This is a genomic window from Puia sp. P3 (assembly GCF_050632245.1).
Taxonomy (GTDB): domain Bacteria; phylum Bacteroidota; class Bacteroidia; order Chitinophagales; family Chitinophagaceae; genus Puia.
The window spans coordinates 6,404,853-6,458,178 of the sequence record NZ_CP192583.1; the positions used below are offsets into that span (position 1 = coordinate 6,404,853).

Annotated in this window: 71 protein-coding genes, 1 tRNA gene and 7 pseudogenes (2 of these 79 only partly in view); 49 read left to right on the forward strand and 30 right to left on the reverse strand. The window is 53.1% G+C overall.

The genetic code is table 11. From position 1 onward, the window contains the following. The 5 genes from ACQ86N_RS40335 to ACQ86N_RS40355 all read left to right on the forward strand — a co-directional run. Positions 1-822: the 3' portion of a glycosyltransferase gene (locus ACQ86N_RS40335; protein WP_431211969.1), read on the forward strand. Its footprint begins 750 nt before the window's first position; 822 of the gene's 1,572 nt are visible here — the last part of the coding sequence; its start codon lies off the left edge, out of view; the stop codon is at positions 820-822. Then, positions 819-1,190 (forward strand): glycosyltransferase family 4 protein, encoded by a 372-nt coding sequence (locus tag ACQ86N_RS40340; RefSeq protein WP_431211970.1) that lies wholly within the window; start codon positions 819-821, stop codon positions 1,188-1,190. The genes ACQ86N_RS40335 and ACQ86N_RS40340 overlap by 4 nt, the downstream gene beginning before the upstream one ends. 12 nt (positions 1,191-1,202) lie before the next feature. After that, complete coding sequence (locus tag ACQ86N_RS40345) at positions 1,203-2,171, forward strand: GDP-mannose 4,6-dehydratase (RefSeq protein ID WP_431211971.1); 969 nt, start codon at positions 1,203-1,205, stop codon at positions 2,169-2,171. A 105-nt stretch (positions 2,172-2,276) separates the two neighbouring features. Further along, positions 2,277-3,191 (forward strand): class I SAM-dependent methyltransferase, encoded by a 915-nt coding sequence (locus ACQ86N_RS40350; RefSeq protein WP_431211972.1) that lies wholly within the window; start codon positions 2,277-2,279, stop codon positions 3,189-3,191. 11 nt (positions 3,192-3,202) lie between these two features. Then, the gene (locus tag ACQ86N_RS40355; protein ID WP_431211973.1) at positions 3,203-4,042 is read left to right on the forward strand and encodes a class I SAM-dependent methyltransferase; all 840 of its coding nucleotides are present in this window, start codon (positions 3,203-3,205) and stop codon (positions 4,040-4,042) included. Here the strand turns inward: ACQ86N_RS40355 and ACQ86N_RS40360 are convergent. Both ACQ86N_RS40360 and ACQ86N_RS40365 read right to left on the reverse strand, forming a co-directional pair. Beyond that, entirely contained in the window at positions 4,026-5,570 is a 1,545-nt protein-coding gene (locus ACQ86N_RS40360) for a hypothetical protein (protein ID WP_431211974.1), read from the reverse strand. The two genes, ACQ86N_RS40355 and ACQ86N_RS40360, sit on opposite strands and share 17 nt — an antisense overlap. A 17-nt stretch (positions 5,571-5,587) precedes the next feature. Further along, positions 5,588-6,031, reverse strand: coding sequence for a hypothetical protein (locus ACQ86N_RS40365; RefSeq protein ID WP_431211975.1), 444 nt, complete (start codon positions 6,029-6,031; stop codon positions 5,588-5,590). Positions 6,032-6,185: 154 nt separating this feature from the next. On the opposite strand from ACQ86N_RS40365, the gene ACQ86N_RS40370 reads away from it, so the two are divergent. The 14 genes from ACQ86N_RS40370 to ACQ86N_RS40435 all read left to right on the forward strand — a co-directional run bounded on the left by ACQ86N_RS40370 (position 6,186) and on the right by ACQ86N_RS40435 (position 13,229). Beyond that, positions 6,186-7,115: a glycosyltransferase family 2 protein gene (locus tag ACQ86N_RS40370; protein ID WP_431211976.1), complete on the forward strand. Its 930-nt coding sequence runs from the start codon at positions 6,186-6,188 to the stop codon at positions 7,113-7,115. Continuing rightward, positions 7,115-7,867, forward strand: coding sequence for a methyltransferase domain-containing protein (locus ACQ86N_RS40375; protein ID WP_431211977.1), 753 nt, complete (start codon positions 7,115-7,117; stop codon positions 7,865-7,867). The genes ACQ86N_RS40370 and ACQ86N_RS40375 overlap by 1 nt, the downstream gene beginning before the upstream one ends. Positions 7,868-7,870: 3 nt before the next feature. Continuing rightward, complete coding sequence (locus ACQ86N_RS40380) at positions 7,871-8,011, forward strand: hypothetical protein (protein WP_431211978.1); 141 nt, start codon at positions 7,871-7,873, stop codon at positions 8,009-8,011. 294 nt (positions 8,012-8,305) lie between these two features. After that, positions 8,306-8,668 (forward strand): hypothetical protein, encoded by a 363-nt coding sequence (locus ACQ86N_RS40385; RefSeq protein WP_431211979.1) that lies wholly within the window; start codon positions 8,306-8,308, stop codon positions 8,666-8,668. A gap of 96 nt (positions 8,669-8,764) precedes the next feature. Beyond that, complete coding sequence (locus ACQ86N_RS40390) at positions 8,765-8,929, forward strand: hypothetical protein (RefSeq protein ID WP_431211980.1); 165 nt, start codon at positions 8,765-8,767, stop codon at positions 8,927-8,929. Then, positions 8,926-9,492: a hypothetical protein gene (locus ACQ86N_RS40395; RefSeq protein ID WP_431211981.1), complete on the forward strand. Its 567-nt coding sequence runs from the start codon at positions 8,926-8,928 to the stop codon at positions 9,490-9,492. Before ACQ86N_RS40390 ends, ACQ86N_RS40395 begins: the two co-directional genes overlap by 4 nt. Continuing rightward, positions 9,489-10,235, forward strand: coding sequence for a glycosyltransferase family 4 protein (locus ACQ86N_RS40400; RefSeq protein WP_431211982.1), 747 nt, complete (start codon positions 9,489-9,491; stop codon positions 10,233-10,235). Before ACQ86N_RS40395 ends, ACQ86N_RS40400 begins: the two co-directional genes overlap by 4 nt. A 16-nt stretch (positions 10,236-10,251) precedes the next feature. Further along, positions 10,252-10,545, forward strand: a complete 294-nt coding sequence (locus ACQ86N_RS40405; RefSeq protein WP_431211983.1) for a glycosyltransferase — start codon at positions 10,252-10,254, stop codon at positions 10,543-10,545. Further along, a complete protein-coding gene (locus ACQ86N_RS40410) occupies positions 10,542-10,802 on the forward strand; it encodes a glycosyltransferase (RefSeq protein WP_431211984.1) in 261 nt (86 codons plus the stop codon). Before ACQ86N_RS40405 ends, ACQ86N_RS40410 begins: the two co-directional genes overlap by 4 nt. Before the next feature lies 1 nt (position 10,803). Beyond that, positions 10,804-11,250 carry a glycosyltransferase family 2 protein gene (locus ACQ86N_RS40415; RefSeq protein WP_431211985.1) on the forward strand — a complete coding sequence of 149 codons (447 nt, stop codon included), beginning with the start codon at positions 10,804-10,806 and terminating at the stop codon, positions 11,248-11,250. 91 nt (positions 11,251-11,341) lie between these two features. After that, a complete protein-coding gene (locus ACQ86N_RS40420) occupies positions 11,342-11,695 on the forward strand; it encodes a hypothetical protein (RefSeq protein WP_431211986.1) in 354 nt (117 codons plus the stop codon). A gap of 2 nt (positions 11,696-11,697) precedes the next feature. After that, positions 11,698-12,075, forward strand: a complete 378-nt coding sequence (locus ACQ86N_RS40425) for an ABC transporter permease (RefSeq protein ID WP_431211987.1) — start codon at positions 11,698-11,700, stop codon at positions 12,073-12,075. Continuing rightward, positions 12,075-12,458: a hypothetical protein gene (locus ACQ86N_RS40430; protein ID WP_431211988.1), complete on the forward strand. Its 384-nt coding sequence runs from the start codon at positions 12,075-12,077 to the stop codon at positions 12,456-12,458. Before ACQ86N_RS40425 ends, ACQ86N_RS40430 begins: the two co-directional genes overlap by 1 nt. A 126-nt stretch (positions 12,459-12,584) precedes the next feature. Beyond that, positions 12,585-13,229: an ABC transporter ATP-binding protein gene (locus ACQ86N_RS40435; protein WP_431217786.1), complete on the forward strand. Its 645-nt coding sequence runs from the start codon at positions 12,585-12,587 to the stop codon at positions 13,227-13,229. Here the strand turns inward: ACQ86N_RS40435 and ACQ86N_RS40440 are convergent. Beyond that, the gene (locus ACQ86N_RS40440) at positions 13,226-14,539 is read right to left on the reverse strand and encodes an O-antigen ligase family protein (protein WP_431211989.1); all 1,314 of its coding nucleotides are present in this window, start codon (positions 14,537-14,539) and stop codon (positions 13,226-13,228) included. The two genes, ACQ86N_RS40435 and ACQ86N_RS40440, sit on opposite strands and share 4 nt — an antisense overlap. Positions 14,540-14,591: 52 nt before the next feature. On the opposite strand from ACQ86N_RS40440, the gene ACQ86N_RS40445 reads away from it, so the two are divergent. The 8 genes and pseudogenes from ACQ86N_RS40445 to ACQ86N_RS40480 all read left to right on the forward strand — a co-directional run bounded on the left by ACQ86N_RS40445 (position 14,592) and on the right by ACQ86N_RS40480 (position 20,396). Then, the gene (locus tag ACQ86N_RS40445) at positions 14,592-16,412 is read left to right on the forward strand and encodes an ABC transporter ATP-binding protein (protein WP_431211990.1); all 1,821 of its coding nucleotides are present in this window, start codon (positions 14,592-14,594) and stop codon (positions 16,410-16,412) included. Between the two features lie 20 nt (positions 16,413-16,432). Continuing rightward, positions 16,433-17,197 carry a glycosyltransferase family 2 protein gene (locus ACQ86N_RS40450; protein ID WP_431211991.1) on the forward strand — a complete coding sequence of 255 codons (765 nt, stop codon included), beginning with the start codon at positions 16,433-16,435 and terminating at the stop codon, positions 17,195-17,197. Beyond that, positions 17,194-17,340 carry a hypothetical protein gene (locus ACQ86N_RS40455; protein WP_431211992.1) on the forward strand — a complete coding sequence of 49 codons (147 nt, stop codon included), beginning with the start codon at positions 17,194-17,196 and terminating at the stop codon, positions 17,338-17,340. The genes ACQ86N_RS40450 and ACQ86N_RS40455 overlap by 4 nt, the downstream gene beginning before the upstream one ends. Before the next feature lie 8 nt (positions 17,341-17,348). After that, entirely contained in the window at positions 17,349-17,522 is a 174-nt protein-coding gene (locus tag ACQ86N_RS40460; protein ID WP_431211993.1) for a hypothetical protein, read from the forward strand. 37 nt (positions 17,523-17,559) lie between these two features. Continuing rightward, complete coding sequence (locus tag ACQ86N_RS40465; RefSeq protein WP_431211994.1) at positions 17,560-18,138, forward strand: D-sedoheptulose-7-phosphate isomerase; 579 nt, start codon at positions 17,560-17,562, stop codon at positions 18,136-18,138. Between the two features lie 10 nt (positions 18,139-18,148). Further along, positions 18,149-18,837: pseudogene (locus ACQ86N_RS40470) on the forward strand (sugar phosphate nucleotidyltransferase). Between the two features lie 13 nt (positions 18,838-18,850). Further along, positions 18,851-19,273 (forward strand): hypothetical protein, encoded by a 423-nt coding sequence (locus ACQ86N_RS40475; RefSeq protein ID WP_431211995.1) that lies wholly within the window; start codon positions 18,851-18,853, stop codon positions 19,271-19,273. Beyond that, positions 19,233-20,396 (forward strand): hypothetical protein, encoded by a 1,164-nt coding sequence (locus ACQ86N_RS40480; protein WP_431217787.1) that lies wholly within the window; start codon positions 19,233-19,235, stop codon positions 20,394-20,396. The genes ACQ86N_RS40475 and ACQ86N_RS40480 overlap by 41 nt, the downstream gene beginning before the upstream one ends. A 184-nt stretch (positions 20,397-20,580) precedes the next feature. Here the strand turns inward: ACQ86N_RS40480 and ACQ86N_RS40485 are convergent, their stop codons facing one another. The 9 genes and pseudogenes from ACQ86N_RS40485 to ACQ86N_RS40525 form a co-directional block, all read right to left on the reverse strand. Then, positions 20,581-21,501 (reverse strand): TonB-dependent receptor domain-containing protein, encoded by a 921-nt coding sequence (locus tag ACQ86N_RS40485; RefSeq protein ID WP_431211996.1) that lies wholly within the window; start codon positions 21,499-21,501, stop codon positions 20,581-20,583. Further along, entirely contained in the window at positions 21,438-23,048 is a 1,611-nt protein-coding gene (locus ACQ86N_RS40490; protein WP_431211997.1) for a TonB-dependent receptor, read from the reverse strand. Before ACQ86N_RS40490 ends, ACQ86N_RS40485 begins: the two co-directional genes overlap by 64 nt. 167 nt (positions 23,049-23,215) lie before the next feature. Then, positions 23,216-23,665 carry a sensor histidine kinase gene (locus ACQ86N_RS40495; RefSeq protein ID WP_431217788.1) on the reverse strand — a complete coding sequence of 150 codons (450 nt, stop codon included), beginning with the start codon at positions 23,663-23,665 and terminating at the stop codon, positions 23,216-23,218. Next, a complete protein-coding gene (locus tag ACQ86N_RS40500; RefSeq protein WP_431217789.1) occupies positions 23,580-24,851 on the reverse strand; it encodes a tetratricopeptide repeat protein in 1,272 nt (423 codons plus the stop codon). Before ACQ86N_RS40500 ends, ACQ86N_RS40495 begins: the two co-directional genes overlap by 86 nt. Further along, the gene (locus ACQ86N_RS40505; protein ID WP_431211998.1) at positions 24,848-25,099 is read right to left on the reverse strand and encodes a hypothetical protein; all 252 of its coding nucleotides are present in this window, start codon (positions 25,097-25,099) and stop codon (positions 24,848-24,850) included. Before ACQ86N_RS40505 ends, ACQ86N_RS40500 begins: the two co-directional genes overlap by 4 nt. 166 nt (positions 25,100-25,265) lie before the next feature. Next, complete coding sequence (locus ACQ86N_RS40510; protein WP_431211999.1) at positions 25,266-25,910, reverse strand: response regulator; 645 nt, start codon at positions 25,908-25,910, stop codon at positions 25,266-25,268. A 134-nt stretch (positions 25,911-26,044) separates the two neighbouring features. Next, positions 26,045-26,314 (reverse strand): hypothetical protein, encoded by a 270-nt coding sequence (locus ACQ86N_RS40515; RefSeq protein ID WP_431217790.1) that lies wholly within the window; start codon positions 26,312-26,314, stop codon positions 26,045-26,047. Continuing rightward, complete coding sequence (locus ACQ86N_RS40520) at positions 26,311-26,748, reverse strand: hypothetical protein (RefSeq protein WP_431212000.1); 438 nt, start codon at positions 26,746-26,748, stop codon at positions 26,311-26,313. Before ACQ86N_RS40520 ends, ACQ86N_RS40515 begins: the two co-directional genes overlap by 4 nt. A gap of 40 nt (positions 26,749-26,788) precedes the next feature. Further along, positions 26,789-27,136, reverse strand: a pseudogene (locus tag ACQ86N_RS40525) (beta-ketoacyl synthase N-terminal-like domain-containing protein); the annotation flags it as partial. A gap of 447 nt (positions 27,137-27,583) precedes the next feature. Here ACQ86N_RS40525 and ACQ86N_RS40530 point away from each other — a divergent pair. From ACQ86N_RS40530 to ACQ86N_RS40550, 5 genes and pseudogenes are all read left to right on the forward strand, one after another. Beyond that, positions 27,584-28,051 (forward strand): annotated as a pseudogene (locus tag ACQ86N_RS40530) (hypothetical protein). Positions 28,052-28,092: 41 nt separating this feature from the next. Continuing rightward, positions 28,093-28,421, forward strand: a pseudogene (locus ACQ86N_RS40535) (hypothetical protein). A gap of 141 nt (positions 28,422-28,562) precedes the next feature. Further along, positions 28,563-29,381 (forward strand): TerC family protein, encoded by an 819-nt coding sequence (locus tag ACQ86N_RS40540; RefSeq protein ID WP_431212001.1) that lies wholly within the window; start codon positions 28,563-28,565, stop codon positions 29,379-29,381. Between the two features lie 23 nt (positions 29,382-29,404). Then, positions 29,405-29,782, forward strand: a complete 378-nt coding sequence (locus ACQ86N_RS40545) for a DUF1801 domain-containing protein (RefSeq protein WP_431212002.1) — start codon at positions 29,405-29,407, stop codon at positions 29,780-29,782. A gap of 68 nt (positions 29,783-29,850) precedes the next feature. Then, on the forward strand, positions 29,851-30,030 hold the full coding sequence (locus ACQ86N_RS40550; RefSeq protein WP_431217791.1) for a YdeI/OmpD-associated family protein: 180 nt from the start codon (positions 29,851-29,853) through the stop codon (positions 30,028-30,030). Between the two features lie 131 nt (positions 30,031-30,161). Here ACQ86N_RS40550 and ACQ86N_RS40555 read toward each other — a convergent pair whose 3' ends face one another. The 9 genes and pseudogenes from ACQ86N_RS40555 to ACQ86N_RS40595 all read right to left on the reverse strand — a co-directional run. Then, positions 30,162-30,311 carry a 16S rRNA (uracil(1498)-N(3))-methyltransferase gene (locus ACQ86N_RS40555; protein ID WP_431217792.1) on the reverse strand — a complete coding sequence of 50 codons (150 nt, stop codon included), beginning with the start codon at positions 30,309-30,311 and terminating at the stop codon, positions 30,162-30,164. Positions 30,312-30,344: 33 nt separating this feature from the next. Beyond that, complete coding sequence (locus ACQ86N_RS40560; protein WP_431212003.1) at positions 30,345-30,932, reverse strand: RsmE family RNA methyltransferase; 588 nt, start codon at positions 30,930-30,932, stop codon at positions 30,345-30,347. Positions 30,933-31,094: 162 nt separating this feature from the next. Continuing rightward, the gene (locus tag ACQ86N_RS40565) at positions 31,095-31,673 is read right to left on the reverse strand and encodes an aryl-sulfate sulfotransferase (RefSeq protein ID WP_431212004.1); all 579 of its coding nucleotides are present in this window, start codon (positions 31,671-31,673) and stop codon (positions 31,095-31,097) included. Next, entirely contained in the window at positions 31,627-32,313 is a 687-nt protein-coding gene (locus tag ACQ86N_RS40570; RefSeq protein WP_431212005.1) for a hypothetical protein, read from the reverse strand. Before ACQ86N_RS40570 ends, ACQ86N_RS40565 begins: the two co-directional genes overlap by 47 nt. A 186-nt stretch (positions 32,314-32,499) precedes the next feature. Then, positions 32,500-33,467, reverse strand: a pseudogene (locus ACQ86N_RS40575) (DnaB-like helicase C-terminal domain-containing protein). Further along, a complete protein-coding gene (locus tag ACQ86N_RS40580; RefSeq protein ID WP_431212006.1) occupies positions 33,361-34,074 on the reverse strand; it encodes a replicative DNA helicase in 714 nt (237 codons plus the stop codon). Before ACQ86N_RS40580 ends, ACQ86N_RS40575 begins: the two are co-directional and overlap by 107 nt. Positions 34,075-34,812: 738 nt before the next feature. Beyond that, complete coding sequence (locus ACQ86N_RS40585; RefSeq protein ID WP_431218040.1) at positions 34,813-36,255, reverse strand: hypothetical protein; 1,443 nt, start codon at positions 36,253-36,255, stop codon at positions 34,813-34,815. Positions 36,256-36,261: 6 nt separating this feature from the next. After that, a pseudogene (locus ACQ86N_RS40590) lies at positions 36,262-36,381 on the reverse strand (DUF6600 domain-containing protein); the annotation flags it as partial. Then, positions 36,377-36,664 (reverse strand): annotated as a pseudogene (locus ACQ86N_RS40595) (DUF6600 domain-containing protein); the annotation flags it as partial. The pseudogenes ACQ86N_RS40595 and ACQ86N_RS40590, both read right to left, overlap by 5 nt. 297 nt (positions 36,665-36,961) lie before the next feature. On the opposite strand from ACQ86N_RS40595, the gene ytpR reads away from it, so the two are divergent. Genes ytpR through ACQ86N_RS40625 form a run of 6 tightly spaced genes read left to right on the forward strand, consistent with a single transcriptional unit; the run spans position 36,962 to position 39,656 of the window. Beyond that, entirely contained in the window at positions 36,962-37,456 is a 495-nt protein-coding gene (ytpR, locus tag ACQ86N_RS40600; RefSeq protein WP_431212007.1) for a YtpR family tRNA-binding protein, read from the forward strand. Beyond that, positions 37,453-37,716: a hypothetical protein gene (locus ACQ86N_RS40605; protein ID WP_431212008.1), complete on the forward strand. Its 264-nt coding sequence runs from the start codon at positions 37,453-37,455 to the stop codon at positions 37,714-37,716. Before ytpR ends, ACQ86N_RS40605 begins: the two co-directional genes overlap by 4 nt. Then, positions 37,701-38,462, forward strand: a complete 762-nt coding sequence (locus tag ACQ86N_RS40610; RefSeq protein ID WP_431212009.1) for a phenylalanine--tRNA ligase beta subunit-related protein — start codon at positions 37,701-37,703, stop codon at positions 38,460-38,462. The genes ACQ86N_RS40605 and ACQ86N_RS40610 overlap by 16 nt, the downstream gene beginning before the upstream one ends. A gap of 35 nt (positions 38,463-38,497) precedes the next feature. Beyond that, positions 38,498-39,211 (forward strand): hypothetical protein, encoded by a 714-nt coding sequence (locus tag ACQ86N_RS40615; protein WP_431212010.1) that lies wholly within the window; start codon positions 38,498-38,500, stop codon positions 39,209-39,211. Beyond that, a complete protein-coding gene (locus ACQ86N_RS40620) occupies positions 39,199-39,330 on the forward strand; it encodes a hypothetical protein (RefSeq protein WP_431212011.1) in 132 nt (43 codons plus the stop codon). Before ACQ86N_RS40615 ends, ACQ86N_RS40620 begins: the two co-directional genes overlap by 13 nt. Positions 39,331-39,389: 59 nt before the next feature. Continuing rightward, entirely contained in the window at positions 39,390-39,656 is a 267-nt protein-coding gene (locus ACQ86N_RS40625) for a hypothetical protein (RefSeq protein WP_431212012.1), read from the forward strand. Here ACQ86N_RS40625 and ACQ86N_RS40630 read toward each other — a convergent pair. Further along, positions 39,621-39,980, reverse strand: coding sequence for a hypothetical protein (locus ACQ86N_RS40630; RefSeq protein WP_431212013.1), 360 nt, complete (start codon positions 39,978-39,980; stop codon positions 39,621-39,623). The two genes, ACQ86N_RS40625 and ACQ86N_RS40630, sit on opposite strands and share 36 nt — an antisense overlap. Positions 39,981-40,168: 188 nt before the next feature. On the opposite strand from ACQ86N_RS40630, the gene ACQ86N_RS40635 reads away from it, so the two are divergent. The 10 genes from ACQ86N_RS40635 to ACQ86N_RS40680 all read left to right on the forward strand — a co-directional run bounded on the left by ACQ86N_RS40635 (position 40,169) and on the right by ACQ86N_RS40680 (position 46,328). Continuing rightward, positions 40,169-40,375 carry a cell division protein ZapA gene (locus ACQ86N_RS40635; protein WP_431212014.1) on the forward strand — a complete coding sequence of 69 codons (207 nt, stop codon included), beginning with the start codon at positions 40,169-40,171 and terminating at the stop codon, positions 40,373-40,375. Between the two features lie 674 nt (positions 40,376-41,049). Next, complete coding sequence (locus ACQ86N_RS40640; protein ID WP_431217793.1) at positions 41,050-41,556, forward strand: Rnase Y domain-containing protein; 507 nt, start codon at positions 41,050-41,052, stop codon at positions 41,554-41,556. Positions 41,557-41,581: 25 nt separating this feature from the next. After that, positions 41,582-42,118: an HDIG domain-containing metalloprotein gene (locus ACQ86N_RS40645; RefSeq protein ID WP_431212015.1), complete on the forward strand. Its 537-nt coding sequence runs from the start codon at positions 41,582-41,584 to the stop codon at positions 42,116-42,118. After that, complete coding sequence (locus ACQ86N_RS40650; RefSeq protein WP_431212016.1) at positions 42,090-42,410, forward strand: hypothetical protein; 321 nt, start codon at positions 42,090-42,092, stop codon at positions 42,408-42,410. The genes ACQ86N_RS40645 and ACQ86N_RS40650 overlap by 29 nt, the downstream gene beginning before the upstream one ends. Before the next feature lie 248 nt (positions 42,411-42,658). Next, positions 42,659-42,919: a 50S ribosomal protein L19 gene (gene rplS / locus ACQ86N_RS40655; protein ID WP_431217794.1), complete on the forward strand. Its 261-nt coding sequence runs from the start codon at positions 42,659-42,661 to the stop codon at positions 42,917-42,919. 336 nt (positions 42,920-43,255) lie between these two features. Beyond that, the gene (locus tag ACQ86N_RS40660; RefSeq protein WP_431212017.1) at positions 43,256-43,480 is read left to right on the forward strand and encodes a Sec-independent protein translocase subunit TatA/TatB; all 225 of its coding nucleotides are present in this window, start codon (positions 43,256-43,258) and stop codon (positions 43,478-43,480) included. A gap of 111 nt (positions 43,481-43,591) precedes the next feature. After that, positions 43,592-44,356 carry an amidase gene (locus tag ACQ86N_RS40665; RefSeq protein WP_431217795.1) on the forward strand — a complete coding sequence of 255 codons (765 nt, stop codon included), beginning with the start codon at positions 43,592-43,594 and terminating at the stop codon, positions 44,354-44,356. Between the two features lie 89 nt (positions 44,357-44,445). Then, positions 44,446-45,000 carry an amidase family protein gene (locus ACQ86N_RS40670; protein ID WP_431212018.1) on the forward strand — a complete coding sequence of 185 codons (555 nt, stop codon included), beginning with the start codon at positions 44,446-44,448 and terminating at the stop codon, positions 44,998-45,000. Between the two features lie 204 nt (positions 45,001-45,204). After that, the gene (locus tag ACQ86N_RS40675) at positions 45,205-45,669 is read left to right on the forward strand and encodes a hypothetical protein (protein ID WP_431212019.1); all 465 of its coding nucleotides are present in this window, start codon (positions 45,205-45,207) and stop codon (positions 45,667-45,669) included. Next, positions 45,606-46,328 carry a lytic transglycosylase domain-containing protein gene (locus ACQ86N_RS40680; protein ID WP_431217796.1) on the forward strand — a complete coding sequence of 241 codons (723 nt, stop codon included), beginning with the start codon at positions 45,606-45,608 and terminating at the stop codon, positions 46,326-46,328. The genes ACQ86N_RS40675 and ACQ86N_RS40680 overlap by 64 nt, the downstream gene beginning before the upstream one ends. Before the next feature lies 1 nt (position 46,329). Here ACQ86N_RS40680 and ACQ86N_RS40685 read toward each other — a convergent pair whose 3' ends face one another. The 5 genes from ACQ86N_RS40685 to ACQ86N_RS40705 form a co-directional block, all read right to left on the reverse strand. Continuing rightward, positions 46,330-47,727: an anthranilate synthase component I family protein gene (locus tag ACQ86N_RS40685; RefSeq protein WP_431212020.1), complete on the reverse strand. Its 1,398-nt coding sequence runs from the start codon at positions 47,725-47,727 to the stop codon at positions 46,330-46,332. A gap of 126 nt (positions 47,728-47,853) precedes the next feature. Beyond that, positions 47,854-48,315 carry a hypothetical protein gene (locus ACQ86N_RS40690; protein WP_431212021.1) on the reverse strand — a complete coding sequence of 154 codons (462 nt, stop codon included), beginning with the start codon at positions 48,313-48,315 and terminating at the stop codon, positions 47,854-47,856. 78 nt (positions 48,316-48,393) lie between these two features. After that, positions 48,394-49,662 carry an adenylosuccinate synthase gene (locus ACQ86N_RS40695; protein ID WP_431212022.1) on the reverse strand — a complete coding sequence of 423 codons (1,269 nt, stop codon included), beginning with the start codon at positions 49,660-49,662 and terminating at the stop codon, positions 48,394-48,396. A gap of 56 nt (positions 49,663-49,718) precedes the next feature. Continuing rightward, complete coding sequence (locus ACQ86N_RS40700) at positions 49,719-50,312, reverse strand: ACT domain-containing protein (protein WP_431212023.1); 594 nt, start codon at positions 50,310-50,312, stop codon at positions 49,719-49,721. Next, positions 50,288-51,958 carry a RelA/SpoT family protein gene (locus ACQ86N_RS40705; protein ID WP_431212024.1) on the reverse strand — a complete coding sequence of 557 codons (1,671 nt, stop codon included), beginning with the start codon at positions 51,956-51,958 and terminating at the stop codon, positions 50,288-50,290. The genes ACQ86N_RS40700 and ACQ86N_RS40705 overlap by 25 nt, the downstream gene beginning before the upstream one ends. A 119-nt stretch (positions 51,959-52,077) precedes the next feature. Between ACQ86N_RS40705 and ACQ86N_RS40710 the strand changes: the two genes are divergently transcribed. Beyond that, positions 52,078-52,159, forward strand: a tRNA-Leu gene (locus ACQ86N_RS40710). Between the two features lie 182 nt (positions 52,160-52,341). On the opposite strand, the gene ACQ86N_RS40715 is transcribed toward ACQ86N_RS40710, so the two are convergent. The 3 genes in view from ACQ86N_RS40715 to ACQ86N_RS40725 are tightly spaced (at most 23 nt apart) and all read right to left on the reverse strand, a layout consistent with a single transcriptional unit that may run on beyond the window. Further along, positions 52,342-52,899 (reverse strand): hypothetical protein, encoded by a 558-nt coding sequence (locus ACQ86N_RS40715; protein WP_431212025.1) that lies wholly within the window; start codon positions 52,897-52,899, stop codon positions 52,342-52,344. Next, complete coding sequence (locus tag ACQ86N_RS40720) at positions 52,833-53,297, reverse strand: hypothetical protein (protein WP_431212026.1); 465 nt, start codon at positions 53,295-53,297, stop codon at positions 52,833-52,835. Before ACQ86N_RS40720 ends, ACQ86N_RS40715 begins: the two co-directional genes overlap by 67 nt. A gap of 23 nt (positions 53,298-53,320) precedes the next feature. Further along, positions 53,321-53,326 carry the end of an Lrp/AsnC family transcriptional regulator gene (locus ACQ86N_RS40725; RefSeq protein WP_431212027.1) on the reverse strand. 312 nt of this gene lie beyond the right edge of the window, so the window shows 6 of its 318 coding nt (coding positions 313-318); the start codon falls outside the window, past its right edge; it ends in the stop codon at positions 53,321-53,323.

Here is a 53,326-nt window from a genome sequence, read left to right on the forward strand (position 1 = left end):
GAGAAATTCATCGAAAAATGGAAGGCCGTCCTCGGAACGGAGAACTTCCCCAACGGCGAGAACGTCTTTCATGCGCGGGATAAAAGCAAGGGCAAGAAGACGATCGTAGTGATCGACCACTACGTTCCCCATTTCGACAAGGATGCCGGATCGCGCACTACTTTTCAGCTGCTGAACCTCTTTGTCAGGCTAAATTACAATGTCAAATTCATTGGGGATAATTTCTATAAGCACGAGCCCTATACCACTATTCTGCAGCAAATGGGCATAGAGGTCCTGTATGGCGAATACTACAGGGATAACTGGAAGCAATGGATCATCAATAACAAAAAGTACATCGACTACTTTTATGTCAACCGGCCGCATATATCCATCAAGTACATCGATTTCCTGAGGCAGAATACAAACGCAAAAATCGTATACTATGGACACGACCTTCATTTTGTCCGCGAGCGTCTCCAGTACGAAATAGAGAAAGACCCCACACTGCTGGCTTCGATCGAACAATGGAAAAAGACGGAGACCGAGATCATCAGGCAGTCCGATACGGTCCTTACCCTCAGCTATGACGAAAAAGAGATAATTGAAAAGGAGATCGGCCATGCCGATGTCCGCATCATGCCAGCGTTCTCGTACTCCCGATTTAACGAGCCGGTCACCAATTTCGACCAAAGAAAGAACATCCTGTTCGTTGGCGGCTTCGGACACAAACCAAATGTCGACGCCGTGCTCTGGTTCGCACGGGAGGTATTCCCACTGGTCAGACGGGAATTGAAGGACGTGGAATTCGTCATCGCCGGCTCGAAGCCCCCGAAGAAGTGACAAAGCTGGCGTCCTCTTACATCGAGGTAAAAGGCTATGTTTCCGACGAAGAGCTGGTCAAACTCTACCAAAACACGAAAATGGTCGTCATCCCCCTCCGGTATGGGGCGGGAGTAAAAGGTAAAACGGTGGAAGCCATGTACCACGGCATTCCTTTCGTCACCTCCCGATTTGGCATAGAAGGCCTGCAGAATATAAAGGACGTCACGACGAGCAACGACTCGGCGGACCAGTTTGCAACGGCGATCCTTGGGCTTTATAACGATGCCGGCAAGTTGCAGGACTTCAGCCGCAGGGAGATCGAATACTCCAGAAAATATTTTTCAGAGGACAACGTAAACGATTTAATTTTAAGAACTTTCTCCTAAAATAGACCTCTAATGAGCAAAAAGACCCTGATTACCGGGTGCTGTGGAATGATGGGATCACATATGGTAGACCTTTTCTATGGCCTCGGACAAATGGTCCACGGTACGTTCTACAAGCCCACGACCAACCTTAACGAATTCGCCCACAAAGCCCATCTGGAAGAATGTGACGTCCGATACTTTCTTCCCCTCCATCGCCTGATCGACAGGATCAGGCCCGACGTGATCTATCACCTTGCCGCGCAAAGTTATCCAACGGTCTCGCTCAGGCGCCCCCAGGAAACCTTCGAGATCAATGTCACGGGCACGATCAACGTATTTGAGAGCATCAAGGAGATCAGGAGAACAGACCCGTCTTACGATCCTGTCGTGGTCGTGGCCTGCTCAAGCGCAGAATACGGGTCGTCGCTCACGCCGGAGAATGTGCCCATAAAGGAGGACGTCACCCTGCTGCCCCTGCACCCCTACGGCGTCACCAAGGTGGTCCAGGACCTCCTGAGCTACCAGTACTTTGTAAGCGACAAGATAAAGGCCATTCGTGCGAGAATTTTCAACACCACCGGCCCGAGAAAAGTGAACGACGCTCCATCCGATTTCGTAAGACGCGCCGTCCAGATCGAAAAAGGAAATGAGACCATTTTCAGGGTAGGGAATCTCGAAGCCCGCAGGGCCATCACCGACGTACGCGATCTTATACAGGCCCTGATCGCCCTCTCCGAAAAAGGCAGATACGGGGAAGTATACAATATCAGCGGCAGCAAGGTATATCAGATAAGGGACGTCGTTTCGATGATCGAAAAGATCATGGGCCGGAAATTCGACGTGCAGGTAGATCAGGACCTGATAAGGCCGACAGACGAACCGATCATATACGGTGACTCCACCAGGCTGACGACTGATACCGGCTGGAAACAAAGCTATCCGCTCGAACAAACCCTGTCCGATATGGTCGAGTACTGGCGCGCTTCTCCTCTTCCCTGAGGCCGGAAGTCCCCGCCGGAGAAATTACCGCTATCCGTCCCTGCAAGACCAAAATCTCCCGTACTATGTCTACCTAACCCCCTGTTCAATTCAAAATAGCTGACTATGAAAGTTATCCCTAACCTCCTATTCGATTTTCATAACGATTGCATCGACATCAACGGCAATATGGTGCTGAAGAAGATATATTCGATGGATGAATATGAAGAATATAAGCAATCCGTGTATACATCCCGGAATGATTTTGAAATGGAGTTAGCGGAAAAGGTGCGAAACCGGCCGGACAAGACCTATCATCTGCCCGGGTATTCCGAAACCGCGGGACACCTGACAGATTTCTGTATCGACCTGAATTATTCCGACGGACAAACCCCAAATTTCAGGGAAAGAGTAGTGTGCCCTGTTACTGAACTGAACAATCGTCAGCGCTTCATCTGCAGCTACCTGAAAAAACTCACCGATACCCACCACTATACGTCGATCTTTACATTCGAGCAGGCGACGCCTGTGTATCGTTTTGTCACCCATAGCCTTAAATCCTCCAGCATAATAGGCAGCGAGTATCTCGGCATTTATGCTGCTCCGGGAGACGTTATCAATGGAATTCGTCATGAAGACGCTACGAATCTCACGCTCAGCGATAAGAGCTTCGACGTAGTCTTCTCTTCCGAAGTCCTTAACAGGACCCCGGACCTTTTAAAGACGATCAGTGAAACCTCCCGCGTTCTGAAAGACGGCGGTAAGTTTGTATTTTCAACGCCTTTCGCAATGAATATGAAGGCGACCAGACAGCGCGCGCGCAAGACGGAAGCCGGGGTCCAGCACCTGTTGGACGCCCGCTATTATATCGGGCACCATACCCGGGAAGGGCAGTCGCCGGTCTTCTATGATCTGGGCTGGGACGTTTTCGAGATGTTGAAAGAATCAGGCTTCAGAAATGCCTATTTGCTGTGCTATTATAGCGCATTTTACGGATATTTGGGTGAAAGTCTGCAATCAATCTTTGTTGCGGAAAAGTAAAATCTTGAATTTTGAAAATATTCAGAATAAGGAACTTCGACGAATTGAAAGTGCATGTCGATAGAAACACGGCCAACTATTCGATCATGCAGAAGTACGAAGCGGGAGTCATACCGAAAAATCGAAAGGAATTTAAAGTAAAAGGGGTTTCCTATCCGGCCAACCAATACGTCGACTTCCATGTGGACTATAACTATTCCGACGGTCAGAACATCAACTGGCGCGAAAGGCTGGTTTGCCCGGTAACGAATCTGAACAATCGCCTGAGATGTACTATCCACCTCATCGATACGGAGCTCAGCCCCTATCCCGACAGCAATATTTACATATCGGAAGAGGTAACGCCCCTTTTTGCTTACCTTAAGAAGAAATTTGACAATATTGTCGGATCCGAATATCTCGGCGATTCCCTCCGGCCGGGCGAAACGGTCAACAATATCAGGCACGAGGACATGACCCGCATGTCATTTGCGGATGACAGCTTTGAATATTATCTATCCTTTGAGTGCTTTGAGCATATTCCCGAATACTCGAAAGCGGTTACCGAGGCCTACAGGATACTCAAACCCGGTGGAACTTTCCTTGGTAGCTTCCCATTCGACCGCAACCGTTACGAGAATCTGATCAGGGCGAAGATCGGTCCCGACGGCTCTGTCATCCATCTTATGGAACCGGAATATCACGGCGATCCGGTTAATGAACAGGGCATTCTTTGCTTCACCGTATTCGGCTGGGAATTCCTCGACGAATTCCGCAGGGCGGGCTTCCGTGACGTCTACACGATCCTCGTATGGTCCGACCTGTTCGGTTATCTCGGTGGCGAGCAGATCTATTTCATCGCAAAAAAATAAGATCCAGACTGGAGAGCGGAAATGAAAGGGGGCGGTCTTTCACAAATTGTCCCGACAGCGTATCGGATAAAATATTTATCGCGCGGATCTCCGCCGGCCTTTCGACGTTGAACCTGTAAATGAATTTGTCGGCCTTTCTCCCGGAAGATATGGGCTGGAGAGCGTTATTGCTGTCGGTCACTATCGTGACTTTGGGTATTATATTTTTACAAATTTCGGGCATGTAAGCGGTCAACTCGACCAGGAGTGAGTCTTTCACTGTCGGCGCCGGCAACAGCTGAACGCTTGCGTCCCCGCTGGTCCAGCGGAGGCCGCGCTCGTTCTCATAAATCCCCCTCAAAGCATACCGGTCCAGATCGTCGGCGCGATAAGTGATCTGGCGCGCATTATATTGTGCACTTGTAAAGGCGCCTATATTGCCGATCGTTCTTGTGGTAAAGATCTTCAACGAATCACGGAGATAGTCACCTGTGATATCGATCACATTTTTGTCGAGGTAAACGATCTGTTTTGAAGTCTTGTCGAAATTTCCGAACGAACTGAAGCCGCCGGGATACGCGCTGTCATAGATCGAATCAACGAAGTAGATCTTCTTCGGACTGTTCTGGTAAAATTCAAAAAATGAGCCGCTTGCCAGTTCCCAGTCGATGCCGGCTTCATAGTTCTCGCTCCGCTGTTTCTCCCAAATGTACAGCTCATGGGTATCAGCATGTATGACGCCGTTGTCGATGGCGTCCTTTACCGAAGTCGCCGTCCTCTCGGAATAGATCATGGCAAAATTCCCCGCACCCCTGGACAAATACGTGAAATCGGTTACCACGTATACCAGCACCAGTCCGCCAAAAAACAGTGCTTCCCGACGGCCGCTCTTATATGGCAACTCCCGAAAAAGGATCGTTAGTATCAGCACAAACACGGCGAATGGCCCCTGTATCCATCGCTGCTCGAGTCTGATCGTTGAAACCGCCGGTATGAGGAGCAAATGCAGCAAGATCACGAGTGAAACGACCAGCACGGCAGAATCGCGGTCCCTGTTATTGGAAAACAATCGTTTCCTTACTTTCCTGATAAACGCCGCCAGCAGATACACGAGCCCGCCAATCATGGCTACGACCAGTATCTTTTGGTATGCCGGCAACCCGGGAAACCGTATCCCGACCAGGAATTCGGGGCCTGAATTGATCTGAATCACGGATAAGATGGCATCGAAATAAAAATGTATTGCGTCGCCGACCGAAAAGGTCATTTTAGCATTTGCTGTTCCAAGAAAATAAGGCAATGAATAGACCCTTGTTTTTACAAAATAATTCACGGCGAGCGAAGCAATAGCCAAAACGATCAGCTCTCCTTTCTGCCTGCCTGTCAACGCCCTGAAACCAGGGAACAGCAATATAGCCAGTATGATAAAAGGAAATATCATCATATATCGCTCGTGCGTATACATGGCGCCGTTGGCAAATAAGATCGCCAGCAGCGCTGTCTTCCTCTGCCACTCCGGCGTCGCTCCCTCTTTCACCTGCGATCTCATAATAAAATACAGGAATATCAAAAAAAGCTCATGGCCACGCCTTCCATCGGACCGCCATAAAATAGTTGAGTCACATTATACAGCGCGAACCTCGACAGCCCTACAGTAAGACTGATAAAAAGGGAATAAAAAGCCGAACTCACAAACAGGTTCACCACCATTGCAAAGAGGAAAGTATTCAGCACCTGGATCCCGATATTGAACAGAAAGTATCCCGCAAGGTTCTTCTGAAAAGCCGCTATCAGAACGTTGAGGACAAGCCCGTGAACCGGCCGGTACTTTCCCATTGTGGTAGGCAAACTCATCTTTTCCGCAAATCCGTGCAGCCCGGAGTGTTTCATATACACGATCAGGTCATCACCATAGATGGTCGTCGGCTGCCACTGGACGAAAAAGAAATAAACAATAAGTGGAATGACTACAATCAGGAGAACGAAGGAAGAAGGTTTGGCGTTTATCATTTAAAAAGGGAATTGTCGGAAATATATATTAGCACTTACTATCATAGGTACAAGTGCCTGGAACCAAAAATAGCACTATAATACGCTTTAATGACTTATTTTCGCAAAATCTTATCTTCAAATTTACTTCAACTATTTATCCTCAAACCTACTTATGAATGCACCCGAAATCTCGATCGTAGTGCCACTCTATAACGAAGAAAAGTCCTTCCCTTTACTTATCCGGCGGCTTTCTGATCTTCTTGGTTCTATTGAGCTGCACGTTCAGGTGGTACTGGTTAATGACGGCAGCAGCGACAACACCCCCTATCTGATGGAAATGCAGTCAAAGAAGGACCCGAGGTTCAAATCCGTATTCCTCTCGCGAAATCACGGCCACCAATTAGCCGTTTCAGCAGGGATGCATTACACCGATGCTCAAAATGCGATAATGATAATCGACGGAGACTTGCAGGACCCGCCCGAGCTGCTTCCGGAATTTTATGAAAAGATCAGGGAAGGGTTTGATGTCATATATGCCGTTCGAAAAAATCGCAAGGAGAACGTTGTCATTAAATTTGCCTATTGGTCTTATTACAGATTGCAGAAAATGGTAAGTAATTATAATATTCCCCTGGACAGCGGTGATTTTTGTATGATCAGCAAACGGGTCAGGGATATCATGGTCGCTATGCCCGAGTCCAGCCGATATCTGCGCGGGATGCGTTCCTGGGTTGGATTCAGACAATTCGCGTATGCGTATGACAGAGTCGAACGACAAGCCGGAAAATCAAAATACAGTCTGAAGAAACTCACTGAGCTCGCCTTCAATGGGATCTTCAATTTTACCAGCTTTCCCGTCCGGCTCATGTACAGACTGGGTTTTTTGAGTATCATTTTTTCGATGATCTATATCGTCTATCTGCTGATCCTCAAATTCAGGGGCGATGTGTTGCCGGAAGGCTATGTAACGCTGATCTTCTCCATCTCCTTTTTTAGCGGTGTCCAGCTGCTCTGTCTCGGTCTGATCGGAGAATATGTATACAGAATGTATAACCAGGTCAGAGAACGACCGTTGTTCATAGTAGACAAAATAATCAACTGATGAAGGCCGAATACTATAAAGAATACTATCATCTGGAACGAAAGAACTGGTGGTTCCTTGCCCGTAAAGAGCTCCTGAAACAACAGATCGAACTGCTTTTCAAAGGAAATAAGGGAATAAGGATCCTGAACGTGGGTGCGGCACTGGGTGCCTCCACCCTGATGCTCCAGGAATTCGGCGAGGTCAGCTCACTCGAATATGACAGGTCGTGCTGCGAGTTTGTCAAAAAAGAGCTCGGAATGGATTTCATAAACGGCAGTATAACCGAACTTCCCTTCCCGGACGGCGGCTTTGATCTCGTCTGTGCATTTGACGTCGTCGAGCACGTCGAGAATGACCGGCTCGCTATATCCGAATTGCACAGAGTGTGTAAGCCCGGGGGATATATCTTCACCACCGTGCCTGCCTTCCAGAATCTGTGGTCCGAACACGACGAGATCAACGAGCATTTCAGGCGATATACCATGAAACGCTACCTGTCCCTGTTCAGTCCCCTGAACTCGGCCATCGTCTACAGATCTTATTTCAACTTCTGGCTGTTCCCTCCTATATTTCTTGTCAGGATCATATCCAGACTCTTCCGGAAAAAAGGCGCAGCCCCAAGATCAGACTTTGCCAAAACGAGCGGGTCCGAAGGAGGTGTGTTGTCCGGGCTACTTTTCAGAGTATTTAAAAGCGAGTCTATATTCCTGAATAGACATATCAGTCTTCCGGTTGGCGTATCTTTGATGGTTCTTGCCCAAAAACAATAAGATTTGGAGACAAAGCCTGCGATATCGATTTTTTTCCACAACTATTACGGCGATCATGAGAATTGGATCCGCTTTTTCAGGGAAAAGCTGGATATGCCCTTCGATCTCCACTACAATATTGCCGACGGCAGTCCTACAACCTAAAAGACGATAGCCTGTCACAAGAAAATGCGGCGCAGCGTCTGGCGGGTGGGTCTCTGCAAAAATTGTTCATTCGCAGGTCGCCGAATCAGGGTAAAGATATCGGGGGCAAACTGGTGCTCGTCGATTCCTATATGCGTATTCGCCGATATACGCCTTATATCATTTTTCTGCACGATAAAAAAAGCCCGCATAAGGCACTCGGAAAAGAATGGAATAACAAGCTATTCCGCCTTCTCGAGCCGGAATTTGTTCAAAAGGCCACTGGCAACCTTTGCCGGGAATCCCGATACAGGGATGGTTGCTGTAGCCGATACCATCCAAAACGAGCACGATCCCTCATCCGGTACCTTTTCCAGCAGTAATCGTTCGCTGCTGAATGAGCTGGTCGCCAAATACGGCATTTCCGATCCGACGCAGAACCCGACCTCACAGAATAGTCCTGCAGAAGCAGACTACCGGTATGTGGCCGGCACCATGTTCTGGGTCAGGGCAGAGCCTCTGGCGGCCTTTTTCAAAAAATACGCGCCTCTGGATATCCGCCGGACGCTCGAAAAGGGAAATGTTATGGACGAAAACAGAGGAAGTAACGCCCACGCATGGGAAAGAATGCTCAGCTGGCTTATTTTTGCCCAGAATTTCAATATAAAGGGGCTTTGATGATCAACCGGATCTTTCTTATTTCCGACTTTTTGCATCCCCCGGGGCGGGGAGCCGGAGGAGAATGTATATTACTCCCTGCTGATCCAGCCCGGTATGAAGGCCGGCATGGACGAGAAATACGCGTCATACCCGGAAAATATGGTCACCGGTCCGGCCATTACACTGAACGTACAGCAAGTGCTGGAAGATGAGACGATCCAGGACCTGACGGCTTTTTGTTCCTTCCAAACTATCCGCGTGCCGGTGGGCGACCAATGATCAATCTAACGGGAGAGGACCCGGCATTACTCAGGGGCCAGGCTGCCCGGATCTCCGCCTATTTCACCGACCAGGGCTTTCCGGCTCCGGCTACCGGTTTGCCATTGACGTCTGACATATTCCGGACGCAGGACGAATGCACGGCCCATTATGAAAAATTGCTCCGTTCGGAAGGCTTCTTCAATGAAATCGTGTATTTCTACTCTCCCCGGGGCGAAGCTTTTGCGCCCCTGATCGATTCTCTTAAACTGCAGGAAGCGGCGTTTGGGAGCAGTGAACCCCGACTGTATTCAGTCGTCAAAAAAAACCAACTCTACGAAAGGACCGTGCACCTGCTCGAAAATAAGCTTCTCGCAACGGAAAATGAGTTAGCCAATCAGAAACAATATGCGGAGATCCTCCGTTCCGGCCATCAGTCCAGGGAAATACAGGACTACTACAACCGGGAATACGAAGCCTTACCGCTGTGGTTCAAACGGCTGGGGCACCTCGTGAAAGTCCTCGCCGGAAAACGTACCTTTCGGTCATTATTCAGAGACGACGTTAAAAAACATAAAGATTGAATTATTGGCTCCTCACAACTGAATATCCCCCGTTTCACGGCGGCGGTATCAGTACCTACTGCCATTTTACCGCCCTGATGCTGGCGGAAATGGGACATAAGGTGACGGTTTTCGTCCAGGACGACAGCGTTGGAGACTTTAACATTGCCGGCACCTTACCTGGGATAAGGCTCTGCCGATTCAACAGCAACCGGAACAAGCTGCACGCATCGCTGGGATACGCTGCGAGGTTAAGCTATGCGTTTGCGGATATCGTGAAGACCTGTATAGCCAGCGATGGCGCCCCGGATGTGCTGGAAGCGCAGGACTATCTGGGCATTGCCTATTATCTCACGCAGCAGAAACATCTGGGATATCCATTCCTGAAAGATATTCCGATCGCGATCACTTTGCATTCACCCGCATTTATCTATTTGGAATATAACCGGGTTCCCACCTACCGGTTTCCCGATTTCTGGACGGGTGAAATGGAGAAACAGGCTATCAAGGCCGCGGACCTGCTGATTTCTCCAACCCGGTTCCTTGTGGACGAGATCGGAAGATTTATGGATATCTCCGGCGTACCGCTGGAGGTCCTGGCCAATCCCTACGCAGCTGACAGCCCCGCCGCGGCAGCCGACAGCCCTGCCGCAGCACCTGAAAGTACTGCCAGGCCAGGCGCCGCGGCACCTGCAGGATTCTCCCGCAATAAGATCGTCTATTATGGCAAGCTCTCCCCCCAAAAGGCAGTTTTGAGCTGCTGAGTTATTTCAAAGACCTGTGGGACGAAGGCTTTCCCCACCCTCTCCATATTATAGGGGTGAGGATATCGTCTATCATCCCGAAATGCAGACGATGGGGCAACTGGTCGAACAGCGGTACGGCGGCTATATAAAACAGGGTCTCCTTGTGCTGCATGGGAAGATCCGCCCCGACCAGATCAGCGAAAGTCTTCGGGATGCGCATGTCATTCTGGTCCCGAGCATAGTCGACAACCTGCCCTATGTGGTGATGGAAACCATGAACCTGGGCAAAATAGTCCTGGCTTCCCGGCAAGGGGCCAGCGCGAAATGATGGAAGACGGTGTGTCCGGATTTCTGTTCGACCACGCCGAACCCGGCAGTTTTGCCCGTCAGCTGCAGAAGATACTGGCCCTCCCCGACGAAACGGTCTTTCAGATCGGCGCCAGCGCCCGTCGATGGGTCCAGGATAAGTATTCTTTCAGTACTATCGGCCCGCGAAAGGCCGGCATTCTCCGCGACCTGAAAAGCCGTGCGGAACGCCAATTCCCCTTTCTTTATCAGGGAAAAGACGGCCCTTCCGGCCAGTAGTATGGTCCCGGGCGGCCGCCTGCTTTCTGTCGTGATCCCTTATTTCAATATGGGCAGTTATATCGACGAATGCATCCGGTCAGTAAAGAATTCCGCTTATACAGACATGGAGCTGGTCATCGTCAATGACGGAAGCACGGACGAGTCCAGTCTCCGGAAGCTGGCAGTCCTGGAAAAACAGGAAAAAATACGGGTGATCCATCAAAAGAACCGGGGGCTGGCGCTGACCCGCAACGAAGGAGCCCGGCAGGCCGCCGGGGGCTATCTGGCCTTTCTGGATGCAGACGACAAAGTCGATCCGACGTACTATGAAAAAGCCATCCGGACTCTTGAAAAAATGACAATGTCCATTTCGCCGGCGCCTGGGTACGATATTTCGAGAACAGCGATCAGCTGTGGCCGACCTTTACGCCTCAGCCCCCTTATGCATTGGTTCACAATCCTGTAAATAGCAGCGGGCTGGTGTATAAGAGAGCCGCGTTCCTCGCCGCCGGCCTCAACGACCCCTGGTCGACTATGGTCTTGAAGACTATGAGAGCGTGGTCAGCATGCTTCATGCCGGCTACAACGGGGTAGTGCTCCCGGAGGCGCTGTTTCACTATCGCGTAAGGACGGGCTCTATGTTCAGGGATATCACCCGGGGAAAATTGCTCTACTCAAATAAGTATATAGCAGAAAAACATGCCAATTATTATGCTAAATTTGCCGTCCAAACAGTTAATCTACTGAATGCCAACGGGCCCGGTTACTTATTTGATAACCCGACCCTTGAGGTGCGGGTGAGCTCGAACACGGCCAAAGAAAGTGCTTTGCTATTGAAAATGAAATCTTTCGTAAAAAGCAACCAACAATTGAAAAAAATAGTCTTAACTATTAAAAAATTTAACCGCTAAGCATGATCGCCGACGTTGTTAACGACTGGTCAAGAAGATCCAATAAATTCGAGAGGTTATGGCTACTGGCCAAGATAGAATTTAAGCTCCGGTATTATGAGAACAAGCTAGGTCTCCTATGGGCGCTGATCAAGCCCATTATGGACATGTGTATCTACTACGTGGCGTTTAAGATCATCATGAAAAGTGACGTTCCATCTTTCGCGTCCTACCTTTTCATCGGCCTGATCCTCTGGAATTTCTTTATCGAGTCCACGGCCGGGACCGTCCAGATCCTCAATACGAAGAAATATCTGTACGAGTACAGTAATATGAACAAGCTGGAGATCTACGTCTCGACGCTGATGGCCAACAGCATCAGGTTTTTTTCAACCTGGTGATGTTCTTCCTGTTCTACAATCTGTTCGAGAATGGCGTGGAGGGGTTGTCGCTGACTAACCTTTGGATCATCGTCCTGTTCATCAATATGTTCATTCTCTCGATGGGGCTCGCGCTCATCCTTTCGAACATCTTTATTATCGCCAAGGACATCACCCAGATATGGACGGTGTTCACGTCCTTCCTGTTCTTTTTGTCACCCATATTTTATAAACTGTCCACTTTCAAGAACGCCCTGCCGTCCTTCGACTATGGCAATCCAGTCGCGGGCATCATCATCAACGCAAGACGGGTGATGATGCAGCGCAGCCAGCCTGACTTCAAGCTGCTCGCCTTCGACCTGGGATACGCGCTTTTTTCCTGGCCCTCGGCCTTCTTTTGCTGAATAAATTAGGAGCTAAAGCCGCAGAAAAACTATAACTATGAATTCCAATCTTGCAATAGAAGCGAGAAATATCAGTAAGACTTTCCATATTACGGAAGATAGCCACAACACCGTAAAGCACCGGTTATTCAATCTTTTCAATCCTCCCCGGTCGAAAAGGGTCGAGGCGCTCAAGCCTATGGATTTCGAGGTAAAAAGGGGGAATGCGTCGGGCTCATCGGACGAAACGGCTGCGGGAAATCGACGCTCACCAAGATACTTGCGGGTGTATACCCCACCGACACCGGCACCATCGATATCAACGGCAGCACGCTGCTGATGAACCTCGGCGTCGGCATGAGCCACGAACTCACCGCCAGGGAGAACATCTATGTATCTGCTTCAGTACTGGGCCTCAAGATCAAAGAGATCGATGCCATTTTCGACCAGATCATTTCCTTTGCGGAACTGGAAGACTCCATAGACCGTAAAATAAAATTCTTTTCTTCCGGCATGCAGGCGAGGCTGGCGTTTTCCATAGCCGTCAACGCCGGGGCCGACATCATGTTCCTCGATGAAATATTTGCGGTCGGCGACCTGAAGTTCCAGGAAAAGGCAATCAAAGTGTTTGAGTCTTCATGGATCGAGGGAAAGACCGTTGTACTCGTCAGTCATACTATGGCCACGATCGAAAAATACTGTTCCCGCACCGCCTTTATGAAGCATGGCCGGCTGGAGTATTTCGGTGACACCGCAAAGGCTGTCGAGCTGTATATGGAAGACAACCACTAAGCCGTATGAGCCGCAGGCGGTGCCGTATTCCGCCGCCACGCGCTGATGAAGGAAAGGAAGAAACCCAGCAGCAGGCAGCCCATGCTTCTGTCCATATAGGTTTCACTAAACATCGAAATGGCCAGAAACCCAACCATCAGGCCTCCGAGCAAATTCCTGTTCCTGATGGCCTTTTGCATCGGAAGGATAACATAACCACACAAAAAAACGACAAATCCTATCAGCCCGAACGTACAGAATACGTCGATATAGTTGTTGTGCATATTCTTCTTGCTCTGTACCGCGTAGTCGAATTTCTTTTCCCTGTAGACGCTATACAGCTGGTCCTGCTTGTCCCCCAGCTGCGCGCCGAATAGCCAGTATCTCCTGGCCACTTCTTCGCCACAGGCCCATAGGGCAAGGCGCAAATTGGCGCCATTCCACTGCTCGGGCGTAAGCTCCATGTTGTAGTGGTGCTCCCTGTTGTGGTTGTTGAACTGGTATTCGGTGTAGTGCAATTCATTGAATCTGTTAACCGTTTTGGGGAAGACCTTGACCAGTATGACGGTGCCAATGACCAGCCCGAGTATGATGACCCCGCCTCCGAGGTACAGCTTCCTTTTCAGCATGTACATGATCCCAAAATACAGGAAAACCGAATAGAGCGATATTATGGCGATCCGGCTGGCCAGCATAAAATGAAATACGAGCAAAAAAGCGATGCTCAGATAGGCCAGCCCGATATACTCGATGGCAAAAGACCCTTTCCTCAGCAGGTAGAAATAGCTGAAAAGCGCCAAATTCACGATCAGCGCAAAATAGATCGACTGGACGTGGATCAGCGAGGTCAAACTATCATTGTAGAGCAGACCGGTGTCTCCGGACCTCCTGTAAAGGGTGACACTATAAATGAAACAGACCGCCGCCGTCGCCGTAATAATGATTATAAACGCCAGCAGGATCCTGTCCTTCAGCTCTTCCCGGATATGCAACAACCCAATGGAGACAGGAAATACCAGCAGGGGTACCCGCAGCGCCAGCATCACCAGCGCCTCGTGCCGGTTGACTGAGAGAAAGGTGCTGATAATGTGCCAGATATAGAACAAAACCATCAGGATGATCTCCTTTCTTTCTACGAATAGCCGAACCTTTTCGGAGAATGGATTGTATAAGAAGCTGACCAGCACAACGCCCCCTATAATGATATTATTGATAACCGGCATATCCGGCAGGAACATGCTGACAAAAAAAAGCGCTATTCCAAAATACAGAAGTCTCTCCCTCAGAGAGAATATCTTGGCCGCCGGGTCCAGTAATAGTAATGATCGCATCTTGGTAATTTTCCCGAAATTGTAGCCCGAAAATAAGCGGAATATTTGATTTATGAGAACGCTCTTAAAATACCTTGCCCCTTATAAATGGATGGTCGCCCTTGCCCTGTTGCTGGCCGCCATCAACCAGACCTTTTCGATGCTCGACCCCTGGCTCTTCGGTCAGATGCTTGACAAATTCGGGGTACACCCCAGACAGGCCGGTCACTATATTTATCAGGGTAATAAAAAGACTTTTGTCCCCGACAGTGTCCGGACCCAGGCCGACTTCATCTGGGGAGTGATGTACTACCTCGGCATGATCATCGGCGTCGCGATGGTGTCCCGTATCGCCAAGGCCTTTCAGGACTATTGTACCAACGTCATCGTCCAGCGTTTTGGCGCCACCATTTTTACCAATGGTCTCAAGCACTCGATGGCCCTGCCCTTCAGCGATTTCGAAGACCAGCGCAGCGGCGAGACCCTGTCGACCCTCACCAAGGTGCGCGTCGACACGGAAAAGTTCATCGTTTCATTCATTAATATACTCTTCGGCATCATCGTCGGCGTCATCTTCGTCAGCATCTACTCTTTCCGGCTACACTGGTCGATCATGCCTATGTATGTCGTGGGAATGATCCTATTGTCCCTCCTGACAAGCATCCTCAGCCGGAAGATCAAAAGGATACAAAAGAAGATCGTCACCGACACCAACGCTCTGGCCGGCAGCACCACAGAATCGCTGCGGAATATCGAGCTCGTAAAAAGTCTCGGTCTCACCGAACAGGAGGTGACCCGTCTCAACAAGAATACGTTCAAAATACTGGACCTCGAACTGAGAAAGGTAAAAAGCATCCGCTCCCTCAGCTTCGTACAGGGCACTTTTGTCAATTTCCTCCGTCAGTGTATCATGTTCCTCCTGTTCTGGCTGGTATTCCAGGGCAGTCTGACCCCGGGCGAGGTTATGACGATGGTGTTCTATTCCTTCTTCATTTTTGGCCCTCTGCAGGAGCTGGGCAATATCATCCTTTCTTACAGAGAGGCGGAGGCATCGCTGAACAACTTCGACACGCTGATGAAAAAATCCCCGGAACCGACTCCCGAGCATCCGCTGTCGCTCGGACCGGTACACGAACTATCCTTCCAGGACGTCGTATTCCGGCACCAGACCGCCCAACACAATGCGATCGACCATATCAGTTTCGAAGTAAAGACCGGAGAAACCATCGCCTTTGTAGGCCCTTCAGGCAGCGGCAAATCGACACTGATGAAGCTGCTCGTCGGACTCTACCGGCCTCTGCAGGGAAAGATCCTGTACAACGAAATGGACGAAACCTCGGTCAACTTCGAAGACCTGCGCCGCCAGATAGGCTTCGTTACCCAGGATACCCAGCTGTTTGCCGGAACAATTAAGGAAAATTTATTATTCGTCAACCCCACCGCCAGCGACGAAGACGTTACTGAAGCGCTGCGGAAGGCCGCGTGCATGCCGCTGATCAGCCGCGCGGAGAAGGGCGTGAATACTGTCATCGGAGAAGGCGGCCTCAAGCTGTCGGGCGGAGAAAAACAGCGCCTTTCGATCGCCCGGGCGCTGCTGCGCAAGCCCCGCCTCCTCATTTTCGACGAGGCTACCTCGGCCCTCGACTCCATCACGGAAGAAGATATCACCCAGACCATCCGCGAAATATCCACCCGCGGCGACCAGATCACCATCCTGATCGCCCACCGGCTTTCCACCATTATGCATGCCGATCGCATATACGTGCTTGAAAAAGGCGAGGTCGAGGAGACGGGCACCCACGCCGATCTTCTGGCGGCAAAAGGGCTCTACTATGCCATGTGGAGACAGCAGATAGGCGAAAGAAAGTACGCGTCCGCCCCTGCTAGTTTGTAAAGAAAATGGTATGTTTACGCATGATCTCCTTATCGGTCGTAGTCATTACATTCAATGAGGAAAAGAATATCATGCGGTGCATCGAGTCCGTCAAAAGCATCGCAGACGAGATCATCGTTGTGGACTCATTCTCCACCGACCGTACGGGCGAGATCGTAAAAGATGCAGGGGGTCTGTTTTATCTGCGTGCATTTCAGGGTTATGGCGACCAGAAAAATGCCGCGGCAGAGTACTCCAGCCATGATCATATTCTCTTTCTGGATGCGGACGAATTCCTAAGCGCCGAGCTGAGCGCCGCCATCGCCGAGCAAAAGGCAAATGGCTTTCCATTTGACGGATATACGATGAACCGCCTGAACAACTACTGCGGCAAGTGGATCCGTCACGGCAGTTGGTACCCCGACAAAAAACTACGCCTGACGAACAGGAAAAAAGCGGCCTGGAACCTCGACCTGGTACACGAATCCCTCCAGATGCAGGAGGGCTCGCGTATTCACCATCTGCACGGGGACATGCTCCACTACACCTACTCCAACTTCGACGAGCACGTAGAAAAAAATATCAGGTATAGCTGGCTGTCCGCCCAGCTGCTCTACAACAGGGGCAAGCGGGTAAAAGCTTTCAAGGCGTTTATCAACCCCTTCTGGGCATTTTTTACGAGTTATTTTCTGAGGGCGGGGTTTTTGGATGGCTTCTACGGATTTGTGATCGCTGTGAACATTGCACACCTGACGTTCCTCAAATACACTAAATTATATCAACTTCAACAAGAACAAAAGTCATGAGCTGGCTATCCAATTTTTTCGGCGGCGGAGGTGGAGGGGTTTTCGGCGCCGGCGGGGTTAAAGAGGCCCTCCGGCGAGGGGCGGTGATCATCGACCTGCGTACGGCCTATGAATACGACCAGGGCATATCCCCCACTCGCTGAATATCCCCGTGGACCGGATAAAAGCCAATATCGAACGCATAAAGAGTTTGCGGAAGCCTGTTATCCTTTGCTGTTCGACGGGGAACCATTGCTGGGAGGCGGCGGATATTCTGCGTGGCGCGGGGGTGGAGCAGGTTATTAATGGCGGAAGCTGGCAGTCGCTGTGGCGGAAAGTTGAATAATTCCAAATTTCAACAGGAAATGATAGATTTGCAGCCTATGAACGATAAAATAAAGAACATCATCAACGAATCCGTTACCGTCAAGACACAGGTGCTCAACGACACGCGTCTTGTCAGCCTTGTCGGGGATATCGTTAACCTTATCGTGGACCGTTTCCGGCAGGGCAAGCACCTGTACTTTTGCGGCAACGGAGGCAGCGCCGCCGATGCTCAGCATCTCGCCGCCGAATTCTCGGGGCGTTTCTATATCAATCGCGATGCCCTGCCAGCGGAAGCCCTGCACTGCAACACGTCCTATCTGACGGCCGTTGCCAATGATTTCAGCTATGACCTCATATATTCGCGCCTGATCAAGGGCATCGGCAAGCCCGGCGACATCCTGGTCGGAATGTCCACCTCGGGCAATTCGACAAATATCCTCAAGGCCTTTGACACCGCCCGGGAAAAAGGCATAACTACCATCGGCATGACCGGCGAAGGCGGAGGGAAAATGAAGGAGCTGAGCGACTACCTCGTCGACATCCCCTCCCACAACACGCCCCGTATTCAGGAAGCACATATGCTGCTGGGCCATATCATCTGCCAGCTCGTAGAGGAGGCTTATTTCAGAGCTTAAATCAATGGAGATGATCCGAGAAGCAATCATACTGGCAGGCGGACTGGGGACCCGGCTGCGACCGGCCGTGCCCGAGTTGCCGAAATGCATGGCTCCGGTGGACGGCCGCCCATTTATCCACTATATAACCGCGCATTTCCGCCGGGGCGGAATAACGCATTTCATTTTTGCTCTGGGGTACAAAAGCGATTACTTCGAAGCCTTTTTCAAAGAAGACTTCCCTGGCGGAGAGGGATACAGCATCTCTTTCGAACAGGAGCCGCTTGGGACCGGAGGCGCCATCCGTCAGGCGTGCGCTATGGCAAGAGAAAAATCCGTCCTGGTCCTGAACGGAGACACCTTTTTGGGGTTGCACTGCCCGAACTGGCGGCTTTCCACAGCGCCAAAGACGCGGACTGCACTCTCAGCCTCAAGCCAATGACCAATTTCGACCGGTTTGGGGTCGTCGAACTGGATGAAGACCAGCAGGTGAGGCATTTTCGCGAAAAACAGCACTATGCCGCCGGACTGATCAATGGAGGCGTTTATGCACTCAACAGAGAGCGTTTCCTGCAGGAAAGTCTGCCGGAAAAATTTTCATTTGAAAAAGACTACCTTGAAAAAGGCAACCGGCGGCTGTTTGGTCTGGTGCAGGACGTTTTTTCATCGACATCGGCATTCCGGAGGACTACCTTCGGGTACAAAAAGAGATCCACCTGATAAACCAACAACTATGATATACAGATGCAAAGCACCCCTGCGTATAGGCCTCGCAGGCGGCGGAACGGATGTCAGCCCGTATAGCGACATCTACGGGGGAGCCATCCTGAACGCAACACTGTCACTATATGCCCACGCCACCATCGAACCGCTGAATGACAAGACAATTATTATCCAGGGTGTCGACCGGAAAGAGGAAGAACGATACGAAAATGGTACCGAAATGGATGCACTTCCGATCAACGGAAAGCTGGATCTGCTGAAAGGAGTATACAACCGAATTCGCAAGCAATACGGATGGCCGGGCGGTGGATTTCGGCTATCCAGCTTCCGTAGACGCGCCGGCGGGCTCCGGACTGGGTACGTCGTCGACCCTGGTAGTCGCCATTATCGGCGTGTTCGCGGAAGCGCTCAAGCTGCCGCTGGGAGAATATGACGTGGCGCACCTGGCTTATGATATCGAAAGGATCGACCTGAAAATGGCCGGTGGCAAACAGGACCAGTATGCGGCGACGTTCGGCGGGGTCAATTTTATGGAATTTTACAATGAAGACAGGGTCATTGTCAACCCCCTCCGCATAAAACAGCAGTACCTTTTCGAACTGGAAAATAATCTCCTGCTCTACTATACGGCCACCAGCCGGGAATCCGCAAAGATCATCGAGGTCCAGAGCCGCAATGTTACCAATAAGAAGGAAAGCTCCATCGAAGCCATGCACCAGTTGAAACACCAGGCGCAGCTGATGAAAGAAGCGCTGCTTAAAGGGCGTATAGACGAGATCGGTAATATCCTCGACTTCGGATTCCGGCAAAAGCAGCAGATGGCCGAGGGTATCTCCAATCCCTTTATCGACGAGATATATGATCGCGCCATAAAGGCCGGCGCAACCGGAGGCAAAATATCGGGGGCGGGGGGCGGAGGTTTCATGACCTTCTATTGTCCCGCCATATCGAAGTATGGCGTCATGGAGGTCCTTGCCGGGCTCGGCGGGCACTGCCAGCCCTATGCGTTCACGGGGCATGGCATGAGCTCCTCGGACGGTCTAGGCGGCGGGGCCGGTACGGCCGTAAAATATAGTTATCTTTGCGCCATGCCGGTACAGGAAAAACCAAACTATCTCTGGAGTCTTTTCACCATGAAGTGTCCGCGCTGCCGGCGGGGTCCGATGTTCACCCAGCCCAATGCGTGGCGGCTGAAGCAGACGCTGAAGATGCCTGAGAAATGCCCCGAATGCGGGCAACCTTTCGAGTTGGAAGTGGGGTTCTGGTATGGGACGGGATATGTGAGCTATGCCCTTTCGTTTGCTCTTTCTGTCGCTACGTTTGTCGCCTGGTGGGTGCTTATCGGGTTCTCGACGGAAGACCACCGCTTCTTCTGGTGGATGGGGCTGAATGCTATATTTCTTGTTGTACTGCAGCCCTGGCTAATGCGGCTGAGCCGGGTGATCTACCTTTATTTCTTCGTGACTTATGACTCCAACTACCGGAATACCAAGGTGAAAAAGTTCGACTACGAGACGGACAGTTACTACAAAAAAGAAGAGGACAAAAAGGATTGACGCAAAAAAGCCGCCCGAATTCGGACGGCCTTTGGGCTATTTGGTTGGGTTAGTACTGAGTTATTAACGCATACGCGGGAATTTTATTATATATGAGGGGGCGGGGGTGTGAACCGCGGCCAATTTTCCCGTCCGGCGGCTTACCCGGCGCCGTTGCGCGGGTTATTCAGCGCCGTTGCGCGGCCTACTCGGCGCCGTCCGGCGCTGATCTCTTATCCGATTTTAGAACGAAATCCAGCGGGAAATCAAGTTTGAGGCTGACGTTCCGGCCCATATTGTAGATGCCATGGGTAGGGTTTGTATCGGTTGGCGAGAAATAAAAGTATTTCAGCCGGCTGAGGTGATCGTAGTAGGCGACGTTAAAGAGATTGTTTCCCATCAGATAGATATTCACGATGGTCTTGCCTTTTTTGTCGGACAGGCGCCCGCCGACTCCGGCGTTGAAAAGTGTATAGCCCGCGGTCGGCGTCTCGGTATTGTAGGCGCGCATGACGCGGTTCTGGGCGGCGGAGTATTCCAATTGTAATTTTATGAACGCGTGGGACAGGCGTCTGGGCTTCGAGGAGAATTCATACCGCAGCTCGGAGAGTCCGTGCGCGGGCGGAATAAAAGGCAGGTATTTGGCGCTGTCGCCGAGCGATTTTGGCTGGCTTCCTTTATTGGTCCCGTATACCAGCGAGAAGCTGTTCTCGAAGTGCAGCGTTTTAACCGGATGGATATCGATGCTGAATTCGCCGCCGTACAGCTGTGCCTTAGAAGCCACATACCGGAAATATGTGTCGCCGCTGCCGTCCATCGAATCGACACCTGCTGCAGTCACCAGCTTTTGGTTGTAGATATAGTTGCTGATGATATTGTTGAAAAGGTCGAGGGTCGCGACGACGTACCGGGACGAAAAGACCAGACCGATGTCTTCCTGCATGCTGAACTCCGGCTTGAAATCGGGGTTGCCAAGCTGATAGATATTCGTGCCGGGGTGTACGCCGTTGGCCGAGATCTCGGAGATGTTGGGGGCCCTGAATCCCCGGGCCAGGTTGGCCTTTAGGGAGAATTTATCGGAGAAGTTATACGTGGCGCCGAGACTGCCGGAAACTCCGGTGAACATCTTTTGTATTTGTCGAACTGGAGAGCGGCGCCGGCGGTGTCCGCGCCGTAGACGGCCTTGTCGAAGCCGGTCATGGGGTCGGGCCTGGTATAGAGTTGAAAATTATCGAACGACCTCGAGTCGTAGCGGATGCCGCCGGCTATATCGAGTTTGTCGAAACTTCTTTTAGCCAGAACGAACGGACCGATATCGAACTGATGATAAGAGGGGATCACGAATTCCGTCCCATCCGTGCTGTTATTCGTTTCATACATGCCATTCAGGCCTACGGTCACGTTCCAGTTGTCGAACTCGGGCAGAAAATATTTGATGTCGTAGGTGACGCTGTTCAGCTGGAGATAGAGACCCGGTATCTTGTAGAGGACCGGATGGCTGAACTCGCGGCGCAGGCTGCGCTGAAAACCCAGGTTGACCTGCAGGCGCCCGGCGCTGCCGAGGGTAAAGCTGTTGCCGGAATAGATGCGGAAGTGCTGTACGTGCTGGTGGATCTTTTCCATCGAATAGCTGTTGAGGTCCGCGTCCGGCACGATCTCTCTTACCGTATCTGCCTCGCTGATCTGTCTGGTGAACCTTCGTGTCGCGCTGTCGCGGCTACCGTCGGGGATCTCCTGGAGGTCATCGAAGAGGACAAAGTCCAGGTGGGAATAGCCCCATTTGCGGTGAAGCCCGAGTGAAGCGCTGGCGTCCGTTTCGTTGAATGCCGTACCGAATACGCGTCCGTCGATCTTGTCCCTGTAGTCGATCGCCTGTTTGTGGGAGATGCGGGCCATCCACTCGAGGCCGTTGCGCGTGGCTCCGAGCATCGCTGAGCCGCCGAGAAATTTGTTGTTGGTCTGGTAGTCGAGCATCAGGTCGCCGATCATCTTGCCTTCGGGCGCCGGCTGTGTCGGGATAAGATTGACTACGCCTGCAAGGGCGTCGGAGCCAAAGCTGAGGCTGGCGGGTCCCTTGATCACTTCCACCCTGTCTACACCGTACTGGTCTACTTCGATGCCGTGTTCGTCGCCCCACTGCTGGCCTTCCTGTCGGATGCCATCGTATAGCGTGAGTATGCGATTGTAACCGAGTCCGCGAATAAAAGGTTTGGACACATTGGGGCCCGTAGTGACGGCACGGATGCCGGGTATCTTTGCGATGGCGTCGATCGCGTTGGTGCTGAGGTTGGTTGCGAGATAGTCGTGGGAGATGGCGACGATGGGGACCGGATTCCTCTTGATCTGGGTGGCCTTGGAGAGGCCGGTTACGACGACGGCGCTCTCTTCGACGTAGGAGTCGTTGAGGGTGAGGTCGAGGCTGACCGGGCCGCTGACGGTGACGGTGCGGGTAACCGTTTTATAGCCGATGGAATGGACTTCGATGAGGTATTTGCCGGAGGGAATGGACTTAAAGTGGTAGTATCCGTTGGTGTCGGCGACGACGCCGAGTTTGAGGTCGGGGATGTAGACGGTGGCTCCGGAAATGGGGGAGCCTGTTTTGTCGGTGACGCGGCCGGAGAGGGAGCCGGAGCCTGGGGTGGACGCGGAATCATGGGTCGGTGGGCCGGCCAAAGCTGGAACGCCGGTCAATAGGATAAATAAAAAAACAAACCTTGAACAAATCGGGTCATGGTACTTGATAAGTTGAAAACTGCCGCTAAATACTCTCTGGACTGGGTCCGGTAAGAGGGCTTCGGGGCGGGATTTTGCCACAAGGTTTCAAATTTAGGCCAGTCTGGTCAGTTTTGGACCCAAAAAAATGCTAAGCAGACGTTATTTCTTGAGAACGACGGTAAATACGGAGCCTTTGCCTGGTCGCTTTCGCAGGAGATCTGGCCATTGAGCTCTTCGCAGATGCGCTTGACGATAGCCAGGCCGAGGCCGGTGGACGCCTCGCCGGCGGTGGGTTTGGAAGAGATCTTGCTGTATTTGGCAAAGAGGTGGGGCAGCTCATCCGGCTGAATGCCAACGCCCTCGTCGCGGACTTTGATGCTGATGGCGTCCTTTTCCTCGCTGACGCTGATCCAGATATTTTTCCCGTTGGTGGTGTACTTGATCGCGTTGGACAAAAGGTTCTCCAGCATACGGCTCAGCAGCTGGCGGTCACTCAGGAAATACACGGACCGGTTGGGGCAGTCCAGGTGCAGCTGGATATCCTTCTGGGCGGCGGCGGGGGTAAAATCGTCCATCACGTTCTCGGCGAAGATGCGGAGGTCGAGGTTTTCCAGCTGGATCTTGCTCTGGTTCGTCTGGACTTTTTCGACGTCGAGGATATGACGGATCAGCTTCTCGCCGTAGTGGGTGGCACTGGCCGATGCGGTCGAGCGCCTTTTTCTGACTCGGGCTGAGATTGTCCTGTTCGTTCTGCAGCAGCTGCTGCCGCATCCCGATGCTGGCGAATGGCGTGCTGAGGTCGTGGGACACGATGCTGATGAGAGAGTTCTTTTCGGAATTCAGTTCGGACAGCCTTTCGTTCTGCCGGATGATGAGGTCGTTGGTTTCCTGCAGTTTCCTGTTGGCCCTGCGCTTGATGACAAAGGCGACCGCCGCGGCGATGGCGACAAGCAGAAGACTAATGGCGGTGATCATCATGATGCGGCTATGAAAGCGCTGCTGGGTCACTTCCGCCTGCAGAACAAGCTTCTCGTTCTCCCGCTGGCGGGCCTCGTATTTCTGTTCCAGCTCGGCTACCGCCTTATAGGTTTCGCTGTTTGTGAGTGCGGTATCGAGTCCGTACCACCTGCCCTGATAGTCCCAGGCCTTCCTGTAGTCCCCTTTACGCTGGGCCAGTTTGGAAAGGATCTGATAGCTGTCGGACTGTTTGCTTTTGGAGTCCAGCTGACGTGCGATAAGCAGCGATGTATCCGCGTATCTGGCGGCTGAATCATACTTGCCTTTTTCCGTATAGGAGTCCGCCAGATTCAGGACGTCGAGCCAGACGTCGGCGAGCCGGGAAGGTGAGTTGGTGGCAAGATCGTGCAGATAATTATTATAGAAATAGGCGATCGACTCGTCGTAGCGTTTCAGATAATAATAGGTATTGCCGAGGTTGTTGTAGAGGTTGTTCAGGTCTTCTATCCCCTTTGCTTCGAGTGGTTTGCCGACGCGCAGGCCTTCTTTCAGAAACAGAAGCGCGCTGTCATAAAGGCCCAGACGATCATAGATCGCGCCGAGATTGATATAGGAAGAGAGGAGGGAGTGACCGTCGCCCATCTGCCGGTTGAGCCGCACGCATTCGGCGTAGAGGTCTTTCGCCTTCTGCGGCTGTTTCATGTCCTGTGTGTAGACCGCCGCCAGATCTGCCAGCAGCTCGGTTTGCCGCCCGATGCTGCGACTTGCGCGCGCACCCGCCAGCGCCTCGTAGTAGTAGGTCAGCGCCTTGCTGAAATCCCCCTGTTCTCATAATAGAATCCACTCAGCCGCTGTGACATCACCGTCGCGGGAGCCCAGCCGCCGTTCTTCCCGGCCTGCCCTACATAGTCGGCGTAGTATCGTATGGAATCCGCCTTGTTCTCCGCGAGATGCATGGCCCGGTAATAGATACGCTGTAGCCCGACGGTATCAACCTGAGCATGGAGGGCCGAATTGATCAGCAAAAGAGAAAAGAAAGATAGCAGCTTCACGTAAAGATTTCGTTCATTCGTTCCAAAGATAATATCTGTGCACCATGTGCACGACCGGACCGTGTCCGATGGCTTATCTTTTTGTGGAATGGAGCCCTGTAGTTGACGTCCGGGCCCTATTTTGTGTCAGAAGTAGTAAGTCCTGCCGGGGGCGGCCCCGGTATCGTTAGTCCGTCAGGTTGTTCCGCAGGGCAAATTTTACAAGGCCCACGGTGTTATTCACTCCCAGTTTGGCAATCAAGTTCTTGCGGTGTGTTTCAACGGTGCTTACGCTCAGAAACAGCTTGTCTGCGATCTCGGCGTTGCTGTATTCCTTGCAGATGAGGCGCAGTACTTCCAGCTCGCGGCGCGACAGGATCTCGTCGATCTGTTTGTCCTCGATGGTGACGGTATTGCGGAAGTCTTCGTCGCGGTCTCCTATATGGATGTCCTTGCTGAAATAGCTGCCGCCGTCGTGCACCGACCGTATGGCGGAGAGCAGCTCGTCGAGCGACGCGTTCTTAAGGACATAACCCTGTATATCGTATTTGGACAATTTGTGCACGTAGCGTGTACCTCTCAGCAAAGTCAGATAAATAATGCGCAGCTGGGGCCTCACCGCTCTTATCTGCTGGAGAATCTCTTCTTCGCCCATATCCGGCAGATATACGTCCAGCAGCAGGACGTCGGCCTGCAGGCCCGGTACGAGGGCCAGGAGTTCTTTACCCGATGCAGCGGTACCAATAACTTCAATGCCTTCCTGCTTGCCTAACAGCAAAGAAAGCCCCTCCAGGTAGATCTCATGATCATCGGTAATAAAAACTCGAATCATGTTAGTTTAGTAGATTCCGTAAGTATTTCAACTACAAAGCAAGTTAAAACTATTTATGATATGAGTAAATAAAAAGGCCCCTAAATGGAGGCCTTTTCCAAAAAATGAGTGACTTTAGGGGCTTTCAGCGGGCACTAATTAAGATTTTCAATAATACCAGCTATTCCCTGTCCTCCGCCCACGCAAGCGGTGACTATCCCATATTTTTTGTTCAATCTCTTCATATCATTGACTAATTGTATCGTCAGTTTGCATCCTGTGCAGCCCAGGGGATGACCCAGGGCAATTGCGCCGCCGTTGATATTGACGATCTCCGGGTTGATCTCCAGCTTGCGGATGACGGCGAGTGCCTGTGAAGCAAAGGCCTCGTTCAGTTCGACCAGGTCGATCTGGCCGAGGTTCATTCCTGCCGGCGGAGTGCCTTCGGAACGGCTTCCACGGGACCGATGCCCATGATACGAGGGTGTACGCCGGCGCTGGCGCAGGCCACCAGGCGGGCGATGGGTTTCAGGCCCAGTTCTTTCATCATTTTTTCGCCCATGACGACGACGAATGCGGCGCCGTCGCTGGTCTGCGAGGAGTTGCCGGCCGTTGCGCAGCCGCCTGCTGCGAATACGGGTTTCAGTTTGGCGAGTGCATCGGGGGAGGTGTCTCCTCTTGGTCCTTCGTCGGTATCGACGGTAAAGCTTCTTTTTGCCGGCGGCCTTTCTCGTCGACATGAGACCTCTTCGACCGTCAGCGGCAGTATGCCCGACTTGAAATAGCCGTTCTCTATCGCGTGAATGGCCTTCTTGTGTGACTGGAAGGAGAACTGGTCCTCGGTCTTCGCGGCTGACACCGAACTCTTTGGCGACGGCTTCGGCGGTAAGTCCCATATTAAGATAATAGTCGGGTTCTTCGGAGGCGATGGAGTAGGCGGGGACAGTTTTCCAGCCGGCCTGGGGGACCATGGTCATGCTTTCGGTGCCGCCGGCGATGATGCATTCCGCCATGCCTGTGCGGATCTTGGCGGTGGCCATGGCGATCGTTTCGAGGCCGCTGGCGCAGTACCTGTTGACGGTGACTCCCGGAGCGTGGATGCCGATGGCGCGGGCGGCGATGATGCGTCCTACCCGGAGTCCCTGCTCGGCTTCGGGAACCGCGTTGCCGACGATGACGTCGTCAACGCGCAGGGGGTCGAGCTGGGGAACGGATGCGAGCAATCCTTTGATGACGTCGATCGCCATATCATCCGGACGATAAAAGCGGAGTTTGCCTCTTTTGATTTTCCGACGGCGGTACGATAGCCGGCGACGATATATGCTTCCTGCATAGCTGATTTTTTTAGTTGTTTATGCAACTTTCGTCCCTAAAGTTAGGGATTTTAAATCGGTATTCTGGAAACCCGGGATGGAGGGTTAGCTTCTACTGTAAATGGGGCGTATCTTCGCGGCCATGTACAAAATACTGCGCGCGTTCCTGTTCTTTTTCCCGCCCGAGGGGGTTCACCATTTTTCAATGAAAATGCTGAGGGTAGTTTGTGGCGTTGGGGTATTTCGAAAGCTGGTGGAATGGAGTTGCCGGCCGGATAGATCGGAGAGCCGGGAGGTTTTCGGCCTCGTTTTTCGGAATCCGGTGGGATTGGGTGCGGGGTTTGACAAGAATGGCGCTCTCATCTGCGGGAATTGAAGGCGATGGGTTTTGGGTATGTGGAGATTGGGACGGTGACGCCGAAGGCGCAGGCAGGGAATGAGCAGCCGCGGCTTTTTCGTCTGCCGCAGGACTAGAGGTTGATCAACCGGATGGGTTTCAATAATGATGGTGTGGAGGTTGTGGTGGAGAGGTTGAAAGCCTGGCGGGGGGCGAGGCGGCTGGTGCGGTGTCGGCGCGGGGTCGAGCGGAGATTCCCCTTATTATCGGCGGGAATATCGGTAAGAATAAGGTTACGCCGAACGAAGATGCCTGGAGAGATTGATGAGACCTGTTTTCGGGCGCTCTACGACGTGGTCGACTATTTCGTCGTGAATGTAAGTTCCCCAAATACCCCTGGGTTGAGGGCGCTGCAGGAAAGAGACTCGCTCCATAAAATACTGACCAATCTGCAGTCGGTGAATCGTCAGCTGTCGGAGCAAAGGGCATCCGCCCGAGGCCGCTGCTTCTGAAGATTGCCCCCGACCTCAACCAGCAGCAGCTGGACGATGTCATCAGTCTCGTGCTGGAGATAAACCTCGACGGCCTGGTGGCGACGAATACCACGATCGGCCGGGAAGGGCTGGTCACGGCGCCGGATCAACTGGAGGCTATCGGCGCGGGGGGCTCAGTGGCGCTCCGCTGCGGAGACGGGCGACCGAAGTCGTGGCTTATTGCTGCGAGAAGATGCGGGGACGCATACCGGTGATAGCTTCGGGCGGGATCTTTACCGCTGAGGATGCGAAAGAGAAGCTGAATGCCGGCGCCGCGCTGGTTCAGGTGTGGACGGGATTTATCTATGTGGGACCGTTTATTACGAGGCGGATTTGCGAGGGGTTGTGAAGGGTGTGGTGGATGGCCGGGGATTGTGAACCGCGTGTGGCCGTGGAGAGTTCCGGCGAATGGAACCCGGGATGAGTGAAGTTTGCCTTATATACCTATTTTTGCGCTGCTTAACTGACATACTATGGACTCGCTTTTTCCGTGGCTTCCCTGATCAGCCTTTTGACCCTTACCCTTCTGGAAATTGTACTAGGCATTGACAATGTGATCTTTGTATCCATCCTTATCGGCCGGCTCCAACCCCCGGAGCAGCTGAAGGCACGCCGGATCTGGATGCTCGCGGGTATCCTCATCCGATCGATACTTCTGTTTGGACTCGGCTGGCTGGTAACCAACGGCAATAAGAGTCTCTTCTCCGTATTCGATTACTCTTTCACCCTACGCAACCTGATCATGCTGGCCGGCGGCCTCTTCCTTTTGTACAAGACGGTAAAGGAGATCCACGAAAAGGTCAGCGGCGAAAGCCCGGAGGGCGAGGTGGTCAGCAAGAGCAAGGCGTCTTCATTCACGGCCATTGTTACCCAGATCGTACTTGTGGACACCGTCTTCTCCTTCGACAGCGTGATCACTGCGGTGGGGCTGGCCCGGCAGGTCGCCGTTATGATAACGGCCGTCATCATCGCGATGATCATCATGTTCTTTTTCTCCCAAAAGATAGCCGACTATATCGATAAACGCCCGACGTTGAAAATGCTGGCCCTCTCCTTCCTGCTCATGGTCGGCTTCAGTCTGTTCTTCGAGGGACTGGAACCCCTCCACCACACGCATATCGACAAGGGCTATATCTATTTCTCCATGGCATTTGCCTTCGGCGTGGAAGCTGCTGAATACCAGAGCGAAGAAGGGCGCGAGGCATTGAGTAAAATTTTTCCGGGGACCGCCGCTGGTGGTTCGTCCGGAGGACAGACATTGGAAGTTTGGAAAAATAGGGTTATTTTTATTTGGCCTATTTTTCCATAATTGAGGCCATATAAACTTTTGCTATGGCTGCCACTACCACACACGATGATCGCATCGACGCCTATATCGCAAAGTCCGCCGACTTCGCAAAACCTATTCTCGGGAGAATCCGCAAGTTGATCCACAAGGCCTGTCCCGACGCGACGGAAACGATAAAATGGGGTATGCCTTTTTTCGAATACAACGGCTCTCCGCTTTGTAATATGGCGGGTTTTAAGGAACACTGCGCATTTGGTTTTTGGAACGCTGCGATGCTGACTGACCCCGAGGGAATACTCCAGGTAAAAGACAAGAATGCGATGGGACATCTCGACCGGCTGGTCTCGATGAAAAGACCTGCCGGCGGACAAGGTCATGGTGGCCTATCTGAAAGAAGCGGCGCAGCTGATAAAAGACGGTAAGAAAAAACCGGCGCCCGCGAAAAAGGCGGCCAGGGCGGATTTGCCGATACCCCGCACTGGCGGCGGCGCTGAAGAAGAATAAAAAAGCACAGAGTACTTTCGAGGGCTTTCCGCCGAGTCACCGCAGAGAATATATCGAATGGATCACGGAGGCCAGGACAGATGAGACGCGGGACAAGAGAGTAGCGACTACTATCGAATGGCTGCTCGAGGGGAAATCCAGGAACTGGAAATACCAGAAGAAATAATTTAGGTGGGGGTGATGGAACCGCGGGTGGGACCCGTGGGGTGGGTCCTGCGGGGTGGGGTTACGCGATACAGAGCAGGGTTGCCGCCACCACTCCGGCGGTTTCGGTGCGCAGCCTGTTGTCACCCAGCGTTACCGGCAAAAGCCTTCTTTCAGTGCGGCTTCTATTTCCTTCGGCGAGAAATCGCCTTCCGGTCCGATCAGTATGAGCTGTGAAGCCTGTTCGTTTCCGAGTTTCCGCCAGTCTGCGAGTGAGGCGGTAGGCCGGGGGCTTCGAGACAGTGCGCGATGTAGCGGCCGCGTGGGTGGAGATGGTCACCGGTGATCGGGGGAGGCCCGGTGTGCGAGGGAGACTCTGCGGGCGAGGGAGGCCCGGCGGGCGAGGGAGGCCCGGCGTTCGGTCTGCCTCCTGCGGGTGGTCTGCCTCCTGCGGGCGGGTGGCTCAGCAGTTCGGAAAAAGGCATCGGTTCGGGCATTTCCGGGTAGCCAGGCCTGTTGGGACTGCAGCATGGCGCTCACGAGGATACCCCGGAGCCGGTCGATACGGGCGTGCTGTTTTTCGGTCCGCTCGCATAAAAGGGGCACGATCCTGGTGACGCCGATCTCGGTGGCCTTCTCCAAAAACCATTCAAAGCGCGACGCATTTTTTAATAGGGATATAGCGACGGTTACCTTTCTTTCGGGCGGCGGCTGGCTGACGACGGATTCGACCCTGACCCGGCATTTCTTTTTATGGTCGTCTGTGATGACCGCCGTCAGCAAGTATCCTTTCCCATCGGTGAGCCGCAGGCTTTCTCCCGGCTGCATGCGCAGGACCTGGACGATATGTTTTGACGTATCCTCGCCGAGGATTATTTCCGTCGTGGACCCATCATAAGCCGGGATATAAAAAATAGGCAGCATAGCGAAGACCAAATTTAGGGAATTTACCCGGGTCGGCTGCTCCTTGACGGGACAGCTGCTCCTTTACGGGTCGGCTACTCCTTGACGGTCGGCTGCTCCTTGAAGGTCGGCTGCTCCTTGACGGAACGGCCCCGGTAACCGCACGGTTCGCTGAGACGCCGGTCAGTTTTCCATGGTTGGGTAGCTGTATGCCCTGTAGGAGCTATACTGACCTCCCGTGAATTCCTTAATCTTCTGTCCAGTCACGTAGTTGACCTCGAGCATATAATTGGCGGTGCCGCCACCTATAAAATATTCGTCGCCGTGCTTCTGAACTGACCCCATGAACGCGGTAAAAGGCTCCGGTATCGAAAAGGACTTGAATGCCGCGATCTTCTTGTTCGCTTCATCCAGCTGTAACTCGAGGACCCGGGACTCCGGCCGCAGGGTTGCGTCTCCGTTATCAAAGATCATCAGGGTCTGATTGTTGTCAGCAAGGCTTGGATTATGCTGCCGCAGGAAGATCTGGTCGGAGAACAGGCGGAAATCACCGTTCTTCCCACCCAGCCTCCAGACGATAGAGTTCGTCTGCCGGTTGATCTTGATGATTTGGTCCTGGTTCCGGAAAGAGCAGACCAGATTATTGTCCTTCGGATCAATGAACATGCCATTCATATGCATATAGTCCTGAGCGTTAGTCCCGTCGGAAAAATTGTTACCTTCGACGCTGTTGGCATAGAATGACGTGTCCGCACTCCCCATCCCATTGCCAAACTACGACGCCCTTGTTGACTTCCTGGATCACGGGCGCAACCACCATCGCACCCGGTGCCGGATTCAGATAAGCCGGTATATTGGTGACTGACTTCGGGCAGTACGCCATTGCAATGTAATGATCATCCGAAATGAGAATGAAATCATGTACGTCCAGATCCTGTCCCGGAGAAAATGAACCGCCGTTCGGAATAAAGTGTACTCTACCGAGCTCTTTCAGGGAGCTGTCCGCAATGACACCATACCCCTCAAAATTGGAGACGCCCGGACCGCGGAAAGCAGACGGTTCGTTTACGAACCAGGTATAGCGCGTCAGCCCGTTGTAGGTCCACCGGTTAAAGCAGAATGCGCTCGCCTCTGTACTCTGCTCCTTCAACACCTTTCCCTCCTGGTTCATGACCAGCAAAAGGCCGGAAGAGTCGTGAGTGGGCGAGGCAGTCGAAGAAAAAGGGGCCGCCAGGATGACTGCAGGCGACGAGTTCCCCATCGAATTAATGGTATAAATATCCTGTGTCAGTGTATCCGTCGCAGTGACGGGACCGGGCCGGTTGCTATCCTTATGACAGGCAACAAATAACACGACAGAGATAGCAAGCCAGAGGCAGTGGTTGAGGTAACTAATTTTCATACGCGGTTAAATAGCAGGTTAAATTCCTGGTGTGATGAATCGAAACGCCAAAAGTTTAACGGGTCCCGGTAAATAGTAACTATTTGTCGGTGTAAGGGGGAGAAAAAAACAAAGCTCCTGTGAAGGAGCCTATGTTCTTGTATGTAATTAGCAAACCTCAGACTGTATTATACGGCTGCGCGTGTATTAGAACGGCGCCTCGTCGTCGTCCATCGGCAAGTCTTTCATCCGGCTGCCGGCCTGGATATAGAGACGGGCTCCGCCGCCCGCGCCGTCGTCGTCCTGGACGGGCTTCCAGCTGCCTCCCTGGGGCAGTCCGATACCGCCAAAATCGTCTTCTCCATACTCGGTGAACTTCTGGATATGCAGCAGCGCGCGCAGCTTGACGGTGTCGAGAGAGCCGTTACGGTGCTTCGCGATCTTGACGTGGGTCTCGCCCTTATTGCTTTCGCCCATTTCGTTGGCGGTAATACCATAGTATTCGGGACGATAGAGGAACATGACCATGTCGGCGTCCTGTTCGATGGCGCCCGATTCACGAAGGTCGCTCAGCTGGGGAATTTTCTCCCCATCCTTACGCGACTCTACGGCGCGGCTCAGCTGGGAGAGGGCAATTATGGGAACCTGGAGCTCTTTGGCCAGTCCTTTCAGCGCGCGGGAGATCTGGCTGATCTCCTGTTCACGGTTACCCTTATTGTCGCCGGCTCCGCTCATCAGCTGCAGGTAGTCGATAATGATAAAGCCGATATTGTGTTTGTTCTTAAGCCGGCGGCATTTGGCGCGCAGCTCGAAGATATTCAGCGCGGGGGTATCGTCGATAAAAATGGGTGCTTTGGCGAGTCTGTCGATCCCTTTTTTATACAGCTGCTTCATCTCGTGCTCCTCTAATTTACCGCGGGCGATCTTTTCCATAAAGATCTCGGCTTCGGCGCTGAGGATACGTTGTACCAGCTGCGCCGAACCCATTTCAAGGCTGAAAAGGCTACCCCCGTGGGCTTGGTGGCGTTGAGCGCTGCATTTCGGGCAAGATTGAGGGCAAACGCGGTTTTACCGACGGCGGGACGGGCGGCGAGAATGATGAGGTCCGTCGGCTGCCAGCCATAGGTGATCTTGTCGAGTGAAGGGGAATCCGCTGGGGACCCCCGTGATCTCATCCTGTTTGTGACGCAGGTCTTCGATACGCTGGATCGTCTTGACCAGTACGCTGTCGATACTATCGAAATTCTTGCGAAGGTGGTTGTTGGTGATCTCGAAGAGCTTGCTCTCGGCTTCGTCGAGCAGGTCGAAAACGTCGGTGCTGTCCTCATAGGCGTCTCCGATGATCTCCCCGCTGATGCGGATCAGTTCGCGCTGAATGAATTTCTGGAGGATGATACGGGCGTGTGTTTCGATATTCGCGGAGGAAACCACGGAATTGGTCAGCTTGGTCACGGCATAGGGTCCGCCCACCATCTCCAGCTCCTGCCGAAACTTCAGTTCTTCGACGACGGTGAGGATATCGATGGGCTGGCTTTTTTGCGCCAGGCTTTGCATGGTCCGATAGATCCGCTGGTGTCCTTCCAGATAGAAGCATTCCGGTTTCAGGATCTCCACGACGGCGTCAAAGGCGCTTTTTTCGAGCATAATGGCGCCGAGTACCGCCTCCTCGAGCTCTTTGGCCTGAGGAGGGATTTTACCATATACCATGGTACTAAGGTCCACCGAAGGCTTGCGCCTCGACTTATTGCGGTCCTTATTGAGATTAAGGTTAGTGAGATCCATACAAAACCGTCCAGAATAAATTTGAAAAAATGTGCCGTGGATGCTCTATCCAGAAAACTGAGCGCATCCCGGCAAAGCGCTAATGTCTGTCCTTCGGACCAGCCGCCTTCGGCGGCTTATCGATGGGTGTCCAGCTCCTGGTAACCAGCGGTCAGACTCGCTCTCCGGCTCTGTTCAAGTTAAGGAATTGTTACGCCAACATGAACAGAATGTTACCCTCTTTGAGTCAGGAGGGCGAATATAGAACTCCGTGTGCCGACGAAAAAAAATTTTTATTTTTCTATATTTTTCCTTTAGAAATTCACATGGTTTTCCACAGCGGCACCCGGGTTATACACAGCACCCTTCGAGCTATCCACAATTTAAAAAAGTTTTCAGCTTTTTCCTCATTAAAATTCACACCCTGTTGTGCACAAAGATTTAGGGGCAAATATTTTGTGGGGATAGCCAAACTACAGAATGCGCATTAGCCTCATTTTGCCTTCCTGCCACGCCTGTTTGCAAGGACCAAAATGCCCGTCAGGTGCGATTCTAGACCTGGGGGCGGAAGTGCGTGTTTAGCCTTATGCGGTCCGGGGAGACCGTCCCTTTACCGGTCAAAGGCCCGTCTGCGGCGGATTGCACGCGCGAACGCGGATATGCGTAGGGAACCGGATGGAAAAAAGCGTCCCGGAGATTATCCGGGACGCTGGACCCATCGGGCGTTTTGAGTTATTTGTTGAGGGCCTGGTGTTGTTATCAGCCACGTCCCGGCCTGCCGTTGTCGTCCTTTTTGTCGTCCCTTCTCGGAGGCTGCGGAGCCGGGGGCGTCGGCCTCGGCTGGTTGACGACCGGCCTCGGCTGCTGCTGGTTGGGAGCCTGCTGGGTTGGGGCGGCTTGTGCCGGCCGGCTCAGCGGGGCGAAGTTCGGTCTGGTTGGCCGCTGCTGTTGCGCGGGCTGATTGGCCGGCTGGTTATTGGGTTGATTGCCCGGCTGGTTGTATATCGGCTGCTGCACTGGCCGGCTCACCGGCTGATTATTCGCGGGTTGGTTATTTGCCGGTTGCTGCTGGGCCTGCTGTTGCTGGGCTTGTTGCTGAGCCTGCTGGTTGGGTTGATAGGGTCTGCCGGTAGGGCGGCCGAAGGGGTTGGTTTGCATCTGCTGGCCGTTTTGAACGGGTTGATTTTGAACCGGTTGATTCTGCGCAGGCTGATTCTGAGCGGGTTGGTTCTGAGCGGGTTGGTTCACAGGTTGATTCCCCTGCGGATAGCCACCCCTGTTGGGGAAACCGTTATTCGGCCGGCCATTGGTGTTCCCGTTGTTGCCGTTCCCGTTGTTTCTGTTCCAGTTGTTTCCGTTCCCGTTGTTGCCGTTTCCATTGTTGCCGTTTCCATTGTTGCCGTTCCCGTTGTTCCAGCCGTTGCTGTTGCCGCGGTTGTCGTTGCCGTTGTTCCCGTTGTTGACGTTACCGTTGTTACCACGGTTGTCATTTCCATTGTTTCCGTTATTCCCGTTCCCGTTGTCTCTTCCCCAGGCGTTGCCGTTGCCGCGGTTGTCGTTGCCGTTGCCGCGGTTGTCGTTGCCGTTGCCACGGTTGTCATTTCCGTTGCCGCGGTTGTCATTCCTGTTATTGCTATTATCTCTTCCCCAGGCGTTGCCGTTGCCACGGTTGTCGTTGCCGTTGGCGCGGTTGTCGTTGCCATTACCATAGACGGTCCTGTTGACCGGTCTTGCGTTACCCAGCGATTGGACCCGGGTGGGGGCAAAAGAACGACCACCGGAATTGGAATTCCCCGGCCTGTTCTCCGTCACCGCACCATTCACACGGGGGCGATAGACGGTGAAGTTGCCGTTGTCCGAGCGATCGCCGGGGTTACGCCCGTTGCGGATCGACATGGGTCTTACGGTTCCGCCGGAATATCTTCCCACTTCATTGGGGTCCGGACCTGCACCATAGTGGATATTCCGGGTGTTGTTAACGATAGTCGTATTATTGATGATCGTTGTCCTGTTGATGATGGTGACGTTGTTCGTCTCCCGGACATAGTAATTATTGATTTGCGGACTGGCGATATACCGGTGGGGAACGAAACACCAGTAGTGCGAAGGAGGAGCATAGCCGCCACCGTAAGCAGCGCTATAGCTGACATTGGGTCCCATCGGCGCCCATCCATAGTAATCGTCGCTGTTGCGCCAGCTCACCCATGCGGGAGCCCACTCGTTGCCGGGTAACCACATCCAGCCATAGCCGTCCTGGAAGTACCAGCGGCCATAGTGAAAGGCAGCCCATCCCCAGGGATAGCCGGAATCCCAGTGCCCAGCCCTCATCGGTATAGACCCAGTGCCCGTTGGTGGAATAGGGTTTGAAATCGGGCCCTACGTCGGGCAGCCATGCGTATCCGTAGTTGGGATCGTCGATCCACTGGCCGTAAGGACTAAGGTCGTCATAAAAATTCTGGTAGGTCACCTCGGACGGATCGGCCTGAGGCGGGGGCGGCAGCGGCGCAGGGGCCTGTTGCGGCGGCGGCGGATCCTGGTGTACTACATAGACAGGGCCACAAGCAGCAAAGCCAATGGCCACGAAGGTCAGAATATACAGGTGCTTTTTCATAAATCAGCTTTTGAGTTGATTATAGACATTCTTCTGTCCGTAAAGTTAAAGCCTTCTAAAGGCTTTAACTTTTGATTATCATTAAAAAAGACATTAAAATAACGTCTAAGGGCCGGGGCCTGACCGAATAAGGCCCCGGTTCTTTTGTTAACGACGGATTGGCCGAAATATTTCCGGAGCCCTCCGCGCATTCGGTGTTTTCAGGAATGGCCTTCCAGGGCCTGCCCCTTCCAGGGCCTTTTATACTATCTTTGCCGACCAGGCCGTGATATGGCCCGCAGGAAATAAAAAAGACCCATGACCATCAGTTATAATTGGCTTTGTGAATATTTGCCCGTTAAGATCGAAACAGAGCGGCTCTCCAGAATATTGACCTCCGTCGGGCTGGAAGTAGAACATATCGAGAAATACGAGTCCGTAAAAGGAGGTCTGAAAGGACTGGTCATCGGTGAAGTACTGGAGTGCATTCCCCACCCCAACGCGGACAAGCTGCGACTCACAAAGGTCGACGTGGGCGGCCCCGAGCCCCTGTCGATCGTATGCGGAGCGCCGAATGTCGCGGCGGGACAGAAAGTAGTGGTAGCGGTACCGGGAACGACCATCCATCCCCTGAAAGGCGACCCGATCACGCTGAAAATTGCAAAGATCAGGGGAGTGGAAAGCCACGGGATGATCTGCGCCGAAGACGAGATAGGTCTGGGCGAAAGCCACGCCGGCATTATCGTGCTGCCGCCGACGGTCAAGTGGGCGGCCCCGCGGCGTCTTATTTCCAGCCTTATTCCGATAATTTGATCGAGATCGGACTTACGCCCAACCATATGGACGCCATGAGCCATCTCGGCGTAGCCCGCGACGTCTGCGCCTGGCTGTCCCACCACGAGAACAAGGAATATCGTCCCAAACAACCCTCGCTGAACGCTTTCAAAATTGACGGCAACAGCCTTCCGGTCGCGGTGAGCATCCTCAACCAGCAAGGCTGTGAACGTTATTCCGGGATCACGATAAAGGGCATCACGATAAAGGAATCCCCCGGTGGATGCAGGACAAACTAAAGGCCATCGGTATCCGGAGCATCAATAATATCGTCGATATCACCAACTTCGTCCTCCATGAAATGGGACAGCCGCTGCACGCTTTCGACCTGGAAGCCATCAAGGGCGCGAAGATCGTCGTAAGGAATCTGCCAGAAGGGACACCCTTCGTGACGCTCGATGAAAAGGAAAGAAAACTGTCGGCGGAAGACCTTATGATCTGTAATGCCGAAGAAGGCATGGCTATCGCCGGCGTATTCGGAGGGCTTCACAGCGGCATTCGCGAGGGTACGAAGAATATCTTTCTCGAGAGCGCCTGGTTCAACCCCACCGATATCCGCAAAACCTCCTTCCGCCACGGTCTTCGCACGGACGCGGCGACCCATTTCGAGAAGGGAATGGACATTTCCGGCACGGTAAATGCGCTGAAAAGAGCGGTCCTGCTGATCAAAGAGCTGGCCGGCGGAGAGGTCGCTTCCGAAATTGTGGACGCCTATCCCGACCCGCGCAACAAGACGCAGGTCATCCTCAAGCACCACTACCTCAAAAAGCTGAGCGGAAAGAACTACCACCCGGATACGGTGAAGAACATCCTGCTGAGCCTTGGGTTCGAGATCATAAAGGAAGGGATCGACGCCATCCACGTAGCCGTACCGTGGCATAAGCCCGATATTTCTCTTCCGGCCGATATCGTGGAAGAGATCATGCGCATCGATGGACTCGACAATATCCAGATACCTTCGGTCATCACCATTTCCCCTCCGTAGAGAGCGACCCGACCCGTACGGCCTGGAAGAGTTCCGTGGCCAGCTATCTGGTAGGACAAAGCTTCAACGAGATACTGACCAATTCGATCACCAATAGCGCCTATTACAGCGACAGCCAGCTGGAGACGGCCGTAAAAATGATCAACAATCTCAGCGCGGAACTGAATATCCTTCGGCCCTCGCTGCTGGAGACCGGGCTCGAGTCCGTCTCCTGGAACCTCAACCGGAAGGTCGATATGCTGCGCTTCTTCGAGTTCGGCAAGTCGTATAGCACCAGTGGGGTAGGAAAGTACACGGAGACCAATCATCTCTGCCTCTATCTGACCGGCCCGCTCAGCGAAGACAGCTGGAAAGGAAAGGGGAAACCCGTCGACTTCTACTATATAAAGGGACTTTGCGCCCGCATCTTCCAGCTGCTGGGTCTGGAACTGCCGGGATGGAGACCCCTCGAGCACTCCAAACTGGGCTCCGCGCTGGAGATCGCCCTCGAAGGACGGACGCTGCTGGAAGCCGGTTCGGTCAACCCGGGCCTTTTGAAACAGTTCGACATCAAGCAGGAAGTTTTCTTCGTCGACATCCGCTGGGACGCCCTTATAGAACTGGCCTCGGGGAAGAGCATAGAATTCAGGGAACTGCCCCGGCAGCTGGCCGTCTATCGCGACCTGGCAATGATCGTCGACAAGTCCCTGCCTTACGAGAAAGTGGAAAAGCCATACGCGGCACGCGTCTGGACAAATTGCAGGACGTAAAGCTTTTCGATATATTTGAAAGTGACAAGCTGGGAGCTAACAAAAAATCGCTGGCCGTCAGCTTCACCTTCCTGGACGAAGAAAAACGCTTACTGACAAGGAGATTGACGGAATGGTAAACAGGATCATGGGAGCGCTGGAAAAAGAGGTCCAGGCCGAGATCAGGAAATAATGGGCAATGAGTGAAGATACCAACAGTGCGGGACGGCCTACTCCTCCGGAAGAAGGCATCGAGCTTCGGGTCAAAAGGATCCAGGAGAAGCTGCAGCTATTGCTGCGGCAGCGCGATCTGCTGTCGAAGGAGAACAACAGGCTGAAAGAAGAATTGAGCCAGCTGCAACAGGAACATGGCGATCAGTCGCAGCGACTGGATCAACTGCAGCAGCAGATAGAAGTCCTAAAAGTGACGTCAACGGTTATGAGTGAAGGGGAAAAAAGGCGTTAGAGAAAAGCTGGGCCAGTACATCCGGGAAATTGACCGGTGCATTACGCTTCTGGGGCAATGAGACCGGTTCAGACCCGCTTGACGAGCCGCATTTTCATCTCGTCTTTTCCCCGGGAAATTTCCAGTGGTATACACGCCATAAGGCAGGTCGTTGAGGCCGTTCCAGTCCAGCTGCTGCTGGTCCTTTTCAACTTCGGTCTCCAGGGCGCCGCACACGAGTCCGGCGTCGTCCCTAAGGATTGCCTTAAAATAGCTTTTTTGAGGATCTTCGACCTGAAAGGTCAGATGGTCGATGAAGACGGGGGATTTGACTTTTAAAAACATGGCTGGTAGTTTTTAGATAGGGTATTGGTGCAATCTTGCATGTGTATTCGAAGGGTTGGTTTTTCTATATGAGTATCGTTAGTAAACTTCGACTTTTTTGTGAATGAGCCCTGACCTTATCCCTAGTCCATTGTCAAAATCCCCGATGTGCAAAAGGTGTGAATAAATTTAAAACAAGTATTTGAACTATGCAAGACCTGATGGCAATAAATGTTGTGATAGGCGACCGGACCTACCGCATCAAGATCGAACCGAGGGACGAAGAGGCCGTCCGGCGTACGTTGAAGGCTATAAATGATAAGATTATAGAATACAAGACCCAGTTTGCGGGCCGCGATATGCAGGACTATATAGCCATGGTGGTCCTTTGGTACGCCACCCAGCTCTGCCAGTGAATCGTCCGTCACTCCCGGGGTTCTGGACGCCCTCTCCCGCATCGAGCAGCAGCCGGACAAGACGATCTAGCCCCTGAAGGGCCGCGTTGACGCCGGGTTTGCGGGCAACCGCCGGCAGTCCTGCAGATCGGCCGCAATCCGGATCTCGGCCGGGCGGATGGTTCCCCGCCGGAATACCCCTTCCCAATGCCGCCCTCCGGGCGCTCAGGCGTCCCAGACCGCAGTTCCGCGACGCAGCCCGCTGGTTCTGGTCTGGCCGGACAATGCCGGAACGGGGACCGGAATGACGCCCGGAACGGCCCCCGGAGACATTTTCAGCCAAAAAGGCGCTCCCAACGCAGTCCGGCGTTTGAGTTGAACCTTATTTTCCATAACTTCGCCAACTAACAATTTTTCATACAATCATGAATTTCATAGCATCATGAACCTGAATAAGAAATATATGATTGTGAACGTTTTAAATTCAACAGTCAATGATAATTACTATAGTAGGGATAATTGTCGCACTAGTGGTCGGGATCTTAGGAGGTAAAGTCCTGTTCGCCAAAAAACACGCAAGGAAAGATAGAGCGAAGCGGAACAGCAGGCTAAAAAGATCGTAAGTGACGCTACCATAACAGCCGAGAACTCTGAAAAAGGAAAGGCTGCTCGAAGCAAAAGAGAAATTCGTACAGCTGAAGGCCGAGCACGACAAAGAGGTGCTGGAAAAGAACAGACGGGTCAACGACGCCGAATCCCGGATCAAACAAAAGGAACAGGGCATCAACCAGAAGCTGGAAAACCTTGACAAACAGGCGAAAGACAACGACGCGATCAAGGAGAACCTCACCCGGCAGATCGAGGTCGTCAACCTCAAAAGGACAGAGCTGGAAAAACACCAGGAAGAGCATATCCGCCGGCTGGAGAAAATAGCCGGTCTGACAGCGGAGGGAAGCCAAGTCCCAGCTGGTGGAAAGCCTGAGGCAGGAAGCCCAGACCCGGGCCCTGGCTATACAACAGGGAGATCATCGATGACGCGAAACAGCGCGCCAACAAGGAAGCCCGCAAGATCATCATACAGAGCATTCAGCGTACTGCGGCCGAGCAGGCGATCGAGAATTCAATTACCGTTTTTAATCTTGAAAGTGACGAGATCAAAGGCCAGATCATTGGCCGTGAAGGGCGCAATATCCGGGCGATAGAAGCCGCGACGGGGTTGACCTGATCGTGGACGACACTCCGGAAGCCATCGTACTGTCTTCCTTCGACCCGCTGCGCCGAGAGATCGCGCGTCTGTCCCTGCAGCGTCTTGTTGCGGACGGCCGAATCCACCCCGCCCGTATCGAAGAGATCGTCGAAAAGACCCGCAAACAGATCGAAGAACAGGTCATGGAGATCGGCGAACGGACCGTTATCGAACTGGGTATCCACGGTCTTCATAAGGAACTGGTCCGTATCGTCGGAAAAATGCGTTTCCGTAGCTCTTACGGTCAGAACCTGCTGATGCACAGCCGCGAAGTCGCCAATCTCTGCGGGATCATGGCGGCCGAACTGGGCATGAACCCCAAGCTGGCCAAACGCGCCGGATTGTTGCACGATATCGGCAAGGTACCCGACGAAGAGACTGAACTGAGTCACGCCCTGCTGGGTATGAAGCTGGCCGAAAAATATGGCGAGAATCCGGCGGTGGTGAACGCCATCCGGAGCCCACCACGACGAAGTGGAAATGCAGTATGTGATCGCCCCCATTATCCAGGCCTGTGACGCCATCAGCGGCGCCCGGCCCGGTGCAAGGCGCGAGATCATGCAGCAGTACCTGCAGCGCATCAAGGACCTGGAAAATCTGGCCCTCGCCTACCCCGGTGTGGAAAAAGCCTATGCGATCCAGGCCGGGCGTGAGCTCCGGGTCATCGTCGAAGCCGACAAGGTCACGGACGTGGACAGCGACAAGCTGAGTTTTGAGATCGCTCAGAAGATCCAGACGGAAATGACCTATCCCGGCCAGATCAAGGTGACGGTCATCCGGGAAAAACGCGCCGTAAACGTCGCACGATAAAAAACTTTGTTGGTATCGCAAATATGCATACCTTTGCCATCCTTTAAAACCGCCCTCCGGCGGTTTGTACGAAGGACAATCATTAGCGCTTTGCTGGGAATGCGCTAGTTTTGTTGAAAGTGCATTTCCAGCACATAAAAAAATGAGTTTATGAACGCTGCTGTAGCTTTTGTACACGAGCAACTGACGGGAAAAAAGAGTTTCCTAAGTTTAAAGCCGGTGATAATATCACTGTCAATTATAAAATTATCGAAGGAAACAAGGAGCGTATCCAGAGTTTCAAGGGAGACGTGATCAAGCGCCAGGGTCAGGGCCAGACGGCTACCTTCACTGTTCGTAAGATCTCCGACGGAGTAGGCGTGGAAAGGACTTTCCCCCTGTTCTCCCCGAATATCGAGTCGCTCGACCTGAACAAGGTTGGTCGCGTACGCCGTGCAAAACTCTACTTCCAGCGTCAGCGTAGTGGCAAGAGTGCCCGTATCAAGGAAAAGAGAATGGCAACTGAATAGTACAGAATTAATTATAAGGAAAAGGTCCGCTTATGCGAGCCTTTTTTGTTTTTTATGGCTCGCGGGGGACTGTGGGGGGCGACCGGGAGGTTGCCGGGCTCTTCGCCTCTGGTGGGGTAGCCCGGCTGTCCGGTGTCCAGCCGGCGCCCTTTCTGACCCCTCCCCGGTGACTCTCAGGCCCTTCGCCGGTGATTCCGCCGGCGCCATTCCGGCCCCGTACCGGCCGGTGTTTTGGCGCCTAAGATTTTCCTGTAATAACAATTAATTACCGACCGAAACGGGACTTTCTATTCATAAAGAATTAACTTTGGAATTCTAATCTTAAAGACTTTGATTATGGTTACTAGTTTCCTGATTTCGATGCCTGGCGGAAGTGAGTGGATTCTGATCATCCTCGCAGTGCTGGTTTTATTTGGCGGACGCAAGATCCCTGAGTTCATGCGTGGACTGGGCAAGGGTATCCGTGAGTTCAATGACGCAAAGAACAACGTCAAGAAGGAACTCGAAGACGGAATGAATGAGAAGGACACGAAACCTGCCGGCACGACAACTCAGCAATAATCTTTCGACCGACTGAGCCTGTTCTCCTTTCACTCCATACAAGACTATCATAAAGCCTTAAGGGATGGGACTGCTTCCTGCGAAGAAGCGGTCCTTTACTATTTAGACCGGATCAAAGCGGAGTCTCACCTCAATGCCTATGTTCAGGTATACGGCGAGGAAGCGCTTGGCCGGGCCCGGCGGCTGGACCAGCAACGCCGGGACGGAAAGCCCGCCGGCCGTCTGCACGGAGTGGTCATCGGCATCAAGGATGTCATCTCGTATAAAGATCATCCCCTGACCGCCGCCTCCGGTATTCTGAAAGACTTTGTCACCATCTACGATGCCACCGTTGTCAAGAAAATGCTCGAAGAAGAGGCGATCATCATCGGCCACCTCAACTGCGACGAATTCGCGATGGGTTCTACCAACGAGAATTCCGCCTATGGCCCGACGCTGAATGCCCGCGACAATAAACGCGTGCCCGGAGGATCCTCCGGCGGGAGTGCTGTTGCCGTCCAGGCCGGTCTCTGTATGGCCAGCCTCGGCAGCGATACGGGAGGTTCGGTACGCCAGCCGGCCGACTTTTGCGGTATTCTCGGACTGAAACCGACCTACGGACGGGTATCCCGTTACGGACTGATCGCCTATGCCTCGTCCTTTGACCAGGTTGGTATCTTTGCCCTGACTGTGGCTGATACCGCCCTGTTGCTGGATGTGATTGCCGGGGAGGATGAGTTTGACAGTACGGTGAGGCGTGAACCGCTGGTGGGACGTGAACCGGTGGGACGTGAACCGCTGGCGGGAGGTGAACCGCTGGTAGGACGGGAGACCCGGACGGGCACGTATGGAGACCCAGTGCTCGCCGGACCGCAAATACAAAATTGCCTACTTTAGGGAGGCCCTGGACCACCCGGGTCTGGACACCGAGATAAGAGAGACCCTTCTACGGCGCACTGGAACACCTGCGGAGGGCCGGCCACACCGTGGAAGCGATCGACTTCGAGCTGCTGGACTATATCGTCCCTGCCTACTATGTGCTTACCACGGCCGAAGCCTCCTCCAACCTGGCGCGGTTCGACGGGGTCCGGTATGGCTACCGGACGAAGGCCAAAGACCTCGAATTAACAGAGTTTTACAAACGCACCCGCAGCGAGGGTTTTGGGCGCGAGGTCAAGCGCCGCATCCTGCTGGGAACCTTTGTATTGAGCGCCGGCTACTACGACGCCTATTTCACAAAAGCGCAGCAGGTGAGAAAATTAGTAGTAGATCGCACCGATCTGATATTCAAAGATTTTGACCTGATCGTCCTCCCCACGGCCCCAACTACCGCCTTCCGGCTCGGGGAAAAGATGGACGATCCTATTGCTATGTATCTCGCTGATATATATACAGTTTATGCAAACCTCACCGGAATTCCCGGCATTTCCCTCCCACTTTTTACCCACACAAATGGCATGCCTTTTGGTATGCAGGCTATGACAAGTCGTTTTAATGAGTTATCTTTGCTTCAATTCTCGCATCTGATGATGCAACAATAAAGTCCTACGAAATCCTACTCTATGTGACTGAGAGATCTGAAGCGAATCACCTGTTAATGATTTGGGCCATTTTATGCATCGGGCCCCATTTCTACTGCTAATCCGTTTTCTGGTTGATGGCTTGAAGTTATCTCCCGTTTTCCGTTACCTATGAAAGATTGTAAAGGCCGATAACGGCTCTTTACCATCTTAAATCGTTGGACAATGTACAACAAAAGGCTTTTATTGTTGGGCATCACCATCATCGGTTCCGGATGGATGTACCCTGATCGCGCGAACGTTTCCGCAAACTCCAAAGGCGTTATTACCCTTCCCCGCCTTGCAGGAGACACCGAGAGAGTAGTCGCTACCCCGCTCACAGCTGCCACCGTTGCTAATTCCAGTGCTCAGGACGTTCTTTCCAAAGAACTCTTTATGGCTACTACCGTAGGAGGGAGCAATGGCGTGCGCTTAAACCCCAAGGCACTCAGTTTTGTCCAGGACTATGTCAAGGACAACTGGGAAGAGCTGCAGAACGTCCGCAGTTACGGACAGCCCTATTTCAACCTGATCGAGAATATTCTCACCCAATACGGACTTCCCCGGGAGCTCAAATACCGGCAGTTATCGAGTCCAACCTCAAATCTTCCGCTGTCTCCAGAGTTGGCGCCAAGGGCCCCTGGCAGCTGATGCCGCAGACGGCCCGCGAACTGGGTCTGAAGGTCAACCACAGCGTCGACGAACGGAAGAACTATACCAAAAGCACCCGTGCAGCCGCCCTCTATCTCCGGGACCTCTACAAGGAACTGGGTGACTGGCTGCTCGTGATCGCCGCCTACAACACCGGGACCGTCAAGGTCAACCAGGCCATGCGCCGCAGCGGCAGCCGCAATTTTTGGGACCTCCAGTACTATCTTCCCGCCGAATCCCGCAATCACGTCAAAAAGTTCATCGGGACCCAATACACGTTCGAAGGACAGGGCAGTGTCACGACCCTGACCAGACAGGAAGCCACCCAGCAGCTGCCCGGTTCGGCCATGTATGTCTTCTACCGCAAGCTCAGCGAAGATGAGTTGAACAGCGCCAGGACGGTTGCGGTCACGGGGAAATACCATTCCTCCGTCATCGCCCGCTATACGCTGCTGGACATCGCCACCTTCAACCGGTACAACCCGGACTTCGACAAGGTAATGGCCAGCAACAACAACAGCTACGAGCTCAAGCTGCCCGCAGACAAAATGGACCTCTTCGTTGCGAACAAGTACGAGATCCTGAACGAGTCGGTCCAGGTCATGGGTACTGAATCCATCGACAATAGGGCCGTTATCGGACAGGTGGCTGCGAAATAGTTCATTCTTCCAGCGCCTTTCTGAGACCTCTGGCTTTGACGAGACATTCCTCATATTCTGCGGCCGGGTCACTGTAGAAGGTTATGCCCGAGCCTACCTGGTAGGAAAGGTAGCGCGTGTCGCTATTGTACATCAGGCTACGGATCACCACGTTGAAGTCGAAATCCCGGTTCGGGGTGACGTAGCCGACGGCACCGGAAAAGATGCCGCGGCGCGACCGCTCGTATCGCTCAATCAATTCCACTACCCTGTTCTTGGGCGCCCCAGTCATGGACCCCATCGGGAAACAGGCTCTGATCGCCTCTGTCCAGTCGGTGCCGGGAAGCAATTGTCCCGTGACCGACGAGATCATCTGGTGCACCTGGGGGAAGGGATAGATGCCAAACAGCTCGTCCACCATCACCGATCCCGGTACGCAGACGCGGGACATGTCGTTCCGGACCAGGTCGACTACCATGACATTCTCCGACCGGTCTTTGGGGCTATTGTAAAGCCAATCATGCTGCCGAAGGTCGGCTTCCGGGTCCTGCGGAATACGCGGTGCCGTCCCTTTTATAGGCTGGGAAATGAGGGTGTCCTTCGTCTTTTTCAAGAACCGTTCGGGGCTGGCGCAGAGAAGGTTGCTGGGGCCAACCCGGTAGAAGGCGGCGAACGGATTGGGTGAGGCGGCGCTGAGGGAAAACCAGGCAGACAGGGGATCGATAACGGCGTCCCGGGAATAGAACTCCTGACAAAAATTGATCTCGTAGCAGTCGCCGCGGAGGATATGGTCCTGCAGCACGGATACCGTGGCCAGGTATTCGGACCGTGTGAACCTGGATTCGAACGCGGGGGCGGTGCCGGCTGTGTCGGATTGGCTGCCTGTGCGTGGGGCGGTGCCCATGGGGGGGTGGCTGTTCGTGTGGGGGTGGCTGCCCGTGGGGAGAATGCTGCCTGCAGGCTGGCCGGCCGCTCCGCCCGTGTGTAGTCGTCTCTCCGCCTCTTTTTCCGCAGGGACGCCCCGGGGAGGAGCCTGCCTTATCTGCTGCCAGATCGCCTCCTGGTTGGTCCCGAATGAGCCTATGCGGACATTGTCCCCGTTGAGTTCGACAAGTATCTCCGGAACAAAGAAGAGAAGGTCGGGAAAGCCGATGGGGTCGGGACCGTCCGGCGGCGGCGCGCCCGCGGAACCGGTGGTGGCTGGGTCTGCTCCGGGTCCGCCGGAATGCGATGGCTCGGTCTCCCGTGCAAGATCGTAGGCTAAGTGGCCAAACAGCCAGTCCTGATGAACGTCGGCCCATTTTCTGAGCTGGTCGAAAGCCGTCCCCGCTGAAGCCGTGAGGGTCTCCGCTGCGCCGGCGGCCAGCAGGCACTCGACGGAGTGAGCAGAGGAAGAGTAATGATAGGAGTGGTTATCCAAAAAACAACAAATGTTGAATGGGGCGGCCCATGTCAACATTTGACGCTTGATAATTTGAATATCCTGATCGGTTGGTATCGGGAATGAAACGTAGTTTCTTTTCACAGGCGTGGCAGTCGCCTGTTTTTAAAAATCGTCTTCTTCCTCTTCAAAGCCACTGTCATTGAAAAGGTCGAGGTCTTTAAAATCGTCGTCCAGCCCAAGATCGTCTTCGTCGCCTTTGGTGGATTTCTTGGAGGTATTGCCGCCTGTGGTCTTTTTGGTTTTAGACTTGGGAATGTCGAATTCGTCGAAGTCAGGATCCCATTCGTCCTCTTCGTCTACTTTTTCCCACTCGTCTACTTCGTCGACATCGTCACCGTCGTCGTCGTCATCATCGTCGTCATCATCCTTTTTGCTCTTGGGGGATGCTTTCGAAGATGATTTCTTAGCAGAAGATTTTGGGGTATCGTCATCGTCCTCCAGATCGTCATCATCATCGTCATCCACTTCTTTCTTGGATTTCGAAGATGGTTTCTCCGGAGTTTCCTTTGGTTGAGGCGCGGATTTCTTTGAACCCTTTCCCTCCTTATCAGATTTTGGTGCCATGTCCAATAAGATTGTTATGTAAATTTTCAGCGAAGTTTTTAATCCGCCAAATTTTTTTAAAATTAATTTTTTTACGGTTCATGCAGGATTTTCTATCAGCTGATCCCGTCCCGGACCGTTGGAAATATAGGCAATTTTTACGCCCAGGTATTTGTTAATAAAGTCTACATATTCCGTCATTTTAGCGGGCAGGGCGTCGTATTTTTTAATTTGGGTGGTATCCGCGTTCCAACCCTTAAAGGATTCCAGCACAGGCTCGATCTTTACCCGGTTCATCTGGAACGGGACTTCGAGGGTCTCTTCTCCGTTGACCTTGTAGGCGGTACATACCTTCAGCTCGGAAAATGCATCGAGGACGTCGGCCTTTGTCATGACGATCTTTGTAACGCCGTTGATCATGCACGCGAACTTCAGGGCAACTCCGTCGATCCAGCCGCAGCGGCGGGGCCGGCCTGTGGTTGCACCGAACTCATTCCCCGTCTTGCGCAGTTCTTCCCCGACGGCGTCTTCCAGTTCGGTAGGGAATGGTCCGCTGCCTACCCGGGTGCAGTATGCCTTGCTTACGCCGATGACGTCGCGGATCTTCTGAGGAGCCACGCCGAGGCCCGTACAAACACCCGCGGAGATGGTGTTGGAAGAGGTCACGAACGGGAAGGTACCGAAGTCCACGTCGAGCATGCTGCCCTGCGCGCCTTCCGCCAGTACCTTTTTGCCCTGGGAGATCTTGTCGTTGATGAAATATTCACCGTTGACGATCTTGAACTGGCGCATGAACTCGAGCGCCTCGAAGAACTCCTCTTCCCACTGGGAAAGGTCTTCGTGGAAGTTGAGGCTATCCAGCAGTTTCTGGTGCTTGAGGCGCAGCTTGATGTACTGGGTGGTAAAGCTCTTGTCGAGCAGGTCGCCGACCCTGAGGCCGTTGCGGCCGGTCTTGTCCATATAAGCGGGGCCGATACCCTTCAGGGTGCTGCCGATCTTTTCCTGTCCTTTTGACATTTCTGATGCCTTGTCAAGGGCACGGTGTGTCGGAAGGATTACGTGTGTACGCTGGGCGATGTATAGATTTTTTCGGTAGTCCACGCCAAAGGCCGCGACGGACTCGCACTCCCGTCTCAGTGTGACGGGGTCCAGAACGACGCCGTTGCCGATGAGGTTAATGGTCTTCTCGTGGAAGACGCCGGAGGGTATCTGGTGCAGAACGATTTTTTTGTCGTTCACATACAGCGTATGACCGGCATTCGGGCCACCTTGAAAACGGGCGATAACGTCATATCGGGGAGCGAAGTAGTCAACTATCTTCCCCTTTCCTTCATCCCCCCACTGGAGGCCTAATATTACATCAACCATTAATACTTATTTTGAGGCGGCAAAGGTAGGTGTTTTATCTGGTTTCTCCATTGCAGCTAACTGGTTTCTGCGTCATACCGAACGACGGAATGGATGCCGCTCAGCTGTTTGAGTCTCGTCACCAGTTCTTCCAGCTCTTCCTTGTCGTGGACGTAGATCCGGATATTCCCCTCGAAAAGGCCGTCTTTCGCCTCGATGGTGATGGCATTGATGTTGAGCCGCAGCTCCCCGGAAATAAGATTGGTGATCTTGTTGACGACGCCCACGTCGTCCATGCCCACAAGACGTATACCGGTAAGAAACGATATTTCCTTGTTCTTCGCCCATTTTGTCTTGACTACGCGGTGGCCGTAGTTCGCCATCAGCTTGGCCGCGTTGGGGCAGTTGGTCCGGTGGATGGTCAGTCCCTTACCTACGGATACAAACCCGAACACGTCGTCGCCCGGGATGGGTTTGCAGCAGTTGGCCAGCGTATAGACGATACGGTCACTGCTTTCCCCGAAGATGATGAGCTCGGTGTCTTTTCGCGGTACCGTCGAGTCCTGGTGCTTTGCCTCTATGACGGGTTTTACCGGTCTGGGCGGTTCCAGTCTGTCGCCCAGCAGCTGAAATTCCTTCAGCTCTTTCAGGTCGATATTCCGTACGGACACCTGGTAAAAAAGTCCAGTGAAGAGCTCAGCTTGTAGTACGCCGTCAGCACGTCGATATTGTGCTGGTTGTAGGCCGCGCCGTAGTTCTCCAGCTTGCGCTGTACGACGTATTTCCCTTCGTCGGCGATCTTTCTCTTCTCTTCCTTCAGCGCGTCCTTGATCTTGGTCTTGGCCTTGGCGGTAACTACGACCCCGAGCCAGTCCTCATTCGGCTTTTGTTTCGAGGAGGTGATGATTTCGACCTGGTCTCCGCTGCGCAGTTTGTGGCTGATCGGCACCAGTTTGTGATTCACCTTGGCCCCGATGGTCTGTATACCGATTGCGCTGTGGATGGAGAAAGCAAAGTCCAGGGCCGTCGACCCGACGGGCAGCATCTTTACGTCTCCCTTCGGAGTATAGACATAGATCTCCTCTGCCAGGAAACTGGTTTTGAAGTCCTGCAGGAAATCGATAGAATCGTTGTCCTGGGTGTTGAGCACTTCCCTTATCTGCTGGAACCATTTGTCGAAGCGGCTCTCGTCGGCGGCGCCTTCCTTGTATTTCCAGTGCGCGGCCAGGCCCTTCTCGGCGATCTCGTTCATGCGCTTCGACCGGATCTGTACTTCCACCCATTTGCCCTGTGGGCCCATCACTGTTGTATGCAAGGCCTCGTATCCATTGGACTTGGGATTGCTGAGCCAGTCTCTCAGCCGCTCGGGGCTTGGATTATACTCGTCGGTGATCATCGAGTAGACCTTCCAGCATTCCTCTTTCTCCTTCTCGGGCGCGGAGTCGAGGATGACGCGGATGGCGAATAGGTCGTATACCTCCTCGAATGCGACGCCCTTTTTGCGCATTTTGTTCCAGATGGAATGGATGCTTTTGGGGCGCCCATAGATATCGAAGTTGAAGCCGCCGGCTTTTTCGAGTTTTTCTTTCAGCGGCTTGATAAATTCGTTGATATAGCGGGAGCGCTCTCTCTTGGTCTCCGCCAGTTTGCGGGCGATCTCCCTGTATTCCTCGGGTTCGAGATACTTCATCGCGAGGTCCTCGAGTTCGGTCTTTATCGTATACAGGCCCATACGGTGGGCGAGCGGCGCGTATACGTAGACGGTTTCGGAGGCAATTTTTAGTTGCTTCTCCCTTTTCATGCTGTCGAGGGTCCGCATATTGTGGAGGCGGTCGGCGAGCTTGATCAGGATGACGCGGGGGTCGTCTGTGAGAGTGAGCAGGATCTTTTTAAAGTTTTCGGCCTGGCGGGATGCGTTAACGTCGACGACGTTGGAGATCTTGGTGAGCCCGTCGACGATGCGTGCGATCTCGCCGCTGAACTCGCGTTCGATATCTTCGAGTGTGATGTCTGTATCTTCTACCGTGTCGTGCAGCAGGGCGCAGATCGTCGATCTAACCCCCAGCCCTATCTCTTCGCAGCAGATCCTTGCCACGGCGAGGGGGTGGAGGATATAGGGTTCCCCACTCTTGCGGCGCATCGTCTTGTGCGCCTCGGCGGCCATTTCGAAGGCGGTGCGTATCAACTCCTTGTCTCCGAGCTTGAGCTTGGGCTTCAGCGATCGGAGCATTGCACGATATTCCCTAAGAATCAGCTTCTTCTCCTGGTCTTCCGTAAGATTGTATTTTGGTATTGCAGCTACTGTTTCCATGTCCATACATTACGAATTTACAAAAAAAGCCTAGCTTTGCACGCCTTTCAGAAATGCCTTGGGGCGTTCCGGCCTTTGCGGCCGGATTTGGCAGTAGCTGTAAATTTTTGATTTTTAGCCAATTAGCGGGCGTGGCGAAACTGGCAGACGCACTAGACTTAGGATCTAGCGGAGCAATCCATGTAGGTTCGATTCCTATCGCCCGCACTTTGATGAAAAAGGTCCACTTTGTGGACCTTTTGCTTTTGGGGTGGACGACGTGCAGTGTATTACTGACATGGCTCGCCGGGGAGATATTCTCCATTTTCGCGGGACCGGTAACGCATCCCGACTTGATTCTGTCTCATTCGACCTGTCCATTTGAAAAGGGTTGATTTCGCCGTCTCCTATCAACCACTGACCGGGAAAACAATGATCATTTTCATGAACGCGGTCGTCAAAATGCAGGGCGCGACGCCGGTTGCAAAGCCGGACGTGGTAACTTTTATGATAGAGTAGTTTCTCACGGATCCATATACCGCAGCATTGCGAAACTGGTGGCGAAGCCGAATTGTTTGTAGAAGGGTTCGAGGCTGTCGCGGGTGAAGAGCCCGACCAGCGCGCCATTTGGGGCGTTGTTTTCCAGCCAGGTGGTGAGGCCCTGCATCAGGGCCGGTGCCGATGCGGCAGCCCTGCCAGTTCTTGTGGACCATGACGTCCTTTACGTAGTAATAGCTGATACCGTCGCCGAGCAGCAGCGCGCAGCCGACGACTTCGCCGTTGGCCTCTTCGGCCACCACGCCGTGGATGGCTGCGGCGAGGACTTTTTCGGTTTTTGCGTCGACGGCTGCGAGGTCGGCCGGGGACTTTGCCTCGACAACTTCTTTGCCCCAGCCTACGCTCACCTGTAACCGCTGGTATTCTTTTGCTGTTGGGACGCGGGGGACGACCCGGATGGTTGGGGGCATGGAGCCCGCGTTCTTTTCCCTTTCCTCGACCAGGCCGGCAAAGCAGAGATAGTGGCCGTTGAGCTCGCGGACGGTGTACTGGGACAGGCCCCAGGGCTTTTGTTCCAGGGGCTCGACGATATCGGCCTTTTTTCCAGATGCAGGTGGTAGAGGGATTCCACACGCTGGAGGCGGATCCAGACGGAGCTGCCGACGTGGGTCCATTCGGCGGGTTGGTAGAACTGGACGTGGACGTTCTGCCAGGAGACGGCGCCGATATTTGGGGGATCGCCCCAGGTCCATTGGGAGGGGAAGCCAAGGACATCCTGCCAGTATTTGATCGTTTCCCGGATATCGCGGACCGGAAGTACCGGTTCTATATTGGAAAAGATGGGCGGGTTGGATGATTCGGGACCCATAAGGATGATTTTGGTTATGATGGTTATTT

Bases quoted from the DNA above. Each gene is read 5' to 3' on its own strand.
- ACQ86N_RS40345 (WP_431211971.1), top strand. From the start codon at position 1,203: ATGAGCAAAAAGACCCTGATTACCGGGTGCTGTGGAATGATGGGATCA.
- ACQ86N_RS40350 (WP_431211972.1), top strand. From the start codon at position 2,277: ATGAAAGTTATCCCTAACCTCCTATTCGATTTTCATAACGATTGCATC.
- ACQ86N_RS40360 (WP_431211974.1), bottom strand. From the start codon at position 5,570: ATGAGATCGCAGGTGAAAGAGGGAGCGACGCCGGAGTGGCAGAGGAAG.
- ACQ86N_RS40365 (WP_431211975.1), bottom strand. From the start codon at position 6,031: ATGATAAACGCCAAACCTTCTTCCTTCGTTCTCCTGATTGTAGTCATT.
- ACQ86N_RS40370 (WP_431211976.1), top strand. From the start codon at position 6,186: ATGAATGCACCCGAAATCTCGATCGTAGTGCCACTCTATAACGAAGAA.
- ACQ86N_RS40375 (WP_431211977.1), top strand. From the start codon at position 7,115: ATGAAGGCCGAATACTATAAAGAATACTATCATCTGGAACGAAAGAAC.
- ACQ86N_RS40385 (WP_431211979.1), top strand. From the start codon at position 8,306: ATGGTTGCTGTAGCCGATACCATCCAAAACGAGCACGATCCCTCATCC.
- ACQ86N_RS40390 (WP_431211980.1), top strand. From the start codon at position 8,765: ATGAAGGCCGGCATGGACGAGAAATACGCGTCATACCCGGAAAATATG.
- ACQ86N_RS40395 (WP_431211981.1), top strand. From the start codon at position 8,926: ATGATCAATCTAACGGGAGAGGACCCGGCATTACTCAGGGGCCAGGCT.
- ACQ86N_RS40410 (WP_431211984.1), top strand. From the start codon at position 10,542: ATGATGGAAGACGGTGTGTCCGGATTTCTGTTCGACCACGCCGAACCC.
- ACQ86N_RS40415 (WP_431211985.1), top strand. From the start codon at position 10,804: ATGGTCCCGGGCGGCCGCCTGCTTTCTGTCGTGATCCCTTATTTCAAT.
- ACQ86N_RS40425 (WP_431211987.1), top strand. From the start codon at position 11,698: ATGATCGCCGACGTTGTTAACGACTGGTCAAGAAGATCCAATAAATTC.
- ACQ86N_RS40430 (WP_431211988.1), top strand. From the start codon at position 12,075: ATGTTCTTCCTGTTCTACAATCTGTTCGAGAATGGCGTGGAGGGGTTG.
- ACQ86N_RS40440 (WP_431211989.1), bottom strand. From the start codon at position 14,539: ATGCGATCATTACTATTACTGGACCCGGCGGCCAAGATATTCTCTCTG.
- ACQ86N_RS40445 (WP_431211990.1), top strand. From the start codon at position 14,592: ATGAGAACGCTCTTAAAATACCTTGCCCCTTATAAATGGATGGTCGCC.
- ACQ86N_RS40450 (WP_431211991.1), top strand. From the start codon at position 16,433: ATGATCTCCTTATCGGTCGTAGTCATTACATTCAATGAGGAAAAGAAT.
- ACQ86N_RS40455 (WP_431211992.1), top strand. From the start codon at position 17,194: ATGAGCTGGCTATCCAATTTTTTCGGCGGCGGAGGTGGAGGGGTTTTC.
- ACQ86N_RS40465 (WP_431211994.1), top strand. From the start codon at position 17,560: ATGAACGATAAAATAAAGAACATCATCAACGAATCCGTTACCGTCAAG.
- ACQ86N_RS40475 (WP_431211995.1), top strand. From the start codon at position 18,851: ATGATATACAGATGCAAAGCACCCCTGCGTATAGGCCTCGCAGGCGGC.
- ACQ86N_RS40485 (WP_431211996.1), bottom strand. From the start codon at position 21,501: ATGTTCACCGGAGTTTCCGGCAGTCTCGGCGCCACGTATAACTTCTCC.
- ACQ86N_RS40495 (WP_431217788.1), bottom strand. From the start codon at position 23,665: ATGGACGATTTTACCCCCGCCGCCGCCCAGAAGGATATCCAGCTGCAC.
- ACQ86N_RS40510 (WP_431211999.1), bottom strand. From the start codon at position 25,910: ATGATTCGAGTTTTTATTACCGATGATCATGAGATCTACCTGGAGGGG.
- ACQ86N_RS40515 (WP_431217790.1), bottom strand. From the start codon at position 26,314: ATGAACCTCGGCCAGATCGACCTGGTCGAACTGAACGAGGCCTTTGCT.
- ACQ86N_RS40545 (WP_431212002.1), top strand. From the start codon at position 29,405: ATGGCTGCCACTACCACACACGATGATCGCATCGACGCCTATATCGCA.
- ACQ86N_RS40560 (WP_431212003.1), bottom strand. From the start codon at position 30,932: ATGCTGCCTATTTTTTATATCCCGGCTTATGATGGGTCCACGACGGAA.
- ACQ86N_RS40565 (WP_431212004.1), bottom strand. From the start codon at position 31,673: ATGGGGAGTGCGGACACGTCATTCTATGCCAACAGCGTCGAAGGTAAC.
- ACQ86N_RS40570 (WP_431212005.1), bottom strand. From the start codon at position 32,313: ATGAAAATTAGTTACCTCAACCACTGCCTCTGGCTTGCTATCTCTGTC.
- ACQ86N_RS40580 (WP_431212006.1), bottom strand. From the start codon at position 34,074: ATGGATCTCACTAACCTTAATCTCAATAAGGACCGCAATAAGTCGAGG.
- ytpR (WP_431212007.1), top strand. From the start codon at position 36,962: ATGACCATCAGTTATAATTGGCTTTGTGAATATTTGCCCGTTAAGATC.
- ACQ86N_RS40610 (WP_431212009.1), top strand. From the start codon at position 37,701: ATGCAGGACAAACTAAAGGCCATCGGTATCCGGAGCATCAATAATATC.
- ACQ86N_RS40625 (WP_431212012.1), top strand. From the start codon at position 39,390: ATGAGTGAAGATACCAACAGTGCGGGACGGCCTACTCCTCCGGAAGAA.
- ACQ86N_RS40630 (WP_431212013.1), bottom strand. From the start codon at position 39,980: ATGTTTTTAAAAGTCAAATCCCCCGTCTTCATCGACCATCTGACCTTT.
- ACQ86N_RS40635 (WP_431212014.1), top strand. From the start codon at position 40,169: ATGCAAGACCTGATGGCAATAAATGTTGTGATAGGCGACCGGACCTAC.
- ACQ86N_RS40660 (WP_431212017.1), top strand. From the start codon at position 43,256: ATGGTTACTAGTTTCCTGATTTCGATGCCTGGCGGAAGTGAGTGGATT.
- ACQ86N_RS40675 (WP_431212019.1), top strand. From the start codon at position 45,205: ATGTACAACAAAAGGCTTTTATTGTTGGGCATCACCATCATCGGTTCC.
- ACQ86N_RS40690 (WP_431212021.1), bottom strand. From the start codon at position 48,315: ATGGCACCAAAATCTGATAAGGAGGGAAAGGGTTCAAAGAAATCCGCG.
- ACQ86N_RS40695 (WP_431212022.1), bottom strand. From the start codon at position 49,662: ATGGTTGATGTAATATTAGGCCTCCAGTGGGGGGATGAAGGAAAGGGG.
- ACQ86N_RS40705 (WP_431212024.1), bottom strand. From the start codon at position 51,958: ATGGACATGGAAACAGTAGCTGCAATACCAAAATACAATCTTACGGAA.
- ACQ86N_RS40715 (WP_431212025.1), bottom strand. From the start codon at position 52,899: ATGCCCCCAACCATCCGGGTCGTCCCCCGCGTCCCAACAGCAAAAGAA.
- ACQ86N_RS40720 (WP_431212026.1), bottom strand. From the start codon at position 53,297: ATGGGTCCCGAATCATCCAACCCGCCCATCTTTTCCAATATAGAACCG.